This is a genomic window from Kribbella sp. NPDC050281 (assembly GCF_040655855.1).
Classification (GTDB): Bacteria; Actinomycetota; Actinomycetes; order Propionibacteriales; family Kribbellaceae; genus Kribbella.
Genome location: NZ_JBFAKS010000003.1, coordinates 226228 through 282240, shown reverse-complemented (window position 1 = coordinate 282240; position 56013 = coordinate 226228). Strand labels below are relative to the sequence as shown.

57 protein-coding genes, 2 tRNA genes and 1 riboswitch (2 of these 60 cut by a window edge) are annotated in these 56013 nt (G+C 68.5%); of the genes, 42 read left to right on the top strand and 17 right to left on the bottom strand.

The window, feature by feature from the left end; all coding sequences use genetic code 11:
- From AB0I34_RS05625 to AB0I34_RS05595, 7 genes are all read left to right on the top strand, one after another.
- Window positions 1-177, top strand: the final stretch of a protein-coding gene (locus AB0I34_RS05625; protein ID WP_360439907.1) for a GntR family transcriptional regulator. It extends 552 nt beyond the left edge of the window; 177 of the gene's 729 nt are visible here — the last part of the coding sequence; the start codon falls outside the window, past its left edge; its stop codon occupies window positions 175-177.
- Window positions 174-902: an SDR family oxidoreductase gene (locus tag AB0I34_RS05620; RefSeq protein ID WP_360439904.1), complete on the top strand. Its 729-nt coding sequence runs from the start codon at window positions 174-176 to the stop codon at window positions 900-902. The genes AB0I34_RS05625 and AB0I34_RS05620 overlap by 4 nt, the downstream gene beginning before the upstream one ends.
- A gap of 3 nt (window positions 903-905) precedes the next feature.
- Complete coding sequence (locus AB0I34_RS05615) at window positions 906-2465, top strand: FAD-dependent monooxygenase (protein ID WP_360439901.1); 1560 nt, start codon at window positions 906-908, stop codon at window positions 2463-2465.
- Window positions 2462-2851: a cupin domain-containing protein gene (locus AB0I34_RS05610; protein ID WP_360439898.1), complete on the top strand. Its 390-nt coding sequence runs from the start codon at window positions 2462-2464 to the stop codon at window positions 2849-2851. The genes AB0I34_RS05615 and AB0I34_RS05610 overlap by 4 nt, the downstream gene beginning before the upstream one ends.
- A gap of 1 nt (window position 2852) precedes the next feature.
- A complete protein-coding gene (locus tag AB0I34_RS05605) occupies window positions 2853-3752 on the top strand; it encodes an amidohydrolase family protein (protein WP_360439895.1) in 900 nt (299 codons plus the stop codon).
- A gap of 61 nt (window positions 3753-3813) precedes the next feature.
- Entirely contained in the window at window positions 3814-4758 is a 945-nt protein-coding gene (locus AB0I34_RS05600; RefSeq protein WP_360439892.1) for a zinc-binding alcohol dehydrogenase family protein, read from the top strand.
- Window positions 4759-4875: 117 nt separating this feature from the next.
- Window positions 4876-5595, top strand: coding sequence for a GntR family transcriptional regulator (locus AB0I34_RS05595; RefSeq protein WP_360439889.1), 720 nt, complete (start codon window positions 4876-4878; stop codon window positions 5593-5595).
- On the opposite strand, the gene AB0I34_RS05590 is transcribed toward AB0I34_RS05595, so the two are convergent.
- Genes AB0I34_RS05590 through AB0I34_RS05580 form a run of 3 tightly spaced genes read right to left on the bottom strand, consistent with a single transcriptional unit; the run spans window position 5592 to window position 7334 of the window.
- Window positions 5592-6308, bottom strand: coding sequence for a PIG-L family deacetylase (locus tag AB0I34_RS05590; protein ID WP_360439886.1), 717 nt, complete (start codon window positions 6306-6308; stop codon window positions 5592-5594). The two genes, AB0I34_RS05595 and AB0I34_RS05590, sit on opposite strands and share 4 nt — an antisense overlap.
- Before the next feature lie 7 nt (window positions 6309-6315).
- Window positions 6316-6780 carry a PPOX class F420-dependent oxidoreductase gene (locus tag AB0I34_RS05585; RefSeq protein ID WP_360439883.1) on the bottom strand — a complete coding sequence of 155 codons (465 nt, stop codon included), beginning with the start codon at window positions 6778-6780 and terminating at the stop codon, window positions 6316-6318.
- Between the two features lie 20 nt (window positions 6781-6800).
- Entirely contained in the window at window positions 6801-7334 is a 534-nt protein-coding gene (locus AB0I34_RS05580; protein WP_360439880.1) for a hypothetical protein, read from the bottom strand.
- Between the two features lie 76 nt (window positions 7335-7410).
- On the opposite strand from AB0I34_RS05580, the gene AB0I34_RS05575 reads away from it, so the two are divergent.
- Window positions 7411-8451, top strand: a complete 1041-nt coding sequence (locus tag AB0I34_RS05575) for a hypothetical protein (RefSeq protein WP_360439877.1) — start codon at window positions 7411-7413, stop codon at window positions 8449-8451.
- Window positions 8452-8491: 40 nt separating this feature from the next.
- Window positions 8492-10087, top strand: coding sequence for a DNA polymerase Y family protein (locus tag AB0I34_RS05570; RefSeq protein ID WP_360439874.1), 1596 nt, complete (start codon window positions 8492-8494; stop codon window positions 10085-10087).
- Here AB0I34_RS05570 and AB0I34_RS05565 read toward each other — a convergent pair.
- Window positions 10078-11076 carry a zinc-binding dehydrogenase gene (locus AB0I34_RS05565; RefSeq protein ID WP_360439871.1) on the bottom strand — a complete coding sequence of 333 codons (999 nt, stop codon included), beginning with the start codon at window positions 11074-11076 and terminating at the stop codon, window positions 10078-10080. The genes AB0I34_RS05570 and AB0I34_RS05565 overlap by 10 nt on opposite strands.
- A gap of 106 nt (window positions 11077-11182) precedes the next feature.
- Between AB0I34_RS05565 and AB0I34_RS05560 the strand changes: the two genes are divergently transcribed.
- Genes AB0I34_RS05560 through AB0I34_RS05550 form a run of 3 tightly spaced genes read left to right on the top strand, consistent with a single transcriptional unit; the run spans window position 11183 to window position 13142 of the window.
- A complete protein-coding gene (locus AB0I34_RS05560; RefSeq protein ID WP_360439868.1) occupies window positions 11183-11569 on the top strand; it encodes a VOC family protein in 387 nt (128 codons plus the stop codon).
- On the top strand, window positions 11554-12378 hold the full coding sequence (locus AB0I34_RS05555; RefSeq protein ID WP_360439865.1) for a hypothetical protein: 825 nt from the start codon (window positions 11554-11556) through the stop codon (window positions 12376-12378). The genes AB0I34_RS05560 and AB0I34_RS05555 overlap by 16 nt, the downstream gene beginning before the upstream one ends.
- Window positions 12375-13142: a class I SAM-dependent methyltransferase gene (locus tag AB0I34_RS05550; RefSeq protein ID WP_360439862.1), complete on the top strand. Its 768-nt coding sequence runs from the start codon at window positions 12375-12377 to the stop codon at window positions 13140-13142. Before AB0I34_RS05555 ends, AB0I34_RS05550 begins: the two co-directional genes overlap by 4 nt.
- Here AB0I34_RS05550 and AB0I34_RS05545 read toward each other — a convergent pair.
- Both AB0I34_RS05545 and AB0I34_RS05540 read right to left on the bottom strand, forming a co-directional pair.
- Window positions 13139-14326 carry a sigma-70 family RNA polymerase sigma factor gene (locus AB0I34_RS05545; RefSeq protein WP_360439860.1) on the bottom strand — a complete coding sequence of 396 codons (1188 nt, stop codon included), beginning with the start codon at window positions 14324-14326 and terminating at the stop codon, window positions 13139-13141. The two genes, AB0I34_RS05550 and AB0I34_RS05545, sit on opposite strands and share 4 nt — an antisense overlap.
- Window positions 14326-14694 carry a YciI family protein gene (locus tag AB0I34_RS05540; protein WP_360439857.1) on the bottom strand — a complete coding sequence of 123 codons (369 nt, stop codon included), beginning with the start codon at window positions 14692-14694 and terminating at the stop codon, window positions 14326-14328. The genes AB0I34_RS05545 and AB0I34_RS05540 overlap by 1 nt, the downstream gene beginning before the upstream one ends.
- 220 nt (window positions 14695-14914) lie before the next feature.
- Between AB0I34_RS05540 and AB0I34_RS05535 the strand changes: the two genes are divergently transcribed.
- From AB0I34_RS05535 to gcvP, 11 genes are all read left to right on the top strand, one after another.
- The gene (locus tag AB0I34_RS05535) at window positions 14915-15511 is read left to right on the top strand and encodes a CDP-alcohol phosphatidyltransferase family protein (protein ID WP_360439854.1); all 597 of its coding nucleotides are present in this window, start codon (window positions 14915-14917) and stop codon (window positions 15509-15511) included.
- Window positions 15512-15515: 4 nt separating this feature from the next.
- Complete coding sequence (locus AB0I34_RS05530; RefSeq protein WP_360439851.1) at window positions 15516-16367, top strand: DUF881 domain-containing protein; 852 nt, start codon at window positions 15516-15518, stop codon at window positions 16365-16367.
- Complete coding sequence (locus AB0I34_RS05525) at window positions 16364-16696, top strand: small basic family protein (protein ID WP_131352136.1); 333 nt, start codon at window positions 16364-16366, stop codon at window positions 16694-16696. The genes AB0I34_RS05530 and AB0I34_RS05525 overlap by 4 nt, the downstream gene beginning before the upstream one ends.
- A gap of 1 nt (window position 16697) precedes the next feature.
- A complete protein-coding gene (locus AB0I34_RS05520; RefSeq protein WP_360439848.1) occupies window positions 16698-17531 on the top strand; it encodes a DUF881 domain-containing protein in 834 nt (277 codons plus the stop codon).
- 25 nt (window positions 17532-17556) lie between these two features.
- Window positions 17557-17940, top strand: a complete 384-nt coding sequence (gene gcvH, locus AB0I34_RS05515; protein WP_360439845.1) for a glycine cleavage system protein GcvH — start codon at window positions 17557-17559, stop codon at window positions 17938-17940.
- A 145-nt stretch (window positions 17941-18085) separates the two neighbouring features.
- Entirely contained in the window at window positions 18086-18619 is a 534-nt protein-coding gene (locus tag AB0I34_RS05510; protein ID WP_360439842.1) for an FHA domain-containing protein, read from the top strand.
- Entirely contained in the window at window positions 18606-19289 is a 684-nt protein-coding gene (locus AB0I34_RS05505; protein ID WP_131352145.1) for a MerR family transcriptional regulator, read from the top strand. The genes AB0I34_RS05510 and AB0I34_RS05505 overlap by 14 nt, the downstream gene beginning before the upstream one ends.
- A gap of 63 nt (window positions 19290-19352) precedes the next feature.
- The gene (locus AB0I34_RS05500) at window positions 19353-19847 is read left to right on the top strand and encodes a bifunctional nuclease family protein (RefSeq protein WP_360439839.1); all 495 of its coding nucleotides are present in this window, start codon (window positions 19353-19355) and stop codon (window positions 19845-19847) included.
- A 280-nt stretch (window positions 19848-20127) separates the two neighbouring features.
- Window positions 20128-20655, top strand: a complete 528-nt coding sequence (locus tag AB0I34_RS05495) for a MerR family transcriptional regulator (RefSeq protein WP_238163114.1) — start codon at window positions 20128-20130, stop codon at window positions 20653-20655.
- Window positions 20656-20671: 16 nt separating this feature from the next.
- Window positions 20672-21565: a dihydrodipicolinate synthase family protein gene (locus tag AB0I34_RS05490; RefSeq protein ID WP_360439836.1), complete on the top strand. Its 894-nt coding sequence runs from the start codon at window positions 20672-20674 to the stop codon at window positions 21563-21565.
- Between the two features lie 15 nt (window positions 21566-21580).
- A riboswitch (glycine riboswitch) is annotated at window positions 21581-21670 on the top strand.
- Window positions 21671-21747: 77 nt separating this feature from the next.
- A complete protein-coding gene (gene gcvP / locus AB0I34_RS05485) occupies window positions 21748-24594 on the top strand; it encodes an aminomethyl-transferring glycine dehydrogenase (RefSeq protein ID WP_360439833.1) in 2847 nt (948 codons plus the stop codon).
- 148 nt (window positions 24595-24742) lie between these two features.
- Here the strand turns inward: gcvP and AB0I34_RS05480 are convergent, their stop codons facing one another.
- The 3 genes from AB0I34_RS05480 to AB0I34_RS05470 form a co-directional block, all read right to left on the bottom strand.
- Window positions 24743-25165 (bottom strand): hypothetical protein, encoded by a 423-nt coding sequence (locus AB0I34_RS05480; RefSeq protein WP_360439830.1) that lies wholly within the window; start codon window positions 25163-25165, stop codon window positions 24743-24745.
- 21 nt (window positions 25166-25186) lie between these two features.
- Window positions 25187-25396 (bottom strand): hypothetical protein, encoded by a 210-nt coding sequence (locus AB0I34_RS05475; RefSeq protein ID WP_360439827.1) that lies wholly within the window; start codon window positions 25394-25396, stop codon window positions 25187-25189.
- A gap of 487 nt (window positions 25397-25883) precedes the next feature.
- A complete protein-coding gene (locus AB0I34_RS05470; RefSeq protein WP_360439824.1) occupies window positions 25884-26198 on the bottom strand; it encodes a hypothetical protein in 315 nt (104 codons plus the stop codon).
- A gap of 529 nt (window positions 26199-26727) precedes the next feature.
- On the opposite strand from AB0I34_RS05470, the gene AB0I34_RS05465 reads away from it, so the two are divergent.
- From AB0I34_RS05465 to AB0I34_RS05440, 6 genes are all read left to right on the top strand, one after another.
- The gene (locus AB0I34_RS05465; RefSeq protein WP_360439821.1) at window positions 26728-28122 is read left to right on the top strand and encodes a transcriptional regulator; all 1395 of its coding nucleotides are present in this window, start codon (window positions 26728-26730) and stop codon (window positions 28120-28122) included.
- A complete protein-coding gene (locus tag AB0I34_RS05460) occupies window positions 28119-29105 on the top strand; it encodes an FAD-dependent oxidoreductase (protein WP_360439818.1) in 987 nt (328 codons plus the stop codon). The genes AB0I34_RS05465 and AB0I34_RS05460 overlap by 4 nt, the downstream gene beginning before the upstream one ends.
- 145 nt (window positions 29106-29250) lie before the next feature.
- Window positions 29251-30552 carry a serine hydrolase domain-containing protein gene (locus tag AB0I34_RS05455; RefSeq protein ID WP_360439815.1) on the top strand — a complete coding sequence of 434 codons (1302 nt, stop codon included), beginning with the start codon at window positions 29251-29253 and terminating at the stop codon, window positions 30550-30552.
- A 67-nt stretch (window positions 30553-30619) separates the two neighbouring features.
- Window positions 30620-30690 (top strand) — tRNA-OTHER (locus tag AB0I34_RS05450).
- 40 nt (window positions 30691-30730) lie between these two features.
- Window positions 30731-30802 (top strand) — tRNA-His (locus tag AB0I34_RS05445).
- Between the two features lie 24 nt (window positions 30803-30826).
- Window positions 30827-33157: a hypothetical protein gene (locus AB0I34_RS05440; protein ID WP_360439812.1), complete on the top strand. Its 2331-nt coding sequence runs from the start codon at window positions 30827-30829 to the stop codon at window positions 33155-33157.
- 213 nt (window positions 33158-33370) lie between these two features.
- Here the strand turns inward: AB0I34_RS05440 and AB0I34_RS05435 are convergent, their stop codons facing one another.
- On the bottom strand, window positions 33371-34138 hold the full coding sequence (locus AB0I34_RS05435) for a hypothetical protein (RefSeq protein ID WP_360439809.1): 768 nt from the start codon (window positions 34136-34138) through the stop codon (window positions 33371-33373).
- Between the two features lie 175 nt (window positions 34139-34313).
- On the opposite strand from AB0I34_RS05435, the gene AB0I34_RS05430 reads away from it, so the two are divergent.
- The 7 genes from AB0I34_RS05430 (at window position 34314) to AB0I34_RS05400 (ending at window position 43726) form a co-directional block, all read left to right on the top strand.
- Window positions 34314-35807 carry a pyridoxal-dependent decarboxylase gene (locus AB0I34_RS05430; protein ID WP_360439806.1) on the top strand — a complete coding sequence of 498 codons (1494 nt, stop codon included), beginning with the start codon at window positions 34314-34316 and terminating at the stop codon, window positions 35805-35807.
- Window positions 35804-37501, top strand: a complete 1698-nt coding sequence (locus AB0I34_RS05425; protein ID WP_360439803.1) for an IucA/IucC family protein — start codon at window positions 35804-35806, stop codon at window positions 37499-37501. Before AB0I34_RS05430 ends, AB0I34_RS05425 begins: the two co-directional genes overlap by 4 nt.
- Window positions 37502-37518: 17 nt before the next feature.
- Window positions 37519-38049 carry a GNAT family N-acetyltransferase gene (locus tag AB0I34_RS05420; RefSeq protein ID WP_360439800.1) on the top strand — a complete coding sequence of 177 codons (531 nt, stop codon included), beginning with the start codon at window positions 37519-37521 and terminating at the stop codon, window positions 38047-38049.
- Window positions 38046-39341, top strand: coding sequence for a SidA/IucD/PvdA family monooxygenase (locus AB0I34_RS05415; protein WP_360439797.1), 1296 nt, complete (start codon window positions 38046-38048; stop codon window positions 39339-39341). The genes AB0I34_RS05420 and AB0I34_RS05415 overlap by 4 nt, the downstream gene beginning before the upstream one ends.
- On the top strand, window positions 39338-41059 hold the full coding sequence (locus AB0I34_RS05410; protein WP_360439794.1) for an IucA/IucC family protein: 1722 nt from the start codon (window positions 39338-39340) through the stop codon (window positions 41057-41059). Before AB0I34_RS05415 ends, AB0I34_RS05410 begins: the two co-directional genes overlap by 4 nt.
- A gap of 292 nt (window positions 41060-41351) precedes the next feature.
- Window positions 41352-42650, top strand: coding sequence for a hypothetical protein (locus AB0I34_RS05405; protein WP_360439791.1), 1299 nt, complete (start codon window positions 41352-41354; stop codon window positions 42648-42650).
- A gap of 38 nt (window positions 42651-42688) precedes the next feature.
- On the top strand, window positions 42689-43726 hold the full coding sequence (locus tag AB0I34_RS05400) for a hypothetical protein (RefSeq protein WP_360439788.1): 1038 nt from the start codon (window positions 42689-42691) through the stop codon (window positions 43724-43726).
- Window positions 43727-43729: 3 nt separating this feature from the next.
- Here the strand turns inward: AB0I34_RS05400 and AB0I34_RS05395 are convergent, their stop codons facing one another.
- A complete protein-coding gene (locus AB0I34_RS05395) occupies window positions 43730-45124 on the bottom strand; it encodes an amidase (protein ID WP_360439785.1) in 1395 nt (464 codons plus the stop codon).
- A 75-nt stretch (window positions 45125-45199) separates the two neighbouring features.
- Window positions 45200-45355 (bottom strand): hypothetical protein, encoded by a 156-nt coding sequence (locus AB0I34_RS05390; RefSeq protein WP_165553780.1) that lies wholly within the window; start codon window positions 45353-45355, stop codon window positions 45200-45202.
- A 523-nt stretch (window positions 45356-45878) separates the two neighbouring features.
- Here AB0I34_RS05390 and AB0I34_RS05385 point away from each other — a divergent pair.
- On the top strand, window positions 45879-46697 hold the full coding sequence (locus AB0I34_RS05385) for a hypothetical protein (protein ID WP_360439782.1): 819 nt from the start codon (window positions 45879-45881) through the stop codon (window positions 46695-46697).
- 9 nt (window positions 46698-46706) lie between these two features.
- On the opposite strand, the gene AB0I34_RS05380 is transcribed toward AB0I34_RS05385, so the two are convergent.
- Complete coding sequence (locus tag AB0I34_RS05380; protein ID WP_360439779.1) at window positions 46707-48248, bottom strand: PfkB family carbohydrate kinase; 1542 nt, start codon at window positions 48246-48248, stop codon at window positions 46707-46709.
- A 291-nt stretch (window positions 48249-48539) separates the two neighbouring features.
- Here AB0I34_RS05380 and AB0I34_RS05375 point away from each other — a divergent pair, with 291 nt between their 5' ends.
- Together AB0I34_RS05375 and AB0I34_RS05370 are read left to right on the top strand one after the other, a co-directional pair.
- The gene (locus AB0I34_RS05375; RefSeq protein WP_360439776.1) at window positions 48540-49208 is read left to right on the top strand and encodes a class I SAM-dependent methyltransferase; all 669 of its coding nucleotides are present in this window, start codon (window positions 48540-48542) and stop codon (window positions 49206-49208) included.
- A 162-nt stretch (window positions 49209-49370) separates the two neighbouring features.
- Window positions 49371-49790: a DUF805 domain-containing protein gene (locus AB0I34_RS05370; protein WP_360439773.1), complete on the top strand. Its 420-nt coding sequence runs from the start codon at window positions 49371-49373 to the stop codon at window positions 49788-49790.
- Between the two features lie 68 nt (window positions 49791-49858).
- On the opposite strand, the gene AB0I34_RS05365 is transcribed toward AB0I34_RS05370, so the two are convergent.
- Entirely contained in the window at window positions 49859-51268 is a 1410-nt protein-coding gene (locus tag AB0I34_RS05365) for a TldD/PmbA family protein (protein ID WP_360439770.1), read from the bottom strand.
- Window positions 51265-52782: a TldD/PmbA family protein gene (locus AB0I34_RS05360; RefSeq protein ID WP_360439767.1), complete on the bottom strand. Its 1518-nt coding sequence runs from the start codon at window positions 52780-52782 to the stop codon at window positions 51265-51267. The genes AB0I34_RS05365 and AB0I34_RS05360 overlap by 4 nt, the downstream gene beginning before the upstream one ends.
- A 73-nt stretch (window positions 52783-52855) precedes the next feature.
- Here AB0I34_RS05360 and AB0I34_RS05355 point away from each other — a divergent pair, with 73 nt between their 5' ends.
- The 3 genes from AB0I34_RS05355 to AB0I34_RS05345 are packed head-to-tail and all read left to right on the top strand — an operon-like array spanning window position 52856 to window position 54804.
- A complete protein-coding gene (locus tag AB0I34_RS05355; RefSeq protein ID WP_360439764.1) occupies window positions 52856-53404 on the top strand; it encodes a sigma-70 family RNA polymerase sigma factor in 549 nt (182 codons plus the stop codon).
- A complete protein-coding gene (locus AB0I34_RS05350) occupies window positions 53401-54075 on the top strand; it encodes a hypothetical protein (RefSeq protein WP_360439761.1) in 675 nt (224 codons plus the stop codon). The genes AB0I34_RS05355 and AB0I34_RS05350 overlap by 4 nt, the downstream gene beginning before the upstream one ends.
- 51 nt (window positions 54076-54126) lie before the next feature.
- On the top strand, window positions 54127-54804 hold the full coding sequence (locus AB0I34_RS05345; protein WP_360439758.1) for a hypothetical protein: 678 nt from the start codon (window positions 54127-54129) through the stop codon (window positions 54802-54804).
- 2 nt (window positions 54805-54806) lie between these two features.
- Here AB0I34_RS05345 and AB0I34_RS05340 read toward each other — a convergent pair whose 3' ends face one another.
- Window positions 54807-55514, bottom strand: coding sequence for a nucleotidyltransferase domain-containing protein (locus AB0I34_RS05340; protein ID WP_360439755.1), 708 nt, complete (start codon window positions 55512-55514; stop codon window positions 54807-54809).
- Window positions 55514-56013 carry the 3' portion of an alpha/beta hydrolase gene (locus AB0I34_RS05335; protein WP_360439752.1) on the bottom strand. 358 nt of this gene lie beyond the right edge of the window, so the window shows 500 of its 858 coding nt (coding positions 359-858); its start codon lies beyond the right edge, outside the window — the gene reads right to left on this strand; it ends in the stop codon at window positions 55514-55516. The genes AB0I34_RS05340 and AB0I34_RS05335 overlap by 1 nt, the downstream gene beginning before the upstream one ends.

Genomic DNA, 56013 nt, shown 5'->3' with positions numbered 1-56013 from the left:
CGCAACCGGCAGGAGCACCAGGCCATCCTGGACGCGTGTGTCGCCCGCGACTCGGATGCGGCGGAGCGGGCCCTGCGCAACCATCTGGCCGGCGCGTTCCAGCGGATCACCGAGACCATGACGAGGCGGGCCGAGGGGAATCAGCACGGCCCGTCGAAGCAGAAGGAGACGTCATGAAGGTGCGCTTCGACGCGACCGGCGAGGTGGTGGTGATCACCGGCGGCGCGCAGGGCATCGGTGCGGCGCTGGCCGCGGCTGTCAACGCATGTGGTGGGACGGCGGTCGTCTTCGATGTCGTGAAGCCGGCCGACGCCGCCGTGGAGTACGTCGAGGTGGACGTGGCCGACCGGTCGGCGGTGGAGTCGGCCGTCGCGTCGGTGCTGACCCGGCACGGGCGGATCGACGGTCTGGTCGCCGGAGCGGCAGTGCAACCGCGGTCGCAGGTGCTGGACACGGATCCGGCCGAGTGGGCCCGCGCCCTTCAGGTCAACCTCGACGGCGTGGTCTGGGTGTGTCAGGCCGTCGTACCGCATCTGGTGGCGCGGCGGTCGGGATCGGTGGTCGTGTTCACATCCGGCATGGCCGCCAGCGGTTATCCGGGTGCGTCGGCGTACGCGTCGAGCAAGGCGGCGCTGGTCGCCTTCGCCAAGTCGCTGGCCGCGGAGGTGGCCGAGCACCGGGTCCGGGTGAACGTGGTCTCGCCGGGGGTGATCGACACCGAGCAGTTCCGCGGTGCGAACGCCGGTGCGGACCGGGACCACTGGCGCGACACCATAGGTATCGGCGACCCCGAGGACGTGGTCGGCCCGTTGCTGTTCCTGCTGTCCGACGCTGCGGCGATGACCGGGTCGATGCTGACCCGGGAACGTGCCTTTGCCAAGCTCACGAGCTTTGTGGAGTGATGTGTGACTGATCAGCTGCCTGTTGCGGTGGTGGGTGCCGGACCGATCGGCCTGACGACGGCCCTCGGGCTGGCCCACTACGGTGTCCCGTTCGTGCTGCTCGAGGAGGACGCCGTACTGTCCTCCGACACCAAGGCCGGGACGACGCTCAGCCGGACCCTGGAGATCTGGAACCGGTACGGCGCCGTCGACGGCATCCTGGCAGCCGCCTTACGGATCGACGAGATCGGTGACATCGACCGGGCCACCAACACGCCGCGGGCCTCGGTGCAGCTGGCCGAGCTGGTCAACGACACCCAGTTCCCGTTCGTCATCAACCTGCCGCAGCAGAAGATGGAGCCGATCCTCGCGGCCGCGCTGCCGCAGCCGGTCCTGACCCGGCACCGGATGACGTCGTTCGAGGTGCGCGACGACCGCGTCGTACTGCGCGTGGAGACCCCGGACGGGCCGCGTGAGCTGGAGGCGTCGCACCTGCTCGCGTGTGACGGTGGCCGCAGCAAGATCCGGGATGCGCTCGGTGTGAAGGTGGTGGGGGAGACCCTGCCCGAGCGGTACATGCTGATCGACGTCATCGTCGACTTGGATGTGGACAACGCTCGCGACTACCCGTACCTGGCGTACTTCGCGGACAAGTCCGAGTGGATGGTGCTGATCCGGCAGCCGGACAACTGGCGGTTCCTGTTCCCGCTCGGCCCGGGGACGGAGCCGCCGAGCGACGAGGACATGCTGGTCAAGGTCAAGCAGTTCATCGGCGAGGTGGACCGGATCGAGCTGATGGGCTCGGTCGTCTACAACGTGCACCACCGGGTCGCTGAGCAGTGGACTGCGGACCGCAGGGTGTTCCTGATGGGCGATGCGGCACACCTGATCACCCCGATGTGGGCGCTGGGCCTGAACACGGGTGCTCTGGACGCGTCCAACCTGCCGTGGCGGCTGGCCTGGGTACTGCGCGGCTGGGCCGATCCGTCGTTGCTGGACGGCTACGAGCAGGAGCAGCGCCCGGTGGCGATCAACGGCTCGGGTGAGATGGCCGAGGCCGCCCGCATGTACATGTCGCACCAGCGTGGTGCCGTCACCGAGACCGCGGGCGACTGGGCGACGGCGTACAACCGCACGCTGCTCAGCGTCCGGCTGGACGTGGAGGGCACAGGGGACTGGTCGATGGTGGCCACCGCCGCAGCCCCTCCAGCCGTACGGGCCGGTGACCGAGCGCCTGACCTCGTGCTGCAGAGTCCGACCGGTCGCGTGACGATCCACGACCTGTGCCGCGACTCGTTCGTCGCGCTGTACTTCACCGACGTACGGCGTCGTCCGGACATCCCGGTCAACGACTCGCCGGCGTTGAAGCACTACGCCGTCTCCCGCTGGGACGCGCCGCACGACTCTGGTCTCAGGGACCGGTCCCTGTTCGACCCGGGCAGCATTGCCACGAACAGGTACGGCGTACCCGCGGAGAGCGTCGTACTGGTCCGGCCGGATGGGCACATCGCCGCGGTGGCTCCGATGGCCGCCGGCGTGGCCGAGGAGCTGTACACACATGTGACCGGCCGGGAGGTCCCGTGAGCTTCGACGAGTCGCTGCGGGAGGTGTTGCTGCAGACGGACGACCTGGACTGGGTGGAGAAGTCGCTCGCCGGGCTGTCGCACAAGATGCTGTGGCGCGACCCGGAGACCGAGGCGTCGATCGCACTGGTGCGGTTCGAGAAGGGGTCCGGGATCCCCTCGGAGCACAAGCACGCGTCGAACCAGTTCATGTTCTGCCTGTCCGGGCGGTACGTGTACCTGCCGACCGGGACCATGCTGACCAAGGGCAGCTTCTACTGGAACCCCAAGGGTGTGGTGCACGGTCCGACCCGGGCCGAGGAGACCTCGATCCTGCTGGAGGTGTACGACGGGCCGCACTATCCGGAGCGCCCGTCGTTCTACGACAACGACGAGGACGCCCGCTGACATGGGTGGCTGGGACATCCACACCCACCTGATACCGCCGACCGTCCTGTCGGCGGCGCACAAGGGTGAGTTCGGGCTGGCCGTCGACAGCGGCTCGCTGGTGGTCGACGAGGAGAGGCTGCCGCTCAAGCGTTTGGCAGACCCGGCCGCACTGCTGCACTGGATCGACGAGCAGGACCTGGACGGCGCGGTCGTGTCCGTGCCGCCTGCCCTGTTCCGGTACGACGCCGGCGTCGAGTGGGCCGAGTTGGTCAACCAGGGCCTTCGGGAGCTCGCCACACCGCAGTTGCGCGTGCTGGGCCACCTGCCGCTGCTGGATGCCGAGGCGCCGTCTGTCGCCGCGTCGCTGGCCGGTGAGGGCGTCTTCGGCGGCTTCGCCCTGGGTACGCCGAGCTACGCCGGACTGGACCCGGTGTGGCGGGTGCTGCACGAAATCGAGGCTTTCACTCTTGTTCACCCGGGCCACAGTGGCGACGAGCGCCTCCAGTCGTTCTACTTGACGAACCTGCTGGGGAATCCGTACGAGACCGGCCTGGCCGCGGCGTCACTGGTCTTCGCGGATGTGGTGGGCCGGTTTCCGGGGATCCGGTTCTGTTTGTGCCATGGGGGTGGGGTGACGGCAGCGGTGGCGGGGCGGTGGCAGCGCGGGATCGACCAGGCGCGGCCGGGCATCGTCGCGCCCTCCTTGCCGGTGGTCGACGCGTTGCGCCGGTTCTACGTGGACGACGTGGTGCACGACGAGGGGATGCTGGAGCTGCTCGGGAAGACCTTCGGGGCGGAGCGGGTGCTGGCCGGGAGCGACTGGCCGTTTCCGATGGGCAGTGACTCGATCGTGGCCGCGCGGGCGACCGCGGCCGACGAGCTGACCCGGCCGCTGGCTCAGGAGGTTGTCGCTCAGTGAGACGCGCTCTTCGTCAGAGCGTGGGTGTGATCAGATATCAAATCGTGAACGGGGTAGAGGCATGAACGTACGGGGGCCGGTCCTACGAAGTCATGGGCCGGGACTGCAGTTCAAGACCGAGGACATCGAACTGGTCGCGGGGCCAGAGGAGACGCTGGTCGAGATGCGGCTTGCCGCCGTGACCCAGCAGGACCGGTCGGTGGTGGCCGGCAAGCAGCCGACCCAGCCGTTCGTTCCGGGCTCAGAGGGTGCCGGTGTCGTGGTTGGCTCTGCCCTCCACGAGGCAGGGACTCCGGTGGTGATCCGCGGCGAGGGCGTCGGCGTCACCAGGCAGGGCCTCTGGGGCAGGTACGCCGTCGTACCGGACGCCGCCGTACATCGTCTGCCTGCTGGGCTGGAGCCTGCGGCCGCAGTGAGCCTGCTGACTCCCGCGCTGACCGCCCACACTGCAGTACGGCGGGTAGCGGGCGTACTCGAGGGTGAGTCGGTAGTCATCACCGGGATCGGCGGACTGGTCGGGCGACTGTGCGCTGCGGTGGCGCGGTCGGCTGGTGCGTCGCGGGTGATCGGGCTGGCCTGGGCCGGGGAGCCCGTCGATGCGGTGTCCGGGCTGGTCGACCAGATCGTCCGGGTGGACGAGCTGGGGCAGGTCGGCCGCGAGCTGCAGTGGTGCGACGCCGCGATCGACACCGTCGGCGGTCCGGTGACCAGTGGAGTGCTCGGACACATCACTCCCGGTGGACGGATCGCCGTACTCGGTTACAAGGCCGGCGAGTTCACCACCATCGACCTGCACCAGCTGATCGGTCGGGACCTGCGGGTGCTGCCGGTGAACGTCCAGCGGACCACCCTCGAGCCCGGTGCGGTCGGCCAGGCGCTGGCGGACATCGCGCTCGCGCACCCCAGAGTGGACGCCGAACTGGTGGCGGCGGACCGCGTGGGCGAGGTTCTGGACGGTTCGACGATCGGCGGACGCGTTCTGCTGGACTTGACGACGCTGAACTGACTGCCTGATCTAGGCTGCCTGGCCTGGACCGGTGATGCCCCGGGCTGGGCAATCTGTTGTCGGAATGCCCGAGATCACCCGGTGGCGGATACGGTTACCTCCCAGAGCTTGTCTGCGATGAAGGAGAGAGGCAGCCCGTACCCGATGACCCGACGACTCGAGCTCACACCTGGGGGACCGACCGGCCGTCGTACTCTCGCCGAAGAAGCCGCCGCCGAGTTGCACGAACTGATCCTTTCCGGTGAGCTCCCGAGTGGTACGGCGCTCCGCCTGGAGGAGCTCGCCAAGCGGCTGGACATGAGCCAGATGCCGATCCGCGAAGGACTGCGGCGGATGGCGGCCCTCGGACTGGTCGAGATCGTGCCGCACAAGGGCGCGTGGGTGCGTGAGCTCTCGATGGAGGATCTGCGCGACACGCACCAGACCCGGCTCTCCCTGGAGACGCTGGCGGTCCGGGCGGCCGCGACCCGGTTCGCCGACTCGGACGCGACCCAGGCCCGCGACGCGCTGGCCGAGCACGTGCGGCTGTCGAAGCTCGGCGACAACATCGCATCCCGGCAGGCTCATACCGAGTTCCACTTCGCCATCTACCGGGCCGGCGGATCCCGGTGGCTGCCGCGAGCGATCGAGCCGGTCTGGCAGAACAGCGAGCGCTACCGGTTCGGCTCCCGGCAGACGAAGGCGCGGATCGAGCAGACCCGGCGCGAGCACCAGGCCATCCTGGACGCGTGCATCGCACACGACGAGGAGGGCGCGGAGACGGCGCTGCGTGACCACCTGGAAGGCGCCATGCAGCGCATCAGCGAGACGATGGCCCGCCGCTCCGCCAAGCCCTAGGCGAGTACTTCGAACCGGTCCTGCTGCCACCCCGCGGCGTCGAAGACCGCTCGGAGGAGCAGCCCGTCGCCGCGGCCGCCGTACGTCGTGACGAGCTCGGGGAGAGCCTTGGTCCCGAGACCGTCGTAGTACTGGTCCATCGCTCGGCGTCGGGACAGCTCGGGTGCGCCGGAGATCTCCTCCAGGGCTCTGCTGTCGGGGCAGCCGACCACCTGTCCGGAGCCGACCTGCTCGTCCGGCAGCAGTCGGCGCACGAGATCCTCGCCGGCGCGGACGTCCTCGGCGCGCAGCCGGGCTCCCAGAGTGCGGCATGGATGTCCCTGGACGGCGAGCTGCACGGCCCGGGAGACGGCGATGTGGTCCGGGTGACCGGTGAGGCCGTCGCTGCCGACGGTGAGCACCAGCTCCGGCGAGAGGTCGCGGACGGTCCTCTCGACCGCTTCCGCGACCTCGCCCTGGTCAGCACTCGCCAGTGTCCGCGGTCCGTTCCTGCCGCCGTCGTCGATCCACTGACCGGACTCTCCGAGCCAGTCCCATTCGTCGATCCCGAGCAGCTCGCAGGAGCCGGTCAGCCGCTCGGCCGCCGTACCCATGCCCGGTGTGGCGACGCGGAGGACGACGCGCCAGCCGGTGGAGTTCAGCACCCAGGTCGCGGCGCCGGTGGCGAACACCTCGTCGTCCGGGTGGGCGTGGACTACGAGCGCCGTACGCATCCCGTGGTCAGTCGGCCAGCCGGGCCGGGAACCCACCCGTCGCGATCGGACTCCAGCGTTCCGGGGTGATGCGGATCAGGCACTTGCCCTGCGTCCGCATGGCCTCGCGGTACTCGTCCCAGTCGGGGTGCTCACCGGAGATCGACCGGTAGTAGTCGACCAGGGGCTCCACCGCGTCCGGCAGCTGGATGACCTCGCCCCGGCCGTCCACCTGCACCCACGCGCCGTTCCACTCGTCGGACAGCACGACCACACTGGTCCGCGGGTCGCGCTCCACGTTGGTGCTCTTGGCCCGCTCCGGGTACGACGAGATGACGATGCGGCCTTCGCCGTCGACACCACCGGACACCGGCGACGCCTGCGGCGTACCGTCCGCGCGGGTGGTGATCAGCAGCATGTGGTGACGGGGCCGGACGAACTCAAGCAGTCCGTCCAGATCGGTCTTGGTGTTGGTGGCAATGGTCCTCGGCATGCCTCCCACCCTATGTTCGATCAGCGCACGGGGAGGTCCGCTAGGGTGATCAGTTGCTCCAGTTCGTCGTCGGTGAGCTGGTTGATCAGGTGCTTCGCGCGCTGCGCCTGCGGGGTGGTGGGGAGTACGCCGTCGAGCAGATCGGGCAGGAGGAGCTCGTAGCCGGCGCGGGCTCGGGGTGAGTACCGGTGCCTGGTCCTGGCCACGGCGGAGGCAACCCGGATGGCATGCTCGTTGCCCGCAGGTACGTCGGGCCGGTCCACCTCGCGGGCGGCGAACCGGTAGCCGTTGGCCCGGTCGCAACTCGTGCAACCGGTCGGGCCTGCGCCCAGGCCGGAGCCGCATTCCGGACAGGTCAGCTGCTTGAGCGCACCGTCCACCACGCGCCACGCGAACTCGGAGGTGTCCTGCAGTACGACCTCGGCCAGTTCGTGCTCGTCCGGCGTACCTTGGTGGACGCCGGAATCGGCGCAGAACCGCTGCCAGGCGGCGTCGATACTGTCCTCGATCCGCTGCACAGCGGTGATGAACCGCGGATGATCGACCCGTCGCATGCCCGGGACTCTAGCTGTCGCGAGGGCTGTGGACGCCCGCATTGACATGATCGAACAGGTGTTCGAACATAGGTCTATGACGGGGGTCAGCGCGATCGACCAGAAGCCGGACCAGAAGGTCACGGCGCTCGACCATGCCCGCCAGCTCCTCACCCGGGCCAAAGCCCAGAAGGCCGCCCAAACCCAGTCCCCAGACCCCGAACTCGCCCCCCACCGCCCGCCCGCCCCCTCCGCCCCTCCCTCCGGCGGCGAACTCGCTCACCTCGCCCCTCCCACCGACCCTGCTCGCCCCGCCCTGCCCGGCGACTTGTCCGACCCCACTTCCTCCCGCTTCCCCTTGTCCCACTCCAGCTCGTCCGCCGAGCCTGCTCGGTTCGTGCCCTCTGCGGAGCGGATGCGGCGGGTGCAGCAGGCGCTGGATGCCGGCGAGGTGGATCGGCAGCTGCCGACGCTGCCTGCTGTCGCCGAGCTTCTGCCCGGGGCCGGTCTGCGCAGCGGGGCGGTCTACTCCGTGCGTACTTCGACCGCCCTGGTGATGGCGATGATGGCCGGTCCGTCCGCCGAGGGCGCCTGGTGCGGAGTGGTCGGGATGCCGTCGTTCGGCGCGGAGGCGGCGCGAGGGCTCGGGGTCGACCTGGAGCGCCTGGTGCTGGTGCCGGACCCCGGGCAGGACTGGCTCAACGTCGTCGCAGCGCTGGTCGACGCCCTGACCGTGGTCGTCGTCAGGCCGCCCGGCGAGGTGACCCCGGGGGAGGCGTCCCGGCTCGCCGCCCGCCTGCGGACCCGGAAGGCGACGCTGATCTCGGTCGGTTCCTGGCCGGGGAGCGAGGCACGGCTGGAGGTGGAGAGCAACGCCTGGACCGGCCTGGGTGACGGCGAAGGGTTGCTCTCGGCGCGGCAGGCGACCGTCGTGGTGAGCGGCCGCAGAGTCGTCGGTGGCCCCCGGCGGCACCAGCTCTGGCTCCCCGCCCCGGACGGCACCATCCGCTCGGTCGACCCCGCCCCTGAGGAGGCCCCAGGCTGGCCGGCAGAGACCACCTGGCCCGAAGGGACCGCCTGGGCCGAAGGGACCGCCTGGGCCGAAGGAACTGCCTGGCCGGAAGAGGCGGTGGGCTGATGGGCGACCACGGGCTGTCCGGCACAGGGGTGGTGGGTTGATGGGTGGTGGGCTGACGCGCACGTTGGTGATCTGGGTGCCGGACTGGCCGGTGACCGCGGCCGCTGTGGCCGCCGGCCGTTCCCCGGACGAACCGATCGCCATCCTCGAGAAGGGCAAGGTGCTCGCCACCTCCGCCGCCGCGCGGGCCGGCGGGGTACGCCGCGGTCTGCGCGCCCGGGACGCGCAGTCACGCTGCCCCGAGCTCGTCGTCCTGAAGTACGACCCGGTGATCGACGCCCGGGCGTTCGACCCGGTGATCAGTTGCCTGGAGGCGATCACGCCCGGCATCCAGGTGATCCGCCCGGGCATGTGTGCGTTGAAGGCGCGCGGCCCGACCCGGTTCTACGGCGGTGAGTCCGAGGCCGCGGAGAAGCTGCTCGACCGGCTCGAGACCTTCGAGGTCCTCGGCGGCCGGGTCGGGATCGCCGACGGCCCGTTCGCGGCCGAGCAGGCGGCCCGGGCGAGCTCGGCACGGACGCGGATCCTGGTGGTCCCGCCCGGCGGGTCGCCGGAGTTCCTCGCGCCGCTCACCGTCGACGTACTCGAGCAGCCGCAGCTCACGGATCTGCTTCGCCGGCTCGGACTGCGGTCGCTGGGTGCGTTCGCGCAACTGTCCGGCACCGAGGTGCTGACCCGGTTCGGTCCCGACGGCGCCTTCGCCCACCGGCTGGCCCGTGGATCCGACGACCGTCCGGTTGTGGCCCGGGAGATCCCGCCCGAGCTCACCCGGACCCTCGACTTCGAGCCGGCCGTGGACCGGGTCGACCAGGTCGCCTTCGCGGTTCGTTCGGTCGCCGACGAGCTGATCGCCCGGCTGACCGAGCTCGGCCTGGTGTGTACGACGCTCCGGGTCGAGGTCGGCACCGAGTCCGGCCGGATCCACGAGCGGGAGTGGCTGCATCCGCGCTGGTTCTCCGCGGCCGACGTGGTGGACCGGGTCCGCTGGCAGCTGCAAGGGAGCGGTACGGCGACCAGCGAGCTGACCTCACCCGTCGTGCGGCTGCGGCTGGTCCCCGATCAGGCGGATCCGGTCGGTGCCCATGTCGACGGGCTGTGGGGTGGCGGGCCGGACGAGCGGATCCACCGGGCGCTGTCCCGCGTGCAGAGCATGCTCGGTCATGGTGCCGTCGCGTCGGTGGTGATCGGCGGCGGCCGGGGGTTCGCGGAGCGGCAGACCCTGATCCCGTGGGGCGACCGCCCGGTGCCGGCTCATCCGCCGGACCAGCCGTGGCCGGGCGCGATCAGCTCCGTCGACCCGGATCGCTGGCCGACGCTCGCACCCACCACGATCTTCCCCGCGCCGCTGCGGGCGAAGGTGTACGCCGAGGACGGCAGCGAGGTCTCGGTCAGCGCCCGGGGCGCCCTCACCGGCGCCCCCACCGCCTTCCGCCTGGACCCGGCCCCGCAAGTTGCCGACAGCAACAAGCTGCATCCGATCACCGCCTGGGCCGGGCCCTGGCTGACCCACGAACGCTGGTGGGACCCCAGCACCGAGTCCCGCCAGGCCCGCTTCCAGTTCCAGACCGCCGACACCCGCGCCTGGCTCTTCACCCTGCACCGAACCACCTGGCAAGCCCAAGCCACCTACGACTGAGACGCTGTGGCCACCCGGAGAACCGTCTTGCCAGAGGTGCAGGCTGACTCCAGTTGCTGATGAACGGCGGACGCGGCGGCCAGCGGCTCGACCTGCGGATCCGGCAGCGTGAGTCCACCGGACTCCAGCGCGCCCAACGCGTCCGCCAGATAGTCACCGATGGTGGCGGGAGAGCGCCGGGCAAGATCACCGATGTTGAAGCCGGCGATGGTCTTGTTGGTCTTCCACAGGTCCCAGACGTCGGCGGTCCAGTCCTCGTGCCGGCCGAGATCGCCGTACACCACGACTCGGCCGAACGGAGCGAGTGCTTCCAGGCTCGCCTTGCGGACCAGGCCGCCGACCGGGTCGAGCACCAGGTCGGCGCCGCGGCCGTCGGTGGCTTCGAGCACCTGTCCGGCGAAGTCGTCGCGGCTGAACAGGGCGTCGTACCCGAGCGAGCCGGCCAGCGCGAGCTTGTCCGCCGAGCCGACCGTGCCGAAGATCCGGCCCGCCTTCAGCGTCCGCGCGATCCTGGCCGCGGCCGAGCCGACACCACCGGCTGCCGCGTGGATCAGCACCGTCTCGCCCGGACGCAACCGGCCGGCGTCGTGGAGTACGCCGTACGCCGTCGGGAAGACGCACGGCAGTCCGGCCGCCACCGCCCCCGGTACGCCGCCGATCGGCCGGACCAAGGTGGCATCGGCGACGGCGTATTCCGCATAACCGCCGAAGCCGGGAAGGTACGCCGCCACCGTCTCGCCCTCGGTGAGACCGCCGACGCCGGCCCCGATCGCGGCGATCGTGCCGGAGATCTCCAGGCCCGGTACGTCGTACCCGTCGGGTCCGTCCGGCGCACCGAACTCACCTCGGCGGTGCTGCACCTCCGCGAAGTTCACCCCCGCGTACGCCACCTGGATCAGCACTTGCCCGACGCCGACTTCGGGGACGGGGCGATCGATCTCCTCGAAGACCTCGGGACCACCGTTGGTCCTGAAGGCAAGCGCACGCATGAAGGATCCTTCCGATCGGCGGACAGCGGTGACCGCCGACAACCGCATGCTCGGCCCGGATATTCCGTGCGTCTCCGGGGGGGGTGGCGCGGTTAGGTTTGTCCGCATGCACAGGAGCAGGGTGTCGACGTTCTTGATCGATGTGCACCAGGACGAGGTGCCCGGAGCGGTCGGGTTCTGGTCGCAGGCGCTCGGGGTGCGGACCTCGTCGCCGCCCGGAGAGCCGCAGTTCACGTCGTTGCACGACGGCGTGCCCGGGTATGTGCTGGCGATCCAGTCGATCGACGACGCGCCGCGATACCACCTGGACATCGAGACCGACGACGTCGCCGCGGAGGTCGCGCGGCTGACCGGGCTGGGTGCCGTCGAGGTATCAAGCTGGCAGGGCTGTCATACCTTGCGGGCACCCGGTGGGCATCTGCTCTGCGTGATCCCGATGCACAGCGAGCCGGAGTACTTCGCCGAACACTCGACCGCGTGGGGGAGCGAATGACGGTCGTCGTCCGGGACCTCGTGCCCGCCTTCCTGGAGTTCTGGACCGACCCGAACAGACAGTGGGACGAGTACGCCGGCCAGCAGCCGGAAGTGCTCAACGACTTCACCCGCACGGGACGCACCCTCGAGCCCGAGCGCCTGGAGAAGACCCTTGCGACCTACTCCGAACAGGAAGCACGCATCCGCGCCAACGCACCACACGCCACCCGCTGGATCGAGGAGGCGGCAGCACGCGTCGTACCCGTGCTGGAGGCGGAGCACGTCGACATCCACGGCGTCGCGATGGTCGGCCTGGGTACGTCGAACGGCTGGGTCGACAACGGCACGCTGTACTTGGCCGTCGAGATGATCCCGGACGAGCGGTCGGCCGAGATCCTCGCAGCCCACGAGATCGCCCATGCGCTGCAGCTCCCACTGCCGGAGCACCCCTGGCCCGACGACGGACCGCTCGGCCGGTCGATCTACAGCGAGGGCTTCGCCACCGCACTGACCGCGGAACTGTTCCCGCAGTACGACCTCGCCGAGCATCTCTGGTTCGGGCCCGGGTACGACGACTGGCTCGCCGACTGTGAGAGCGGGCGGCAGGAGGCTGAGGCCGCGATCCTGGCGGACCTCGACTCCGAGGGCGACGCCGTCGGCGGTCGCTACCTCACGATGAGCGGACAGACCGGCTTCCCGAAGCGCATCGGGTACTTCGTCGGCACTCGCCTGATCCAGGCGTTGCGCCGCGACCACAGCTGGCCGGAGCTGGCCCGCTGGTCGACCGACCGGGCGATGGACGAGGTTCGTGCGAGGCTGTCGGCATGAGCGACCTGGCGGGAACGTTCCAGTACGAGGCAGTGGCAGAGGCGTATCAGCATCGTCCGCCGTACCCGGACGAGGTGTTCGACCGGCTCGAAGCGCTGATCACCGACGAGCCGAGGACGGTGCTCGACATCGGCGCCGGCGAGGGAGCGATCGCGCGGCCGCTGGCGCCGAGGGTCGAGCGGGTCGACGCGATCGACATCTCTCCGGCGATGGTCGACGCGGGCCGCAACCGGCTGGGCGGTGATCACCCCAACCTGCGCTGGCAGGTGAGCGGTATCGAGACCGCCGAGCTGCATGGTCCGTACGCCTTGGTCACCGCGGGCGCGAGCATCCACTGGATGCCTTGGGAGGAGACGTTCGCCCGGATCGTCCCGCACCTGGCACCGAAGGCGCAGCTCGTGATCATCGAGCACGGCCCGGTGGACATGCCGTGGTGGGACGACGTCGCGGTCACGACCAAGCGTCATTCGCGCAACCAGAACTACGACCCGGCGTACAGCGTGGTCGATGCCATCCAGGAGCGCGGACTGCTGGAGCCGACGGGCACGGTGCGGACCACGCCGATCACTTTCGAGCAGCGCGTTGCCGACTACATCGAGCAGTTCCACTCGACCTCGTCACTCGCTCGGGACCTGATGTCCGACGAGGAGGCTGTCGAGTTCGACACCGCGATCGAGCAGGCGGTCACGCCGTACGCGAAGGACGGCGTCCTGGAGTTGCAGGTGGTCGCCCAGCTGAGCTGGGGCCGTCCGCTCGCGCCTTAGAGGGCGTCCGCGCGACCCTGGAGGTAAAGCTGCTCGGGAACGCTCTGCGTCAGCCGCGCCGCCTCCTGGTATGCATCCCGAGCGGCGTCGCGGTCGCCGGAGAGCTCGAGCAGGTGCGCGCGTACGGCGGCCAGCCGGTGATGGTCGCGCAACGCGGGGTCGGCGTCGTCGAGCAGCGCGAGCCCGGCCGTCGGCCCGTGCACCATGGCGACGGCGACGATCCGGTTCAGCGTGATCATCGGGCCGGGTGCCATCGTCTCGAGGAGTTCGAACAGCATCAGGATCTCGCGCCAGTCGGTGTCCTCGGCGCGCTTCGCCTCGTCGTGGACCGCCGCGATCGCCGCCTGCAGCTGATACGGCCCGACCGGTGCGGTGCGCAGGGTCGAGGCGATCAGCTCAGTACCTTCTGCAATCGCGCCGGCGTCCCACACCGAGCGGTCCTGCTCTGGTAACGGCACCAGCGCACCGTCGGCCGTCGTACGGGCGGGCCGGCGGGCATCCGTGAGCAGCATCAGCGCCAGCAGCCCGGCGACCTCGCCCTCGTCCGGCAACTGCTCGCGCAACTGCCGGGTCAGCCGGATCGCCTCCGTGCTCAGCTCAACCCGGTGCAGCGACGAGCCGGACGACGCGGTGTACCCCTCGTTGAAGATCAGATACAGCACCTGCAGTACGGCGGCCAGTCGCTCGGGCTGCTCGGCCGCCGGCGGCAGCGCGAACCGGGCACCCTGCAGTTTTGCCTTCGCCCGGCTGATCCGCTGCCCGATCGTTGCCTCCGGCACCAGAAAGGCCCGGGCGATCTCGCCGGTGGTGAGACCGCCGACCGCCCGCAGAGTGAGCGCGATCTGCGACTGCGGCGTGAGCGCCGGGTGGCAGCACAGCATCAGCAGCGTCAGCGAGTCGTCGACCGACGGCGCCGGATCCGGCGGGGGAGCCTCCAACGCGACCGTCTCCTCGCGCCGCTGCCGCGCCGCCTCGCTGCGCAGTACCTCGATCCGCCGCCGCGACGCGACTGTGATCAGCCAGCTGCGCGGGTTGTCCGGTACGCCGTCCCTCGGCCACTGCTGCGACGCTGCCAGCAGCGCCTCCTGGACCGCGTCCTCACACGCGTCGAAGTCGCCGTACCGGCGGACCAGCGCGCTCAGGACCTGAGGTGCTTGCTCGCGCAGCAGCTCCTCGATCGGCATCAGGTGTAGGCCGACAGATCGCGGACCGGTCGTACCTCGACGATGCTGAACGGCGCCTCCGGGATCTGCCCGACGATCTCCACGGCACGGTCCATGGAGTCGCAGTCGAGCAGGTAGAACCCGGCCAACTGCTCCTTGACCTCGGCGAACGGGCCGTCGGTGGTCATCGGGAGACCGTCGCGGATGAGCACCTGCTTGGTGGCGGCAGGGTCGTCCAGCGACTCCGACGCGACCAGCTCTCCGCGGGCCGCGAGCGCCTCGTGCAGGGCGGCGTACCCGGCCATCCCTTCCTTCTTCTGCTCGTCGCTCAACGCGTCCCAGACCTTGCGCGACTCCGGATTGCCGTAGATCAGCACCAGGAACTTCATCGCCACCCCTCCCGTTCACCAAGCTAAGCATCACCCTTGCGTATCGATCGGGTCACTGGTTTGCAGCGGGCATAGCGGGATCCGTGGCGACGCGTTCTGGTATTCGGGGGGCCAGTATCAATGGGGGTGCCCGGGCCTGCCCCGGGATGGCCGGGCGTAAACCTGTCCGGCCGCCCAAGTACAGTTACGACCGGTAGCCAGGGTGAGAGGGAGGGGTCGCGTGCCGGATGTGGAAGTGTCCGATCGGGTACTCACGATCCCGAACGCGCTCAGCTTCCTCCGGTTGCTGGGAGTGCCGCTGTTCCTGTGGCTGATCCTCGGGCCGCAGGAGGACGGCTGGGCGCTGCTGGTGCTGGCCGTGTCCGGGTTCACCGACTGGGCCGACGGCCAGATCGCCCGGCGGATGAACCAGACCACCCGGCTCGGGCAGATGCTCGACCCGGTCGCCGACCGGCTCTACATCTTCGCCACCGTGATCGGCCTGGCGCTGCGCGACATCATCCCGTGGTGGCTGGCGATCGCGCTGCCGCTGCGGGACCTGCTGCTCATCTTCACGCTGCCAGCGCTGCACCGCCGCGGTTTCAACGCGCTGCCGGTGCACTTCCTCGGCAAGTCGGCCACCTTCTGCCTGCTGTACGCGTTCCCGCTCCTCCTGCTCGGCGACGGCGACAGCACCCTCAACCTGCTCGCCAGGGTGTTCGGCTGGGCGTTCGCGATCTGGGGGACCGGGCTGTACTACTGGGCCGGTGTCCTGTACTTCGCCCAGCTCCGCCACCTCGTCCAGACGGTGAAACCGATCAACGACCCGGCCGGGTAGAGCCGTGACCCAGTCTGCGCCACCGAAAGAGGGCCCACCCAAGCCGCGGCGCGTCGACGCGTCGATGTCGCTGCTGAACAACCTCATGGCCCACCCGCTCGACGAGGGGTACGCCGTGGCGGCCCGGACCCGCCCGAAACAGGACGGCCGCCCGGCGAAGACCCGGCACCGCGTGATGCTGGTGGTGGCGCTGCTCGTCCTCGGGTTCCTCCTCGCGGTCGCGGCCTCGCAGAACTACCGCAGCGCGCCCGAGGCGGAGAAGCAGCGCAAAGAGCTGATCACCCGGATCAACCAGGCCGACACCCAGCTGAACGGCCTGCGCACCCGGCAGTCGCAGCTGGCCGACGAGGTACGCCGGTTGCAGGCGAGCGGACTGAGCAACACGAGCTCGGGCGCGGCGCTGCAGCAGCAGCTGGACGCCGTCGAGCTGCAGACCGGCGCGATCGCGGCCACCGGGCCGGGGATCAAGGCGGTCATCGACGACGCGAAGGACGCCGACAAAGAGGGCCGGCTGCTCGACGTCGACCTGCAGCAGCTGGTCAACGGGCTGTGGACCGCGGGCGCGGAGGCGATCTCGGTGAACGGTCACCGGCTGACCTCGATGACGGCGATCCGCGGCGCCGGGAGTGCGATCACGGTCGACTACAGCTCGCTCACCCCGCCGTACACGGTGCTCGCGATCGGTGACACCACGACCATGCCGGCCCGGTTCTCGCAGAGCTCGGGCGGTCAGTGGGTGCAGTACCTGGTCAGCAACTTCGATGTCCGGATGACGATCACGACGGAGGACTCCTTGCTGGTGCCGGCCGATGCGACCATCGCGCTGCGATACGCGAAGGTGAGTGGACCGAGATGATCGCCGTACTCGGGCTGGTGATCGGTGTCGTGATCGGCCTGCTGGTCGCGCCCGATGTCCCGGAGTGGGCCCAGCCCTACCTGCCGATCGCGGTGGTGGCCGCGCTCGACGCCGTGTTCGGGGCGCTGCGCGCGTTCCTGGACGGGATCTTCGACGACAAGGTGTTCGTCGTGTCGTTCGTGTCCAACGTGCTGATCGCGGCGCTGATCGTCTACCTCGGCGACCAGCTCGGCGTCGGCTCCCAGCTGTCCACCGGCGTGGTCGTCGTCCTGGGCATCCGCATCTTCACCAACATGGCCGCGATCCGGCGGCACATCTTCCGGGCCTGACATGAGCGACGACATCCCTGAGACCAACAAGCCTGACTCGGTCGAGCAGCCGCATCCGGACGAGCCGACCCCGATGCCGCAGGCCAAGCCCAAGCCCCGGACGCCGAACCTGGCACTGCGCCGGCTGCGGACCGGGTTCAAGCCGTCCCGCGGCCAGGCGATCGTCGCCGTCGTACTGGCGCTGGTCGCCTGCGTGGCCGTGGTTCAGGTGCGGGTCAACCGCGCCGACGACGGGTACCAGAACGCGCGCCGCGAGGACCTGATCGCGATCCTGGACGGCCTGGGGCAGAACACCCGCCGGCTGGAGAGCGAGATCGCCGAGCTGGAGGAGCGGAAGAACTCGCTGTCCTCGAGTGCGGACAAGGCCCAGACCGCCCGCGAGCAGGCCGAGGCCCAGGTCCGCACGCTCGGCATCCTGGCCGGCACACTGCCTGCCCAGGGCCCGGGAGTCCGCATCACGCTGAACGACCCCGAGGCGAAGATGACGTCGAGCAACCTGCTGGACGCGATCGAGGAACTGCGCGACGCCGGCGCCGAGGCGATCCAGATCAACGGCGCCGCCCGGGTGGTCGCGAGTACGGACTTCGTGGACGACGCCCCGGGGATCCGGATCGACGGCCAGAAGCTGAACTCGCCGTATGTGATCGAGGCGATCGGGGAGTCGCACAATCTGGCCGAGGCGGCCAACTTCCCTGGCGGCCTGGTGAGTGAGGTGACCGGTCCGCAGGTCGGCGGAACAGCCGAGGTGACCGAGGTTCCGCAGGTCCAGATCACCGCCTTGCACGCCGCGGAGGAGCATCGCTACGCTCGCCCGGCGCCCAGCCCGACGAAGTAGCAGTTCGAGCGAAAGAGGAACGAAGGTGTATCCCGAAGACCTGAAGTACACGGCCGAGCACGAATGGGTGAAGGCCGACGGCGACGCCCCGGTGCGGGTCGGCATCACCGACTTCGCGCAGGACGCGCTTGGTGACATCGTGTACGTGCAACTGCCCGAGGTGGGCAGCGCGGTACGGGCCGGTGACGCCTGTGGCGAGCTGGAGTCGACCAAGAGCGTGAGCGACTTGTTCGCCCCGGTGAACGGCACGGTGACCGCGGTCAACGAGTCGCTCGCCGACCAGCCGGACCTCGTCAACAGCGACCCGTACGGCGAGGGCTGGCTGCTCGACATCGACGTCGAGGACACCGCCGAGGTCGAGGCGCTGATGGACGCCGAGGCGTACCTGGGTCAGCTCGACCGGAGTTGACCGGAGCCGGCTTGCCGGCTCCTGATAGGTTGGCCGGACCTCAACCGCTGGTCGAGGGTTGAGGTCCGCGAATCTGCGTCCACACTTGTTCATACGGGGTCTACGAAAACGTCGCCGGACCGCCGGCGATCGGGAGGATCACAGCATGCCGTTCTGCAACCAGTGCGGGCACGAGAACTCCGAGGGCAGCCGGTTCTGTTCGCAGTGCGGAGCGATGCTTCCTGGCGCGGATCGCCCGGCGGCAGCCCCGGCGACGCCGCCGACCCCCGGTGTCACCGACACCGCGATGCTGACCCCGATCGGCGCCGAGCCGGAGCCCGAACGGGCCGGCGAGCCGCTGTCGCTGGAGGACGAGGCCGCGGTCGGCGCACTGCCGGCCGGCTCTGCCCTACTGATCGTCCAGCGCGGTCCGAACGCGGGCAGCCGGTTCCTGCTCGACGTCGACGTGGTCACCGCCGGCCGGCACCCGGACAGCGACATCTTCCTCGACGACGTGACCGTGTCCCGCCGGCACGCGGAGTTCCGCCGGGACCCGAACGGCGTCAAGGTGCGCGACGTGGGCAGCCTGAACGGGACCTACGTGAACCGCGACCGGATCGACGAGGTCCAGCTGACCAACGGCGACGAGGTCCAGATCGGCAAGTACCGCTTGGTGTACTACGCCAGTGGCCAAGCCTGAATCGTCCGCCGAAGGCCGCGGCATCGGGGAGGTGCTGCAGCTCCTGCGGGCCGAGTTCGCCGACGTCACGATCTCGAAGATCCGGTTCCTCGAGGCCGAGGGACTGGTGACGCCGGCCCGGACCGCGTCGGGCTACCGGAAGTTCAGCTCGGCCGATGTCGAGCGGCTGCGTTATGTGCTGACCGCGCAACGCGACCAGTACCTGCCACTGAAAGTGATCAAGGAACATCTCGGCGCGATCGACCGCGGCCTGCGCCCGGCGGCCGGTGGTCCTCCGGTCGCGCCCGGTTCGCTGCCGGAGACGCCCGGTCTGCCGGTCGCGGAGGATTTCGGTGCCGCGGGCATCGAGCTCAAGCTGACCCGGGACGAACTGCGAGCCGCCGCGGGCATCTCCGCCGAGTTGCTCGACCAGGTCGAGAGCCACGGGCTGGTGGTGGCCCGCGGCAACCACTACGACGGCGACGCGATCCTGGTCGCCAAGCTGGCCGGTGAACTGGCCGGCTACGGGATCGAGCCACGGCACCTGCGCCTGTTCCGTACGGCGGCCGACCGCGAGGCCGGCCTGATCGAGCAGGTCACCGGGCCACGCCGTACCGAACAGACCGGCGAACTCGCGGCGCTGGCGGTCCGGTTGCATGCTGCCCTGGTCCGCTCCCGCCTACCACACTGAGCCGACCGGCCACCGCACCCGCCGGGGACTGCCCGGGCCTGCCCCGCGGAGTAGGCTGAAGGTGTGCGCGAAGTCGACGTGGTCGGAGTCCGGGTTGAGATGCCCTCGAGTCAGCCGATTGTGCTGCTCCGGGAGGTCGGCGGAGAGCGGTACCTGCCGATCTGGATCGGCGCGGCCGAGGCCAGCGCGATCGCCTTCGCCCAGCAGGGCATGGAGCCGCCGCGGCCGTTGACGCACGATCTGTTCGCCGAGACCCTGCGAGTGCTCGGGCACACGCTCAGTCAGGTCCGGATCGTGAATCTGACCGACGGCGTGTTCGAGGCGATCCTGGTGTTCGACGACAAGACCGAGATCTCGGCCCGGCCGTCGGACTCGATCGCGCTGGCGCTGCGCACCGGGACACCGGTGTTCTGCACCGAGGAGATTCTGGCCGAGGCGGGCATCCCCGTTCCGGACAGTGAGACGAACGACACCGACGAGGTGGAGGAGGAAGAGGAGGTCGAGCGGTTCCGTGAGTTCCTCGACCAGGTGACTCCGGAGGACTTCGACAAGAGCTGAGGACCGGGCTCGTTTTGACCTCCGTGGTACAAGACCAGGTAGGTAACGATTCGAGCGGCAACCGCGACACGCTCACGGCTCGGTGCGGTTGTCGTTGACCCTCCCTGGTCGGCGGCTTACCTTGAAGGAGTTGTGGGGTGTTGTCACTCCACGGAAGTGACCCGTTCCAGTCGGTACCCAGGGAGGCTCAGGCGTGACACGCACCGGCGACACGGATCTGACGGCGCAGTCGACGTCCGAAGCACGCGCCGAGGCGGCCGCTGCCGCCGGCGTCCAGGGCCTGCTCTTCGACGACGACCTGCGGCCGATGCCGGAGGATGTCGGGTTCCGCGGACCGACGGCGTGCCACGCGGCCGGGATCACCTACCGTCAGCTCGACTACTGGGCCCGCACCGGCCTGGTCTCCCCGTCCGTGCGCCCGGCGACCGGTTCCGGGACGCAGCGGTTGTACGGTTTCCGTGACGTCCTGTTGCTGAAGGTGATCAAGCGGCTGCTGGATGCCGGGATCTCGCTGCAGCAGATCCGGACCGCGATCGCCCACCTGAGCAAGCGCGGCATCGACGACCTGACCCAGATCACGCTGATGAGCGACGGCGCCTCGGTCTACATGTGCACCTCGCCGGACGAGGTCATCGATCTGCTGGCCGGCGGCCAGGGGGTGTTCGGCATCGCCCTCGGCGGTGTCTGGCGCGAGGTCGAGGGCTCGCTGTCCGAGCTGCCCACCGAGCGGGCCGACGGTCATGAGGACGGCGATCAGCACGCGAATGATGAACTCGCGGCTCGCCGCCGCGCCCGCATGACCGGTTGAGACCTTCCTTCCTCCTGTGCGCCCACTCACTGCCGATTCGCTGCGCGGTGTGTGGGCCACTGTGTTGTTGCCCCTCAACGCCGACGACTCCATCGACTTCGCGCGTCTGCAGGCTCAGGTAGATGTGCTGGGCGCCAGTCAGTTGGAGGGCTTGTATGCGCACGGCACGGCGGGCGAGTTCCAAACGCTGACCGAGGACGAGTTCGGCCGGATCAACGAGCTGCTCGCGGGAGCGGCCAAGCCGTTCCAGATCGGCGCGAGCCACCCGTCAGCCCAGCTGCAGTTGGATCGGGTACGTCGAGCCGCCGCGCTGGCACCTGGTGCGATCCAGGTGATCCTGCCCGACTGGCTGCCCTTGAACGACCGGGAGGCGCTCGACTTCCTCCGGCGCGTCGCGGACACCGCCGGTGACGTGCCTCTGGTCCTCTACAACCCACCGCACGCGAAGACCCCCGTGCGTCCAGAACTGCTGACGTCGCTGGCCGCCGCCGTGCCGAGTCTGATCGGTCTGAAGACCGCGGGTGGGGACAAGGCATGGTTCGAGCAGGCGCTGAAGTCCGGGCTGGCGATCTTCGTGCCAGGACACTTCCTTGCGAGCATGTCGTTACTCGGTGCGCATGGCAGCTACTCGAACGTCGCGGCGCTCTCACCCAACGGCTCGGTGGAGCACGCCTGCGACCTGGACGTCGAACGCCGGATCGGCGAGTTCTTCGGGCAGCACGTCGTACCGCTGCAGAAGGCGGGGTTGTCGAACCCGGCACTGGACAAGTTCCTGGCCGCGGTGGGGGACTGGGCGGACGTCGGTACGCGGGTTCGGTGGCCGATGGCGTCGGCGACCCAGGAGCAGGTCGAGGCCGCCCGGCCGGCCGCACTGCGGTTGCTGCCCGAACTCTTCGCCGATTCCTGGTAGCCTCGGGGCAGCCGTTCACAGCACTCGGGAGAGACCCGTGCGATCGGGCGCCGAAGGGGCAATTCCTCCCCGGAACCTCTCAGGCCCATGGACCGAGTGTCACAGGCGACTCTGGAGCGTGCATTGCTCGGCGTGACAGAGGGGGAGGCGACCGGAAGCACTGTCAGCAACGGAGCCTCTTGATGAACAACTCACCCCAGATCTCTGCGGCGTTCGCCGACCGGCACATCGGACCACGGCCGGACGAGGTCGCCCGGATGGTGCAGCTGCTCGGGTACGACGACGTCGACGCGCTCGTGGACGCCGCCGTACCGGAGTCGATCCGCTCCACCGAGGCGCTCCGGCTGCCCGAACCGGCCTCCGAGGTCGACGCGCTGACCGAGCTCCGCCAGCTCGCCGCCCGCAACACCGTCGCCACCTCGATGATCGGCCAGGGGTACTACGGCACCTTCACCCCGTCGGTGATCGTCCGCCGCCTGGTCGAGAACCCGGCCTGGTACACCGCGTACACGCCGTACCAGCCGGAGATCTCCCAGGGCCGGCTCGAGGCGCTGCTGAACTTCCAGACCGTGGTGTCCGACCTGACCGGCCTGCCGACCGCGAACGCGTCGCTGCTGGACGAGGGGACCGCGGCTGCCGAGGCGATGACGCTGGCACACCGGTCGAACAAGAAGAGCAAGTCGGACCGCTTCCTGGTCGACGCGGACTGCTTCGACCAGACCATCGCCGTGGTGCAGACCCGCGCTGAGGCGCTCGGTATCGAGGTGGTCGTCGCGGACACCACCGACGGTCTGCCGGACGGCGACTTCTTCGGTTTCCTGGTGCAGTACCCGGGCGCCGGCGGTGTGGTCCGCGACCTGAAGCCGCTGATCTCTGCCGCGCACGAGCGCGAGACCCTGGTGGCGGTCGCCTCCGATCTGCTCGCGCTGACGTTGCTGGAGGCACCGGGTGAGGCCGGCGCCGACATCGTGATCGGCTCGTCCCAGCGCTTCGGCGTACCGCTGTTCTACGGCGGCCCGCACGCCGGCTTCATGTCCGTCCGCGCCGGTCTCGAGCGGTCGTTGCCCGGTCGCTTGGTCGGTGTCTCCGTGGACGCTGACGGCGCACCGGCGTACCGGCTGGCGCTGCAGACCCGCGAGCAGCACATCCGCCGCGAGAAGGCGACCTCCAACATCTGTACGGCGCAGGTCCTGCTCGCCGTGGTCGCGTCGATGTACGCCGTCTACCACGGGCCGGACGGCCTGAAGGCGATCGCCGACCGTGTCCACGAGTACGCGGGCAGGCTGGCCGCGTCGCTGCGCGCCGGTGGTGTGGAGGTTGTCCACGGCGCCTTCTTCGACACCGTGCTCGCGCGCGTCCCCGGTCGGGCCGCCGACGTGGTCGACGCCGCCCGGCAGAACGGGATCTGGCTGCGCCTCGTCGACGCGGACCACGTCGGCATCTCCTGCGACGAGAAGACCGACGTCGCCGCGCTGACCCGGGTCTGCGTGTCCTTCGGTGTCCGGTACGACGGTTCCGTCGAGGTCGCCGGTCTGCCCGAGGCGGTTCGCCGTACGACGGAGTACCTGACGCACCCGGTGTTCAACACGCACCGGTCCGAGACGGCGATGCTGCGGTACATGCGCAAGCTGTCCGACTACGACTACGCGCTCGACCGCGGCATGATCCCGCTCGGCTCGTGCACGATGAAGCTGAACGCGACCACCGAGATGGAGCCGGTCACCTGGCCGGAGTTCGCCGATCTGCACCCGTTCGCGCCGATCGAGGACGCGGCCGGGTACGTGAAGCTGATCGGCCAGTTGGAGCGCTGGCTGGCCGAGGTCACCGGCTACGCGAAGGTCTCGATCCAGCCGAACGCGGGCTCCCAGGGTGAGCTGGCCGGTCTGCTCGCGATCCGCGGATACCACCGGGCGCAGGGCGACCATGACCGTAACGTCTGCCTGATCCCGGCCAGCGCGCACGGCACCAACGCCGCCTCCGCGGTGATGGCCGGCATGAAGGTTGTCGTTGTCAAGGGCAACGATGACGGCACGATCGACCTGTCCGACCTGCGGGCGAAGGCGTCCGAGCATGCGTCGAAGCTCGCGGCCATCATGATCACGTACCCCTCGACGCACGGGGTCTACGAGGAGAGCGTTCGCGAGGTCTGCCAGATCGTCCACGACCATGGCGGCCAGGTGTACGTCGACGGCGCGAACCTGAACGCGCTCCTCGGCCTGGCGAAGCCCGGTGAGTTCGGCGGCGACGTCAGCCACCTGAACCTGCACAAGACGTTCTGCATCCCGCACGGCGGCGGAGGTCCGGGCGTCGGCCCGGTGGCCGTGGCCGCGCACCTGGCGCCGTACCTGCCGAACCACCCGCTGCTGAACGAGGCCGGGCCGGAGTCCGGTGTCGGCCCGATCAGCGCGGCGCCGTTCGGTTCGGCCGGCGTACTGGCGATCTCCTGGGCCTACATCCGGATGATGGGTGCCGAGGGCCTGACCGCTGCGACGAAGGCCGCCGTACTGACGGCGAACTACGTGGCGAAGCGGCTCGAGGATGCCTTCCCGGTGCTGTACACCGGCGAGAACGGCCTGGTCGCGCACGAGTGCATCCTGGATCTGCGGCCGATGACCAAGGAGACCGGGATCAGCGTCGACGACGTCGCGAAGCGGCTGATCGACTACGGCTTCCACGCACCGACCATGTCGTTCCCGGTCGCGGGCACGCTGATGGTGGAGCCCACCGAGTCCGAGGACCTCGGCGAACTCGACCGGTTCTGCGACGCGATGATCGCGATCCGGCACGAGATCGACCGCGTCGCGGCGGGGGAGTGGCCGGCCGGCGACAACCCGCTGGTCAATTCGCCGCACACCGCCGAGTCGGTGATCAACGACAAGTGGGACCACGCCTACACCCGCGAGGAGGCGGCGTTCCCGCGCTCGGTCGACCGCACCTCGAAGTACTGGCCGCCGGTCCGCCGCATCGACGGCGCCTACGGCGACCGCAACCTCATCTGCTCCTGCCCCGCCCCGGAGGCCTTTGAGTAAATGACGGCCGGGCCCAGGCCTGAATCCGTGGCACCAGTTGGTTGCCGAGGGCGTCGGTAGCGCGATCTCTGCCTGCTGGCGGGCAATCCAGGACGTCGCCCGTGACCGGTCCACGGATTCAGGCCGAAGATCCCAATCCTGTCCCCGACTACTTGATCCGCCACCCGGCGGATTCGACCGCTCGGTGCAGGTGTCCAACGGCGCAGAAGGGGTTGCCGACCAGTTCCCAAACTGCGATGCCGTGAGCCTCGGCGGGAGCCGTGAGGATGCCTATCGACTCTCCGGTCGAGCTGACCAGCTCGGGCCAGGGCCGGTTCAGTTCGCCCATCGCGTCGTCTTGTAGTTGGAATGCGGCGAAGGCGCATGCCTGCTCCACGCCGCCACTCCCGACGTCGAGAGGGAACTCATGCCCGCCGGCGGTCACGATGATGTTGTCATTAGGCGTTCCGGTCCAGGCGGGGTCAGCCCGGATCTCAACCTTCTGCAGTCCGGTCCCGGCAAAGTCGGCATTCAGCCGATCAGCGACGAAGGCGAACGCGGCCCCTGTCTCGCTCTCGGTCCAGATGTCCATGACAGCTCCCAGGTCGTCTAGTCACACCAGTTTGCACTTGATGAAGAACGTCTGCACGACCGCACCCTTGGTGTTGTACGACGTACCAGTGATCTTGAAGATCTGGCCCGGGTTGTACGTCCGGATGTACCGATTCTTCGACTTGTCCCACGTCCTGGCGGGCAGCGAGCCGTGCGGCGGGTAGCTCTGCCTCTTGCCGTCGACCTTCTTCGAGCCCACATGGATGCTCACAACGTATCGATCAGCGGGCAGCTTCGGGTACGTTCCCCATTGAATAGACGTTTCGGGGCCCTTCTGCTGGATCGACAACCGTCCCAGCTTGTTCTCGTCGGTGTAGTTCGGCGAACAGGAATGGATCGTTGTCGAGCCTGGGCCGGGCCGAGGAGTGTCGGCTGCGCAGGCTTTGACTGTAGGTACAACCATCGCTATGAGCGCCAGCGCGTGTGCCGGCGTGCCAGCCTGCACAAACTGTCTCGCGACCTGGTTGTTCTGGCGGCCAGTGGGGGTCCCTGGGATGCGGTTGGCGGCGACGCGGACCTGGTGCAGCTTCTGTTTGAGCTGCTGAATGGCGGACATCGTCGCGTTCTCCGATCTGGTACGGATGGAGCTTCGGAAGGGATCGGCTCACCAGTTGGTGAGGTCGTCGGCGAGCTGGTCCCAATGGAACGGCGGAACGGACGCGGAGCGCAGGGGACGCGAGGAGACCGAGGTGCCCCTCTCAGCACGTCCGCTCCGCCGGATCGATGGCGATCAGCACCTGATGGTCGCTGCGCAGGAGGTGATCGCGTATCTCCAGTGGATTGCCGAGAACTGCCAAGTGGTGCAAGGTCGGTACAACGAGCGGTAGACCATCGGACTCCAGTAGCGAACCGAGGAGGTCGAACACCGCATCCGGCGGGCCGGGGCTCTGGACATACACCTGTCCAAGCCGATATCCGCTGGCAGAGGCACAAGCGATCAGCCTTCGGTGTGTTGCCAAGAGCTCGCCGGTGTTTCTCACGAAGAGCATCGACATGAATCCGAGAGCCGACATCTCTGACCCCTCCTGGAGCCGTTCGAACCCTGAGGTCGTCTGCCGACGACGCTCGCGAGACCGTTCGATTCCAGACGTTCGGCAAGTCCCGCTGCGTCCGCACCCGACCTCGAAATGATCGATGGCGGACGCAACGATCATCGGCTGGTCGCCACCGCTCACGGCGGCTAGCGGGCGTGAAGTGCCTCCGGGGACTCGACCTGGATGAAGCCCAGCTGGACACTTCGCCGTCAGGCCCTGGTCGTCACTCATCCCCGCCACCGAGCTCTCGCGGCACTCGCTCGCCATCGGAATCGTCAGACCTGCGGTGATACACCGGGCGATGAACAAGGCTGCCGTCACAGTTCGTCCTTCCTTTTCAACGGCATGCCCTGGGCTCTGCCGCTCGCGGGGTCTGCGCTATGCCAGGCGCTCCGGCCGATGGGTCCTAGACTCCGTCAGAGCGACGGTTACGGAGAGGTATTAGCCGCGTCAAAAGCGTCAACTTCTGCGAGAATGTGCAAGGCGAGGCTGGGGAGATGGTGCGCTTGTGAACGAGGTTCTGGACGAGCTTCTGCGGGAGCTGAGCTGGTCACCTCGTATGTTGGCGCGCCGTCTCAACCGAGATTTCGGCGCGGGAACGGTAGCGGAGACAGCGCCCTACCACTGGCGAGACTCGGGCGGCGTGCCTCGGCCGCCGCTGCCCGCTCTCGTAGCGCATCTCTTGTCCTCCGAGCTTGGCCGATTGGTCACGGTCAATGAGCTCTGGCAGAGGCGCGCAGTGGACTCGCCGTTGGTGATCGCAGCAGACGCGGGTATGCGCCAGCCTTGGACTCGAGCTGGCACTCTCAGGGCTATCGACGACTGGGTGGTGACAGGGTTGTTGGACAGACGAACCTTTCTGGCGATTTCCGGCGCTGGCCTTACATCGATTCCAGGCGACTACTTGGGGGCAGGGAAGGTCGCACACGAGTTCGCCCGTGCCGCAACAGACAGTCCGCTGATTGAGCAGATCGAGCAGACAATCCCCTTGCTCCAACGGTTGGACGACGCCAGCGGAGGTGGTGGTCATCTCGAGTACGTGGGCGCACAGTTCCGCTCCGTCGCATTGCTGGTGCGCCAAGGTGGACAACCACGTTCGATCGAGACTCGCCTGCTTTCCGCACTCAGCGAGATCGGCCAGTTGGCTGGTTGGATGGCCTTCGACGCCGGCCTTCACGGCCCGGCACAGCGCTACTTCCTCACTGCCCTTCGGGCTGCTCACGAGTGCGGGTACAAGACGATGGCCGCTCACATCGTGGCCGATCTGGCTTTCCAGGCCGCTACCCGCGAGCAGTCGTCAGATGCGGTGGCACTGGGCGAATCGGCAGCCAAGATAGCGCGGCGCGCCCCGGCGAGCGTTCGGGCGTCAGTCCACACCCGCCTCGCCTACGGATATGCCATCGCGGGTGACATGCCCGCGTTCGAACAAGCCCACAAGAGCGCTCTTGATGTGCTTGCTGAAGCTGACCGGGCCGAGGATCCTGCCTGGATGTACTTCCTGACCCCGAGCCACCTCGATACGCAGGCCGGCTACGCGCTGACGCACGCCGGGATGCTCGCCGCCGACAGCGGCAACGCATCAACGGGCCGTGCTCTGCTGCGCGAGGGTGAGAAGCTCCTCCGCGACGGCGCGTACGACAGTCCGCTCACCACACATGCGCAACGCCGCGCGCTCTTCGAAGGGGCCTGGCTGGCTACCGCGGCCGCCGGCCGGGGCAACCTGGAGGAGGCCTGCGCTCTTGGACGGACAGCCGTGGCGCGGACCGCGACAGTGCGCTCCGGTCGGAGTCTCGAGGTCCTCGGCAGGCTCGCGGCGCGGCTGCGGCGATCCAAGCGCAACGAGTACGTCAGGGACTTTCTGCCGTCGCTCGAAGCTTGTCTCGCTAGGACGTCGGCGTCATGAGCCAGCATGTTGTCGTCGTGGGTGCTGGTGTGATTGGGCTGACGACCGCTGTCGGGCTTGCTGAGACAGGTCACCGAGTGGATGTGGTAGCGGCCGAGCCACCACGGGCGACCACTTCGGCTGTGGCCGGTGCACTTTGGGGACCCTGGCTGGTCCAGCCGCGCGAGCGCGTCCTTCCTTGGGCCGCCCACACTCTGAAGATCCTGCGCGAACTCGCCGAACACCCGAATTCAGGCGTCCGGATGGCAACTGGCATCGAGGTGTCCCGAGCGAGCTACGAGCCACCCGACTGGGCCGGGCTGCTGCCTGACCGGAGGCCGTGCGCGTCAGGGGCCCTTCCGCCTGGCTACCGCCACGGCTTCCGGTACAGCGCGCCGCTGGTTGACATGCCCGTTCACCTGGACTACCTACTGGCCAGACTGCGAGCTGCAGGTGGGACAGTGACCATCCAGCGGTTGACAGCGCTGAACCAGGCAAGCGCGGATCCGCACGCCGTAATCGTGAACTGTTCGGGTATCGGCGCCAGGCGGCTCGTTCCCGACTCAGACCTCTTTCCGATCCGTGGCTACCACGTCGTGGCCACGAATCCCGGTCTGACGGAATTCCTCGAAGCCGACACCGAAGATCCGGTGGACCTGCTCGCCATCTACCCGCACCGCGATCATGTCGTACTTGGCGGAACCGCCGAGCCTGAGGTCTGGGACCGCCGGTCAGATGATGCAATCGCAGCCGCCATCGTCGACAGATGCGCGAGACTCGAACCCCGCCTCGCTACGGCCACGATCATCGAGCATCGAGTCGGCCTACGCCCGACCAGAGCTGCGATCCGTGTCGAAGCCGAGCGATCAGCGGTCGGACGCCTGATCATCCACAACTACGGGCACGGCGGCGCCGGCGTGAGTCTCAGCTGGGGGTGCGCGCAGGAGGTCGCCTCGCTTCTCGCCAACGTCGCTCGAGCCACAGATGATGGTCGTCCGGCGTAGCACCCCAGGCCGAGCGTGGGGGTTGCACCTAATATGACGGGATGTCGATGAGTCTGTCGCCAGGACGCGTTTTGCCGGCTCCCGGGCTGCGAATGCCTGGTGACACACGCACTGATCTGCCCGAGTTCGCCTAGGAGGCCGCTGAGTGACTTCTGTACGCCCTGACACCGACGCAGCTCTGTACGCCGAGATCGCCGCTGCGCAGAGCGAATGGAAGTTGCCCTCGGTCAATGCGGGGGTGGTGCGTGACGGTTCGCTGGTGTGGACCGGGTCGCGTGGGAAGTTCGCGACGGCGGACGGTGGTGCGCCCGGTCCGGATGTGCAGTATCGGATCGGGTCGATCACGAAGACGCTGACCGCGATGCTGGTGATGCAGTGCCGCGATGACGGGCTGCTCGCGCTGAACGATGCCGTGGGCAAGCATCTGCCGGGGATCGCGTTCGGCGACCGGACCGTGCGGCACCTGCTCGCGCACTCGGGTGGTATGAACGCCGAGCCGGAAGGTCCTTGGTGGGAACGCAATCCGGGGGTCTCGTTCGATGAGCTGACGGCGGCGATGGACGATTCCCAGGCGGTGGGCCCGGCCGATCGCCGGCATCACTACTCGAACCTCGGCTACGCATTGCTCGGTGAGCTGGTGGCCCGGCTGCGGGGCGAGTCCTGGCTTCAGCTGGTGCAGTCCCGCATCCTCGATCCGCTGGAGATGCGGCGTACGTCGTACTTCCCGTCGGGTCCGGCTGCCCAGGGTTTCTCCGTGCATCCGTTCAGTGGGCGGCTGGTGGAGGAACCCGCTCACGACTCCGGGGCGATGGCGCCGGCGGGGCAGTTGTGGAGCACGATCGAGGATCTGGCGAAGTACGCGATGTTCTGGATCGACCCCGTGCACGAGATCCTCAGCTGCGACACGGTCGAGGAGATGGCGTCGCCCGCAGCCTCGGACCCACGCGAGAAGCTGAGCGCGTCCTACGGCTTGGGTCTCCGGCTGATCGCTGACGATCCGCAGCTGTTCATCGGGCACACCGGCTCGATGCCCGGCTTCCTCGCCGGGCTGTTCGTCGACCGGACCCGTCGCGTGGGTGCGGTGACGTTGGGCAACGCGACGTACGGCCGAGTCGCCTCCCTGCCACCGGACCTCGTGCGCATCCTCGTCACCCACGAACCGTTCCTGCCGCAGGAATGGGTGCCCGAGCCGTCGCTCACCCAGGGCGATGACCTGCTGGGGCACTGGTACTGGGGCAACACCCCACTCACGATCGCCGTCTCGGCAGGCATCCTCACCATGACCGGAGGCCTGACCACCAGGCTGTCCCCACTCGGCCGAGACCTCTACCAAGGCCGCGACGGCTACCTGGCCGGCGAAACCCTCCGCGTCCATCGCGACGGCTCCCGCATCACCCACCTCACCGTCGCCACCTTCGTCCTCACCCGCAATCCTTACGGCGCCTGAGTTGTCCACAGGCCACGAGAAACAGGTCGTGGTACGCCCTGCGCTCTGCGTATTCTGTGCCGCACTGCATGGAGTAGATCAGGGGTAGATCACCCGGCTGCTACCGGGAGGGCGCAGGTTCGAGTCCTGCCTCCATGTCGAAGGCCGGCCGGCCCTGGTCGGGGCCGGCCGGTACCACCTTGGAGTAGCTCAGTGGTAGAGCACCCGGCTGTGAACCGGGAGGGCGCGAGTTCGAGCCTCGCCTCCAGGTCTGTCAAGACAACGGGGAGGCCTCGTGCCGGAGGAACCACAGGTGAAGGCGTCGCCCGCCTACGCGGTCGGCCAGTTGCGGCAGGCTGTCGAGCGTGCGCTGGCAGCCGACGACGCGCGGGTCCGCCAGCGTGCGATCGCCCGGGCCGAGACCTGGCGCTCGGTGCTCGACGGGATCGCGACCGGGCGCATCGAGGTCGGCTCCCGGACACCGGTGGCGGACACTCCGGCCTGGGTGACGCTGGAGGTCGCGCACGGCGGCTTCGCGACAGGCCGGTTCCTGGCTGAGGCGCCGCTGACCGACGACGAGCTCGAGCGGCTGCGGAACCTCCCGGACGATGCGCCGGGAGAGACCGATCGGGAGCGGCTCAACCTGTGGTACCTCGGCGACGACGGGCTGGCCGAATCGCGTCACGCGCTGCGCACCGGCCGGTACCGGGTCGACGTACCCGAGGAGTCGGCGCTGCTGGTCGTCGGCTGGCTTCTCGATCACGACCACGTGGCACCGGCGCTTGACCTGGTGGCCGAGCTCCGTCCGTTGATGCACCGGCTCCGGTTCACCCCGCGCTTCGAACCGGTCTCGGCCCAGTCCGGTGCGGTGGTCCGGCTGCGGCCGGTCTCCGAGGTCCGCGACTCGTTGCGGCAGGCAACAGTCCGGTCGGCGATCGCCGCCATGCTCGAGACCCTGCGCGTCTGGAACCCGCTGTACGACCGGCTGGTCGAGCTGTGGTGCGACACCGTCGAGGGTGCATTGCCCGCGGTGCACAACAACACAGCCGGTACGTCGATCGCCGGGGACTGGCCGTGCCGGGTCTGGCCCGCGGACTGGGCAGAACGCCGCCTGCAGTGGCTATCGGACTACCGAGCTGCGGCCGACGCCCACCGGTTCTCGGACAGCCACCGTCATCCGAAGAGCAACTTCGCCCGGCTCCGGGTTGCGCTCGAGCTGTGCCCCGAGGACAGCTCTGCGCTGACCGGTCGCGACGTCGGCTGGATCCGGCGGGCGCTGGCCAATACCATCTCCGCGCACGGTGCGCCTGGATCGGAGGTCCGCGCCGCCCTGCGCACAACGCAGGCTGCGGTCGCCACGCGGCCGACCCATGCCGCGCTCGCCCAGGTGCTGAGCGCCCGCCTGGACAGGTACCCCGGCGACGGCGGACTGCCGTCCCTCGCTCCGATCGAGGCCGATGTCGCCGAGGACGAGGCATCGCTCGCGCCACCGGGATGGCAGATTCCGGCGCATCTGGTGGCGAAGACAGAGCGCGCACTGGAGGCGCCGGTCGGCGAGCTGGTCGAGCGCGGAGTGATCGGTTCCGGCGAGGTACTGGCCCGCGTACTGCCGCAGGTCACGTCGCAGTTGCTCGCCGCGAACATCGCCGATGCCGCGCTGGCCTCGGCGTACGCCCGGACCTATGCGGCCTTCCGGCGGCGCCGCAGTCTGCTGCTGCTCAACCTCGAGCATCAGGTGCGGTTCGACGAACTGCCGTGGATCGCTGCGGTGTCGCCGTTCCGCGAGCGGCGTGCAGAAGCCGCTCGGGCAGCTGAGCAGTCGCTCCAGGAGACGACCGTGCTCGCGCTCGGATCGTTCCCGCAGGCGATCCTGCCGAATCCGTTGACCCGCGAGCTGGGCGCTCTGGCGACCCAGGCCGGGCTCCGGCTGCCGCTGGTCGAAGAGGTCGCGGCGGACATCTTCATGGGCACGTTCACGACGAAGTGGCGGGATGCCGCGACGATCGCGAGCCGACTGCTCGACGGGACCCTGTACGCCCGGTACTACGACCTGCCGGAGGATTGGCCTGCCGTGGAGACACGGCGGTGGAAGCGCTGGCGGAAGGGCACCGCGGACGACTTCGCAGAGCTGTGCACGCGTCGATCGCAGGAGGCCAGGAGTGAGCAGGCATCGGGCGGCCGCGTCGCCGCGAACGGCGCTGTTCTCGAGCAGAGCCAGATCCTCACGACGCACAACCTCGCCGTCCTGGTCGACGCGCTCGGACTGACGGACCGGGTTCGGGAGGCCGGGCCCGAGCTCGCCGACCGCGCCCTCGCGTGGTCCGTACGCCGGTTGACCCAGCCCGCACCAACCTGGGTCAGCGGCCTTCAGGCGATCAAGAACGCGGCGTACTGCTGGCGGCAGGGGATCTTCTTCCTGAGCTTCTGCGACGAGGCTACCCAGCTCGAAGCAGTCGGACGGCTGCGCGATCGTGCGGCCGTCCTCGGTCCGCGCCTCGTTCCGGCGGTCGAGGGCTTGGCCGCGGTCGTTGCCGGGGAGCGCTTCGATCAGGCCGGTCGTGTCGCCGTGAACGGGCGCCGCCTTCTCGGCTGGAGCGTCGGCCCACACTGGGCCCAGCGCGGCTGACTCCTACCTCGCCTGAGGGATTGTCAGGGTGTAGACGCCTGGCTTCGGTCGGGTCAGGCCGAGTGCCAGGGCGAGCTTCTCGTTGTCGTCGCCGTTGCGCAGGTTGGCTCGGAGGATCGCGAGGGCTTCTCGCCGGCGAGAAGCTCCGCGTCGTCTGCAACGGCATCCGGATCGACCACCTGAACATCGCCACGTTCGTCCCGACTCAGGACACTAGGAGATGATCTCGACAAGGCGTAGAGATTCGGCTGGACCGGTGACCGAGAGCTCGGCGACTTGGCCGATGCCTTTCACGTAGTACTTGTTGTCCAGCACGTCCGGCTCGAGTGCGGTGGTCTCGGCCGTACGGAGGGCATGGCGGAAGGTGCCGAGGGGGACGGTCACCGTGGTGTTGCGGCCGACGAGCCAGAAGATGTCCTCGGCGTGGCCGGCGTACCATTCCTGGCGGAACTTGCGCCCGAGTTGCGGACGGGCCTGCATGAAGACACCTGGCTGGGCGCCGTTCACGCCCGCATGGAAGCTGCCTTCACGGCTGATGACGCGGCCGTGCGCGTCCAGCTCGGCGGTGTCCTCGCCGAAGTACCAGACGTTGCCGCAGCGGTCCTGGGCGTAGTAGTCGCTGGTGCGCTCGTGCAGCACGTTGTTCAGGTAGAGGCGGTCCTCGACGACCCTGGTCCGGACTCCCGCGATCACCCTGGTCCGCGACGTCGGGGCGAACAGGTCGAGGGCCTTCTCGCCGTCCTTGACGCCGGTGGAGACGAGCGTGCGGCCGGGTTTGAGCGGGAACCACGGGTTGGTCACGTTCGGGGAGAAGTCCGCGGGGTCGAACTCCGGGTGGTAGCGGCTGCCCGCTCCGAAGACCGGTAGCTTGCAGGTCGACGGGTGGTGGTGCTCCGGGTACGCGGTGCTGGTGGTGGGGGTCGCACCGGCCAGCAGGGCCGTGACTGCGAGCAGCACACCAGGTTTCAGCCAAGCGATCATGAGCAGTGCTCCTTTCGTTCACGGTCAGCCTGCGACCGGTGCGCTGAACCAGGCCTGAACAGGTGAGGATCGCCACGTCGGCGGTGGTGGAGTTGACACGGTGCGTGAGGCGGGAGAAAAGTTAGGCCTGCCTTAGTAAGGCTTGCCTTACTCGACAACTTTCCCGGGAGATCTGGTGCCGCATCCTGCGCGTCTGACCGCGTTGCCCTCGCCTGTGCGCAACCCGTTCGATTCCGTGTGGCCGTTCGCCTCGACTGTGTCCGATCGTGACCGAGGGCCGCTCCCGCACGGATCGCCGGCGGAGGTACTGCGCCGGACCGCCGAGGTGCTGGGCGAGCCGCGGGTGCCGTCGACCGGGGTGGGTGAGTCCGCCGCGCTGGACCTGATCGCGGGGCTGCTCGACGAGCACGGGATCGACCTGAGCCACCCGCACGCGGCCGCGCATCTGCAGCCGCCGGTTCTGCAGGTGGCGGTCGACGCCGACGCGCTGGCGTCCGCGAGCAACGCGTCCATGGACACCTACGACTCGGGTCCGGCGACGCTCGCGATCGAGCAGTGGGTGGTGAAGGCGCTGGCCGGGCTGGCCGGCTTCGGTCCGGAGGCGGACGGTGTACTGACGCCCGGCGGCTCGATCTCGAACCTGCTGGCCGTGCTGATCGCCCGCGACAGCGCTGCCGCCGCAATCGGGATCGACGTACGGCGGACCGGCGTACAGGGACTCGATCACCCGGTCGTCTTCTGCTCGGAGCTCGCCCACTTCTCGGTCCAGCGGGCCTGCGCCGCCCTCGGGCTCGGTGAGGAGGCGGCGATCACGATCGCCTCCGACGAGGAGTTCCGGATGCGCACCGACGTACTGGCTGACGAGTTGGCCAAGCCGGGTCGTACGCCGGTCGCGGTGATCGCCACGGCCGGTACGACGGACTTCGGCTCGATCGACCCGATCGCGCCGATCGCCGAGCTCGCCCGGCAGTACGGCGCCTGGGTGCACGTGGACGCGGCGTACGGGTTCGGGGCGCTGTTCTCCGACCGGCTTGCCCCGCTGCTGGCTGACCTGGCCCACGCGGACTCGGTCACCCTCGACCTGCACAAGATCGGCTGGCAGCCGGCCGCGACCAGCGTGCTGCTGGTGGCCGACCGGAACCGGTTCGCCGCGTTCGGCCGCTCGGTCGACTACCTGAACCCGGCCGACGACATCGACTCCGGACTGGACGGGCTGCTCGGCCGCAGTCTGCAGACCACCCGCCGCCCGGACGCGGTGAAGGTCGCCACGACGCTGACGGCATACGGGCGGGCCGGACTGGGCACGATGCTCGACACCTGCCACGAGCTCGCGCACGCCGCCGCGGCCCGGGTCGTTGCCGACAGCAACCTCGAGTTGCTGGCGCCGGTGACCTTGACCACGGTGCTGTTCCGGGTCGCCGGGCAGGGCCTGGAGGCGGCCGCGGCGGACGCTCTCCAGGGTGAGGTCCGGCGCCGGTTGCTGACGTCCGGGCGGGTGCTGATCGGCCGGACCAAGCTGCCGGCCCGCGGCGGCCGCCCGGCGGTGGTCGCGTTGAAGCTGACGCTGCTGAACCCGAATGCCACCGCGACGGACATCGAGGACCTCCTCGATCAGGTCGTGGCCACGGGTCACGACGTCCTGGCGGAGAGCGGCGAAGGAGCAGCGTGACCTCATCGAACTCATCCGACCCATCGAACCCGTCCGACCCGTCGACCTCGGCGACGTCGTCGATCGCGACGGCTGTTGCGGCCCATCTGAACGCGATCCTGCGGTGCTACACGCGGGAGACGTCGGTCCCGGTCGTCGTCGGTCCGCTGACGCTGGCGGTCGGCGACTCGACTCTGACCGCGCGGGTGGACCACGCGTCCCGGACCGGGCTGCACCAGTTCACCGACGTGCTGCTCGACGGCGTACCGCCGGCTCCGGAGGACCTGGTCAGGGTGCTGTCGGCCGACGCCGACCCGGCCGAGATCGACCCGGCCGAGATCGACGACCTGGCGGCGCGTACGGCGGAATCGGTCCGCAACGTCGCGCGTTTCGTCGGTGAGGCAGGCGGTGAGCGCGGACCGGGTCGTTTCCTGGAGGTCGAGCAGGCGCTGCTGCTCGGTCACCTGAATCATCCGGCGCCGAAGAGCCGGGACGGGTTGAGCGGCGACGAGTTGGCGGCGTACTCGCCGGAGCTCGGCGGCCGCTTCGCGGTGCACTGGTTCGAGGCCGACGCCGAGCTGGTGTCGTCGGACCAGGTGGCCGGCGCGCCGTCGCTGCAGGGACTGGACGCTGTGCAGCTGATGGGCGAGCTGGCCGGTGTCACTCCGTCGGCCGGTCGGGTGCTGATCCCGGCCCACCCGTGGCAGGCGGCGTCCGTCATGCAGCGGCCGCGGGTCGCTGAGCTGATCGCTGCCGGTCGTGTGAAAGCTCTGGGAGCTCAGGGGCCCGAGTGGTACCCGACCTCGAGCCTGCGGACCGTGTTTCATCCGGACATGTCCGTGATGCTGAAGTTGTCGCTCGGTCTGCGCATCACCAACTCTCGACGCGAATCGACACCCACCGAGTTGCGCCGCGGGCTGGAGATCAACCGGCTGCTGGATGCGGCCTACAACGCCGGTACGGCGACCGCACACCCGCGGTTCTCCATCGTCCGCGACCCCGCGTGGGTTGCTCTTGACGAGGGTGGACCGACATTGACTGGACTTGACGTTGCTGTACGAGAAGTGCCAAGAGACGTCAATAGTTATCAATGTTTGGCGGGTCTAGTCGCACCACGACCAAGCGGAGTAGCGCGCCTGAGCGAGCACGCCGCGGACGATCCACTCGGCTGGACGGCGTCGTACATCGACAACGTGTTGATCCCGATGCTGCACCTGTACGCCGAGACAGGCATCGGACTGGAGGCGCATCAGCAGAACACTCTGGTGCGCACAGACGGTGCGGGCCGGATCAAGGGTGGTGCGTACCGCGACAACCAGGGCTACTACCTGGCTTCGTCGTACCTGCGTGGACTGCTCGGTGTGACCGGGCTGCGGGACTCCACGCTGGCTGTGGTCGAGGACGCCATCGTGGATGACAGGCTGACGTACTACCTGCTGCATAACCAGGCGCTGGCGGTTGTCGGCTGTCTGGCAGTCGACGGCGTAGAGGACGAGGCGGAGTTGCTCGGTGTGGTGCGTGAGCGGCTGACGCTGGCCTTGCCGTTGCTGAAGGCTGCCGGTCCGGATGGCGACCGGCTGGCTCGCCGCTGGCTGGAGGCTGACGCGTTGCCGTGCAAGGCCAACATGATGACCCGGCTGCGCGGCATCGACGAGGTGGTCGCGCCGCTGGATGCTCAGTCGGTCTACCTCGACATCCCGAACCCGCTCCGATGAGGTGTGACGTTCGGCCGATGCTCCACCTGGACAACGGCTTCGACCTCCGCCCGGCCGAAGCCACCGACGCCGCCAGGATCGCGCGGTGGATGGCCCAGCCGCACATCCAGCAGTGGTGGCAGCAGGACTGGTCGGTGGAGCACTGGGCGCAGGAGCTCAGCCGGCAGACGGCGGGGGAGCACTCCGTCCCGTGCGTGGTCACGGTCGACGCGGAGGACTTCGGGTACGTCGAGCTCTATCGGGTCCGGCACGACCGCCTGGCCGAGTACTACCCGAGTGACGAGCACGACTGGGGGATCCACGTCGCCATCGGCGACCTGACCCGGGTCGGCCGCGGTCTCGGGCGCCGCCTGCTGCGCGCGCTGGCGGAAGCGCTCCTGCACTCAGACCCTGCCTGTCAGCGTGTCGTCGCCGAACCCGACATCGCCAACACTCCCTCCGTCCGCGCCTTCGTCGCGGCCGGCTTCGTCCAGCGGGGCGAGCTACAGCTGCCCGAGAAGACCGCACTACTGATGGTCCGCACCAGGACCGTGGAGGTACTGACATGAAGACCGCCCCGGATTCGACGCCGTACGACGTGATCGCGATCGGCTGTGGACCCTTCAACCTCGGGCTGGCCGCGTTGGCCGACGGACTGGACGACGTGCGGCTGGCAGTGCTCGACAGCCGGCCGGAGTTCACCTGGCACCGCGGACTGATGTTCGGCGACGCGATGTTGCAGGTGTCGTTCCTGGCCGATCTGGTCAGCCTGGTCGAGCCGGCACACCGGCTGTCGTTCCTGTCCTTCCTGCGCGACAACGATCGGCTGTACCAGTTCTACGTGCGCGAGAAGTTCCACCCGACCCGCCGCGAGTACGAGACGTACCTGCGGTGGTGTGCGGCGCAGTTGGACTCGCTGCACTTCGGTCACCACGTCAGCGAGGTCTCCTGGACGGGTGAGGTGTTCGAGCTCACGGTGGAGCGTGGTGAGTCCACAGAGACGTTCGCTGCGCGGCATCTGGTGGTTGGCGTCGGTACTGAACCCGCGGTGCCTGCTGCACTGGCCGGACTGCCCGAGGAGCGGTTCCTGCACTCGGCGGACTACCTCTTCCGCCGCGACGACCTCCTGCGGACAGGGCGGGTGACCGTTGTCGGGTCTGGTCAGTCCGGTGCGGAGTGCGCGCTCGACCTGCTGCGGGCCAACGCCGATGGTGGCCCTGCCGTGTCGTGGCTGACCCGGACTCCGTCGTTCGCGCCACTGGACTACTCGAAGCTCGTGCTGGAGATGACCACGCCGTCGTACGTCGACTACTTCCACGCACTGGACGAGACGACCCGCGACAAGCTGGTCAAGGAGCAGTGGCGGCACTACAAGGGCATCTCGTCGGAGACGCTCGACGACATCCACGATGTGCTCTTTGCACGGGACCTCACTGCTGCACCGGTCGAGCTGCAGTGCGGTGTGTCCGTTGTGTCCGCCGTGGCCCGTGGCGACGGCGTCGAGCTGACGCTGCAGCATGCGGACAGCGGAAAGACCTTCCAGCACCACTGCGACACCGTGGTGGCGGCCACCGGCTATCGCAACCGCCCGCTGCCATTCATCGCCACTCTCGAGGATCAGGTACGTCGCGACGGGGCCGGGCGTTGGATGATCAACCGGGACCACAGTGTGGCGACCGATGCTGCACTGGCCGGCCGGATCTTCGTGGCGAACGCGGACCTGCACAGCCACGGTGTCGCGGCGCCGGACCTCGGGATCGGTGCCATCCGCAACGCCACCATCCTCAACAGCATCGCCGGGCGCGAGGTGTTCCGGCTGCCGAAGTCCACCGCCTTCACGACGTTCGCCATCCCCGGATGAGTGACTGGAATCGCTGTTCGGCAGAGCTGCTGGCGAAACTGATCTCGCAGTTCTGCACCGAGAACCTGCTCCAACCGGTCGACAACCGGCTGGATCTCGGCAACGTCTCCTACACGTTCACCGCGACGCGCGGCGCCTTCGGAAGCTGGCGGGTCGCGTCGGACTCCATCAGGCGTACGACTGCGGGGATCCTGGGCAACGACGAGAGCGAGGTCGCGGTGGACCCAGTGCAGTTCCTCGTCGACGCGGCCGACGTACTCGGACTCGACGGGCCGACGCTGGCCGGGTACGTCGCGGAGTTGGCCAGCACGCTGGCCGCCGACGTACGGATGGCATCTACTGCGGTAGAGCCTGCTGAGCTGTTGGAGTTGCACCACAGCCGGGTCGAGGGGCATCTGACCGGGCACCCCTTGCTCGTGGCCAACAAGGGCCGCCTGGGGTTCTCCGCCGAGGACAGCCTGCGGTACGCGCCGGAGGCACGTACTCCACTGCGTCTGACCTGGCTCGCCGTACGCCGTGGGCTCGCGGAGTTCCGTGGTACGCCGGACCTGTCGGAGCACTCGGTGGTAGGGCGTGAGCTGGGTCCTGACGCGCTGGAGGCGTTCCGCGGCCAGTTGGTCGACCCGGACTCGTACGTGTGGCTCCCGTGCCATCCATGGCAGCTGGACCACGTCGTACGGACGCAGTGGGCGCGTGAGTTGGCCGCCGGGGAGATCATCGTCCTGGGGGAGGCGCCGGACGAGTACCTGCCGACCCAGTCGATCAGGACGATGGTGAACATCACCCAGCCGCTGCGGTACCAGGTGAAGCTGCCGCTGAAGATCCTGAACACCTCGGTGTATCGCGGCATCCCGGAGCACTGCACGCTGGCCGCGCCGATGGTCACCCAGTGGCTGCGCGGACTCTGGTACCGCGATGAGGTGCTGGGCCGTCTCGGCACCGAACTGCTCGGTGAGGTCGCGTCTGTGACCGTGCGCCATCCGCAGCTGTCCAGTGCTCCCGGCATCCCGTACCAGTGGACCGAGACCCTCGGCTGCATCTGGCGAGACCCGGTGGACCCGCGTCTCCAGCCGGGCGAGACCGTCTGGCCGCTGGCCGCAGTACTGCATCCCGGTCTGGTCGAGGAGATGATCGCCCGCTCCGGCACCGACGCCCGCACCTGGATCAGTCACCTCATCGGCACGCTCCTGCGCCCACTACTCCACCTGATGCACCACTACGGCATCACCGTGAACCCCCATGGCGAGAACCTGGCCGTCATCTGCGGTCCCGAAGGCCTCCCCGCTCGGCTGGTGATCAAGGACCTGGTCGACGACATCAACGTCTCCACCGAACAGGTACTTGCCCGAGGCATCGAGCCGGACTCGCACGACCGCGTCCTGCCCCGCAAACCCTGGCACATCCTCCGCCAGTACCTTGTCGACGCCCTGCTCCTCGGCGTCCTCAACCCCCTCGCCGACCTCGAACTCATCCCACCAGAAGAGTTCTGGGGCCTGACCCGCGGCGAGGTCGACCTGTACACCACCACCCATCCCGAGTACGCCGACCGCCTGGCAGCCACCGCCCTCACCGCCGAAACCTTCGCCCGCTACCCCCTCAACGGCTACCGCCTAACCCTCGGCTACACCGACCTCCACACCCGCCCCCCAATCCCCACCACCGGCCGCATCCCGAATCCGCTGTCGAATGTGCGTCCAATATCCCCAGAGCGACGCTGACCCGCTACTGTTCGTCTACCGAGCAATGCGCCGGTCGCTCTGACGAGCGTGGAAGCCAGGTGTGTGAGGCGGCCGGGCAGTGCGATATGGAGCGGGAATGGCTCTTAGCCAGAGCGTGTTGTCGGCCGATCCGGCGGCGTCTCAAACGTTTGTCACAACAGCGAGTGGAAGCCTCAGAGCCTGCATGGCCGCGGCCGCACAATGGATAGCAGATGATGCTGACGCGGCAGGTATAGGTGCCGCGGAGTTGGAGCGACAAGTACGCCTCCATCTCCCGGCAGTCAGTCCTGAATTGCTGGATGACGAACGTTACCGCGTAGCTTATGAAACGGTGCTTCTCGTTGCGCTTCAGCGCGCAGAAGAGATCCGGCGTCACCAAGCTATTGTCATGTCCTCGGCCGGCATGCAACTTCTTGAGGGCGCCGACTACAGCTGCAGACGAGGTCTGACACTCGAGGCGACGGGTCGGTCGCATCTAAAGCTGAGATTCGAGCCCGTCGAGCCTAGTATCGGGTTCCATTATCAAGCGGAACTGCACTACCTTCGAGCTGTCCGGGGCGACACCTACCTCCACTTTGGCGTCTTCCTGCCCGACGCCGAGTTGCCGATGGCATACATCGCAGTTTCGCCGTGCGACCGGCCGTACATGGTCAACGGGCTTCCTGTCAGCGGCTACCAGATAGAGGACGTCGTAGTACTGACGCGGATGTACGGCCTCCCAGGCCTGCCGAGCAATGTCATGAGCCTGATGACCAAGCATGTGATCCAGGCTCTGCGACAGGCGAGTCCTGCTCGGATCATGTTGACCGCCTATAACCCGCTGCTGGGGTTCAGGGGCGCCGTTTATCGAGCCTCGGGTTTTCAGGAGTTCGCCACCGCACCGGTCGGCTACGGGTATGACAAAGTCGGCCATTACATGACTCGGCGGCTGGGCAGTGGCGCACGGCTCTCCGATGTGATCACGCCGCCGAACGTGCTGCTGGCGCGTGGGCTGGATCGGGTCACGCAGGCAGCGCTCGGTACGGTGCGATCTGTCACCCGGATTTCCAATGACGAGTACTGGAAAAACGTCACCCCGCCGAGCGAAACCGCACAGAATTCGGAGCGGATCCGCGAGTCGGTGGCAGGGCTTCGTGAGCACCTTGAATTGGTGCAGGCGAAAGCGACTGCGCGCCTTGACTGCCGACCTGCGGCCGGCGCGAACCAGTGCCAGGGAAAATGCGACGTGAGCTCGGTGTGGCTCATTCGTGAGCTCAAACGTCTGCATGATGTCCAGGCGTCCTATTGTTACGGCACTGTGTTCTTCTCCGGCCACCACTCACGGCATCAGCAGGGTCACTCCTGGGTAGAAGTTACTACGGGAGAGGGCGAACGACTGGTGATCGACGAAGCTCTCCAGTTCCGCCGCGGCCCCGGAGGTGAGCCTGGAATGAGCAAGGACCGTCGGCTGCTGGCGGACCGCGGTGTCCGATACTCCGCAAGCGAGCGGCTGACCATCGACCAGGTGCCCGCGCAACGGGACGTCTGGTCTCGGTTCGCGGTTCTGGACGACGCGCTGCACCAAGGGGTGGCCCACGCTTCTGTGAGCTGACGGCAGACCCGGCGTCGGTTGCCGGGAGGGGAGGAACGATGAAGCGTCTCTTGCTTCTCTCATCCGATGACCGGGCGAGGTATGCCGAGGATGTTCAGACCGCGTTGGCACTGCCGGCGGGTGCGCCGCTTCAGTTCCGCTATCGCGAGCGATGGGTGACACCGACGCTGCAGCGAGCTGTGCCGAGTGGCCAGGCCGGTGGGCTCCCGGCCATCGTGGGATTCGTCGGTAGTGACAAGTCCCGTCCGTTCTTGCTGCCGATCCGCTACGCGACCGTGGCGAGGGCCGAGTACGTCGCGGACATGTTCATCTTCAAACTGCGTCTCGGCGGCTACGTGAACATGCAGCCGTTTCCGCTGTCGCAGCCTGACCTGATGGCGAAGAGCCGAGAGTTGATCAGCCAACTCGAGTCGAACGGGAAGGGCAGGTTCTATCCAGCGTCGTCCAACTTCCCGCAGATGCCGGAAGAGGTCAGCGATGACGTTCCGGACCGGTGGCTCGCGACTGCGCGGCGTCTCGCGTTGCACCCCACTTTTGCGAACTCCTACTTCCTTCGCGTCGCGCCGGTCGAGACCCAGCACGGTAAGGAGTTGCGGTTCGGTTCGGACGGGCGGATCGAGGCGATCGACGGCCAGTCGCTGAGGATCGTCACGAATCTCTTCGGCGAGCAGTACGCGCCGGATGCGGAGTTCAAGCTGACCTGCTCCGCGGATGACGCCAACCTGCGGGTGGCGTCCGACGACCTCTATCAAGTCTCTCTCAGATATGACTCCGTCGAGTTCTGGCTGCATTCGGCTCCGCAGAGCTATGACACCTACTCGCGGGTGAAGATCAGTTTGGCGAGCGAGAAGGCGGCGGCGGTGACGATCCCGGCCAATGTCCCGCTCGATCTGGTCATGCGCCGGTCGAAGTCGCGGACATTCCGGCGATGGATCGCGGCCAGCGCCGGGGCTGTTCTTGTTGCGTTGCCAGCCATCCTGGGGCCGGGATCGCCGATTCAGATGCGGATTGCGGCGGCTCTGGTCGGTGCGGGGTTGCTGGCCTTCAGCGGTGCGGTGCTGAGCTCGCCGAAGTAGCACTCACAGACCCGACGGCGGGCCGTGGCGCCAGAGTTGTAGTTCTTCGTCTATTGCTAGGGCCAGGCCTAGGAGGTCGGCTTCGCGTTCGGGGAGGGCGGCTAGGGACAGGCCTACTGGTAGGCCTCGGTTGTCGAAACCGGCGGGGACGCTGAGGGCGGGGAAGCCGGCGACGGACCAGGGAGTGGAGAGACGGATCTTCGGGCCCTTCGGGGGGCCGTTGGGGTCGATCAGGGGTGGGGCGGCGTCGATGGTGGGGTGGGCGATCGCGTCGAGTCCGTGGGCGGCCATGATGCCTCGCCAGTCGTTGGCCCAGCCGGCTCGGAGGCGGAGGGCTTCGGCGTACCGCTCTGGGCTGACGCGTTCGCCTTTGCGGACTCGTTCGCGGACCTGGGGTGTGTAGAGATGGCTGTGCGGTTCGAGGGCGTCGTGGATCTGGTGCGCCTCGCTCTCGGTGATCGTGTCGAAGACGCCGATGGACTTCTCCAGGACGACCTTGGTGTTCGCCGGGTTCTCGACCTCGACCAATTGGGCGCCGCGGGCTGCCAAAAGGCCGAGAGCCTCGTGGCAGACAACGGCGATGCGGTCGTCGACCTGCTGCCAGGACATCTCGGTCGGAAGCCCGATGCGGACGCCGCTGAGGTCGTGCGGGGATTCCAAGGGGTACGGCGGGCAGGGTTCGTCACGGGTAGCGGGGTCACGCGGGTCGTGGCCGGCCAGGACTGACATCAGGATCGAGATGTCCAGCATGCGGCGGGCCATCGGTCCGGCGACGTCGAAGGACGGGCTGAGCGGGATCACGCCGTACCGGGAGATGCGGCCTGGGGTGCTGCGCAGGGTGCAGACGCCGCAGGCTGCCGCGGGGATGCGGAGCGAGCCGCCGGTGTCGGTGCCGGTGGCGATCGGGGCCATGCGACCGGCGAGCGCGGCCGCCGATCCGCCGGAGGATCCACCCGGCGTACGACGTACGTCCCACGGGTTGGCCGTCGGCGTTGATGCGGTCCCGTAGGCGAACTCGTGGGTCGTGGTCTTCCCGAGCAGGCCTGCACCGGCCGCGGACAGCCGCTCCCACACGGCGGCGTCCTCGGCCGGGATGTAGGTCGCCAGCACCTGGCTGCCCGCGGTGGTGAGGACTCCTTTGGTGAGGAAGACGTCCTTCACCGCCACCGGTACGCCGGCCAGCGGTCCGACCCGATCGCCGGACGCGCGGGCTTCGTCGGCGCGAAATGCGGCGTCGAGGGCGAGATCGGGAGTCAGGGTGACGAATGCCCGGACCGCGGGTTCGGCCAGGTCGATGCGGCGCAGACAATCCTCGACGAGTTCGCGCGCCGAGAGTTTCCGTTGCCCCAGTAATTGGAGCACCTCGGTCAGGCTGAGGTCCGCGGCGGAGTCACTCACGTCTGCGAGCCTACGAAAAAATACCCGCCCGGGGATCCCGGGCGGGTGTCGAGAGGTGCGCGGCAGCGCTGCCGGTCAGCGCCCCATGGCGGTGGCGACGTTGTAGAGGCCGAAGCAGAAGACCATCACGACGCCGAAGAGCAGAATGAACAGGATCTGCTTCCAGAAGGAGATCAGGAGCACCGCACTGGCCAGCACGACGACGGTCGCGACGAATTCGTTGGGAGGCATGGCGTTTCCTCTTTTCCTTCGATTCACTTCCTTTTGATGACTTGTCATTTGCCGCTCACCGGTTAGAGTGAGTCGGCGGCTCGGCGTAACTGATTACGCTTTCAGTGAACGCCGCGACAATCGGTTGTCAATCCAGAAAAATTGGCACCACAATCTTTGTCCGGACATGATTTTGGCAGCCCTGTGTCCCGGCGGTCCTGAGGTTTGGCAGTGGCCGGCGGTACGCTGGCTGGTTTCCGCGTATCACTTTCCGCCAGTTGGCAGGCTCGGTCTGCCAACTGGCAGTTCCGGCGCCAACACGCCGCCAAAACTCGTCCAGTTGGGAAGTTGCGGTGTCATGGCAACTGTCGGATAGCATCCGGGTGTGGTGATCAATGCCGTCGGCCCGGCGGTGCGCGCCGCCGCTGTCCCGCGGCCTCCAGCCTCAGTAGCCCCAGCAGTGCCTGCGTCCCCAGCAGCCAGACTTTCGCTCGATGATTGCCGAAGGCATGCCCCTGGTTTCGCCGACCTGCTGGACGATGCCGTGCGTCGGCACGGCGTCCCGAATCGCGCGCTCAGTGTGCGGACCCTGCTGCACCTGCCTCGATTGGCCCGCCCGAACGGGACCGTCGCACGCCAGCAGGTGATCGCCGAACTGAATCGCAACGCGGCCCGGTTGCAGCGTGATCAGCAGGCCATCGAAGACCTCATTCCGAAGGACAAGTACCTGCTGCCCGACCTGCGTTTCGTGCGACTCGGGAACAGCGACGCGGATCAGGTTTTCAGCCGCCTGCATTACCTCCGTAGTGCCCGGGCCGGGTCGGTGAACTTCGCGCTGGTGGACCCGGTGAACAGGCTTCCGGTTACGTTGTGCAGCGTTTCCCCGCTGGAATGGATGCGGGTCGGGCGGCAGCTCCAGGCGCAGTTCGGCGTACCGCTCGGAGCGGCGTGGGACGTGTCCCGGGTGTATTCCTTCGACGTAGCTCCGGTGAATGCGATCTCGTTCCTGCTGTCGAAAGTCCGGCAGGTGATCCGGCGCGAGATTCCGAGCGTGCAACTGCTCACCACGGCGGTCGATCCGAATCTCGGATTCATCGGCTCGAGCTACCGGGCCGCCAATTGGCAGCAGTGGATGTCGATCGAGGCACGTCCCTATCTGTACGTCGACGGGATCTACGCCAGCCCGCGCCAGCTCCGGACCCGCTACGGCGGCGCAAACCTCACCGAGCTGCGGCGTACCCACTCCGGCACGCGCTTCGAGCAGAGCCGCGCCAAACTCCTCGACTCGGTCATCTACTGCTGCCGCATGCGCGGCGAGACCGCCCCCGTACCCCTCGAAGACCAACGCCGCCTACGCCGCTGATCAGCAAGATCAGCTGGTCGATCCGCCGTTCATCGAGAACGGGAATCTGGCCAACAGGGCGTCGATGCGTTGGCGGTCGGGCATGGAGTTGGTGAGGGGGAAGTCGGCGGTGGCGCAGGACATGGCGGCGGTGGCCCAGAGGGCGACCGCCGCGGAGAACTTGCCGTCGTTGTCCACGAGCTTGGCGGCCAGTGCCGCGCAGAAGGCGTCGCGCGCGGCTGAGGACTCCTTGTAGATCGACGGGATCGTGGGCACGCTCAGTACGTCGTGGGCCGCGCCGGAGTAGACCGTGCAGCCGCCGTTGACGAGCACGCACAACGCTTCCACCCCGAAGGCGAGCAGATTCCGCGCGACCGGGTCGGGGTCGAAAGGAGTCTGGCCCTGGGCGGCGAAGTGACCGAGCTCCCAGGGATGCGCGACCAGGTAGTCGATCCGCAGGAAGGTGTCGCGCGAGATGCGCTCGTCGACGTAGGGCTGGCCCGGAGTCACGATCACCAGCGGCCGGTTGAGCGGGTCGGAGTGCGCGAGAGCAAGCGATTGCTGCATCGTCTCGCGGGGGACCTCGAAGGTCGTCAGCAGGACGTCGCAGCCGGCCAGGTGGTCGCGGTGGTCGTCGAGGTCCTCCGGGGCGAGGAAGACCTGCTTCTCGTTGCGCCAGTTGACGGCGATGCTGTCGCCGAGTTCCTTCTCGAAGACTCCGGTGAACGGCGTACGGCGGCCGCGGATGCGCTTGACGAGGGACGTGTCGACGCCCTCGTCGTGCAGGTACTGGAGGATCTCCTCGCCGAAGCGGTCGTCGGTGACCGCCGCGATCAACGACGTTCGCAGCCCCAGGCGCGCCGCCGCGACGGCCTGAGTCAGTCCTTTGCCACCGGGGGAGAGATCGAAGCCGTAGGCCTCGCTCGATGTTTCCGGCTCCGGCAGGGTTTTGGTCCGGAACGTCGCGTCCATGACCGCACCGCCGACGACGATCACTCGCCCGGCCGGCGCGGCGTCCGTGGCCGGGGCCGCGTCGAGCATGGTGACGGTCTTCGAGCCGACCGAGTAGATGGCCCGGCGGATCAGTTGGTTCGCGAGTTCGCGCAGTACGGCGGGCTCCGTCGTACCGCGCAGAGAGCGGTCGCTCGGGGCTTCGCCGGGTTGCTGGCCGAGTGCCTGGTGCAGGCGGTGCCAGTTGTTCAGCAACGCCTCGCGGCGGGGGCCGAGGGACGGGTTGTAGAGCGACCGGGTGACGCGCTCCTCGATGCCGGCCTCGGCGTACGACGTGGTGTGGACCCCGAGGGAGAGGATCGCGTCGGCGACGATCTGTGTGGTGCCCTTGAGGTCGTCCCGGACGCAGTTGATGACCAGTTCGCGCGCCGCCCGGGCGCGGTCGAGCTCATGCACTGACGCGAACCTGCGGGTCGCGGGCAGCTCCAGCAACGGCGCCGTCGTGCCCGACTCACCGGCCTTCAGCCGGGCGATGGTCAGGCCGTCGTGGGTGCGGAGCTTCTCGAGCACGCTGGCAAGCAGCAGCACGTCAGCCGTCTGCTTGTCGCTGCGATTCGTCATCCGGCCCCCGGGTCGTGAATATCCTCGAACCAAGTATGCGGACCCGCGGGTCAGGGTGGAAACCGGCTGCGCGCGTCGGGTCACGCCCGGGCGGCGCCGGTCACGAAGAGTGTCCGGATCCGGCGCCCACCGATGCCGCGGTGCGCCGCCGGCTGTCGTTGCCGTCAGCAAACAATCTGGCGTCGCGACGGATCAGGCCGGACCGCGGGACTGGGGGCCGGACCTGGTTGTGACGTAGGCTGCTGCGGTCTGCCGGTTGTCCAGACCGGCGAGACGACCACGGGGAGCAAGATGAATACTGGGCATGTCGAGCTCGCGAGAGCTCAGCAGGAGCGTTGGCAGCGGGCCTACCTGCATCATCCGCAGCTGCACGGTTCGGAGCCGTCCGCGGCGGCGCAGTGGGCCGCGGAGGTGTTCGGTGCCGCAGGCATCGATGACGTGCTGGAGCTCGGCGCCGGGCACGGCCGGGACGCGTTCTTCCTGGCCAGACAGGGATTCAGTGTGCACGCGACGGACTTCAGCGAGGCCGCGCTCGACCAGTTGCGGCTGGAAGCACAGCGTGAGGGCCTCGACGACCGCGTCACCGCCGCGCTGCACGACGTCCGCGATCCGTTGCCGCCCGCCGACGCCACCGTCAACGCGGTGTTCGCGAACCTGCTGCTGAACATGGCCTTCTCCCGCGCTGAACTGCGCTCCCTGGTGTCCGAGATCTACCGCGTCCTGTGCCCCGGCGGACTCTTCGTGTACGCCGTGTGGTCGGCCGATGACCCGTGTGCGGGCCACTGGCAAGAACTCGAGGAGGGCCTGGCCGTGCACGACGGGTTCGTCGGCCGGTTCTTCGACCAGTCGCTGATCCAGGAGCTGGCCGACCGCTGGCGGCTCGACGACCAGACGCCGTACGACGAAGGCCCGCGGCCGCTGCGGATGTGGCGGGTCACGCTGGGCAAGCCCGCAACCTGAAGCCGGCTCTAACTGTTGCCGGTTCCGAAAAGGTGACGTTCGCTCAAGCAGCGGCGTGCCAGGTTGCGGTGTGGTCACCAATCCGAAATGTTGCATTGACGCAGCAGATCGGTATCCGACAGGCTCTGTCGGCGTCTTACCTTCGACCATCGGAGATCAGCAATGCAGTGGTATATCGACGTCCTCAAGAAGTACGCCGTGTTCAGCGGCCGGGCGCGGCGCAAAGAGTACTGGATGTTCGTCCTGTTCAACGTGATCGCCTCGATCATCCTGGGCATCGTGGACCGGATCATCGGTACGGACTACGGCAACAGTGGCAGTGGAATCCTGTCCACGATCTACAGCCTCGCGGTGCTGCTGCCCTCGATCGGTGTCGCCATCCGGCGCATGCACGACACGAACCGCAGCGGTTGGTGGATCCTGATCAACCTGATCCCCTGCATCGGCTGGATCTGGTTCATCGTGCTGGCGGCGCAGGAGGGCACGGTGGGTGACAACCAGCATGGTCCGGACCCGAAGGCGGCCGAGCGGTTCGGTCAGCCGGGCGCCGGTCCGGCCGAGCCTGGCTACCCCACGGTCTGACCCCTAGACACGCAGAACGCCCCGTGAACCCGAGAGGGTTCGCGGGGCGTCCGTGTCCGGAATGGAAGTCAGCTGGCCTGGCTGACGCTCGACATGTTGAAGTCGGGCACCAGCAGCGGCGGGGTCGCGGTCCGCGAGAAGTAGTCGCCCCACTCGCGCGAGAACGACGGAACCGTTGCCCCCGCGGCGCTGAACCGGGCGAGCAGGTCGACCGGGCTCTCGTTGAAGCGGAAGTTGTTCACGGCACCGGTCACCTCGCCGTTCTCGACCAGGTAGACGCCGTCGCGGGTCAGACCGGTGAGCAGCGACGTCTGCGGATCGACCATCCGGATGTACCACAGGCAGGTGAGCAGCAGGCCGTGCTCGAGCCCGGCGACCAGGTCGTCCGTCGACCCGGATGCTCCGTCAACTGACAGCACATAGTTGTCGACGCCAGGTGTCGCGGCCGGAGCACCGATCAGGTCGGCCGTGTGACGGCTCGTCATCAAGTGCTCGAGCTTGCCGCCGCGAATCCAATCGGTCGCGGACAGTGTGAGGCCGTTGTCGAACACGCTGGACGCCCCGCCGGACGAGCGGGCCACGGCGAACGGGAAGGTCTCGAGCCCAGGCAGTTGCGGATCCGACAGCAGGTTGACCGGCTGCGACGACAGCGCGTCGCCGATCCGCGTCCCGCCGGACGGTGTGGAGAAGACGCTGCGGCCCTCGAACGCTTCCCGTCCGTCGAGTTGCCAGAACAGGTACGTCATCAGGTCGGCGACTGCGGCCGGGGGCAGGATCGTCGGGTGCCGGCCGGCGTCGACCGACACGGTCCGCGACGCCCAGCCGAGCCGGCGGTTCAGTTCGGCGTCGAGTGCGAACGGGTCGATGTCGGCGAAGTCGCGAGTGGCCGCACCGACCCAGGCGGACTGGCTGAGGTCACCGGACTTGCCAGTCTCGGAGACGAACCCGCGGGGCAGTGCCTGCCGCAGCCGCAGCCCGGCGGACGAGCCGAGGTAGAGGGTGGTGACCTCGTGGTCGGCGAAGCCGTAGAGCCAGCGGCTCTCCTTGCCGGCCCTCTTCAGCGTCTCGCCGAGCGCCGGGGCGAACTTCTCGTAGATGCTGACCGTCGTCTCCTCCGGCTCCGCGGCCCAGTCCGCGCCCATGGTGCCGTCGACGAGCGGTCGGGCATCCTCGGCCGGGCTGGACGCACGGGCAGTGGCGACCGCCGCGGACACGAGGTCGCCGAGCGAGACATCCGTGACCGACGACCGGCCGACGATGCCGGCCGCCGTACCCTCGCCGGCGCCGACCGTCGCGATCACGGTCACGCTGGAGCCGCGCATGGCGCCGTTGGTGGTCAGGGTGTTGTTGGCCCAGCGCAGGTTGGCGCTGGACGTCTCGGCGACGATGACGACACAGCCGTCGGCGCCCTCGGCCGCGGCCAGGTCGAGTCCGCGCTCGATCGTGTCCTGCGGAGTGAGCTGAATGGCGGTCGTCACCGGCCGGCCTCCTGCGTGGTGTTGAGAATGCGGACGCTGCGGAACAGGGCGGACGGGCACCCGTGGCTGACGGCGCCGCTCTGCCCGGGCTGAGCCTTGCCGCAGTTGAGCGCGCCGCCGAGGACATACGTCTGCGGGCCGCCGACCGCCTCCATCGAGCCCCAGAAGTCGGTGGTCGTCGCCTGGTAGGCGACGTCGCGGAGCTGGCCGTCGAGCTTGCCGTCGGTGATCTTGTAGAACCGCTGACCGGTGAACTGGAAGTTGTACCGCTGCATGTCGATCGACCAGGACTTGTCACCGACGATGTAGATGCCGTTCGTCACCCGGCTGATCAGCTCCTCGGTCGAGGGACCGTCCGGGGCCGGCTGCAACGACACGTTGGCCATCCGCTGGATCGGGATGTGCCCGGACGAGTCGGCGTACGCACAGCCGTTGGAGCGCGGCGTACCGAGCAGGTCCTCGTTGACCTTGGCCATCCGGCGGTCGACCTGGTAGCCGACCAGGGTGCCGTCCTTCACCAGGTCCCACTGCTGGCCGGCCACGCCCTCGTCGTCGTACCCGACCGTGGACAGGCCGTGCTCGGCGGTGCGGTCGCCGGTGACGTGCATGACGGGCGAGCCGTACTTCAGCGTGTTCAGCTTGTCGGTGGTTGCGAAGCTGGTACCGGCGTAGTTCGCCTCGTACCCGAGGGCGCGGTCCAGCTCGGTGGCGTGGCCGATCGACTCGTGGATGGTGAGCCACAGGTTGCTCGGGTCGATCACCAGGTCGTAGCTGCCCGCCTCGACGGCCGGCGCGGTCATCTTCTCGGCCAGCCAGCCGGGGATCTGGGCGAGCTCCTCGTCCCAGTTCCAGCCGGTGCCGGTCAGGTACTCCCAGCCACGGCCGGCCGGCGGCACGCAGCTCGACATCGAGTCGAACCGGCCGGTCTCGCTGTCCACTGCGTAGGCGGTGATGTCCGGACCGATCCGGACCCGTTGCTGGGTGTACGACGTTCCCTCGGTGTTGGCGTAGAACTTGCACTCGTGGACCGAGGCCACGTGGACGCTGACGTGTGCGACGCCGTCGGCCTTCATCAGCCGGTCGCTGTAGTCGGTGAGCAGCGCGACCTTCTCGGCCCGCGGCACGCTGAACGGGTCGATCTCGTACGACGACACCCAGCTGGCGTCGTCGTACACGGGCTCGTCGGCGAGCTCGATCGGCTCGGCGTTGATCGGCCGGGCGACCTGGGCCATGTTGACGGCCTGCTCGGCGACCTGGACCGCCTCGTCGGTGGTCAGCGCGACGCCGGCGGCGAAGCCCCAGGTGCCGTCGTGGATGACGCGGACCGCGAGGCCGAGGTCCTCGTCGTCGCTAGCGCTCTCCAGCAGGCTGTCGCGTAACGCGATGGACTCGGACCGGATCCGCTCCAGCCGGAACTCGGCGAAGGTGGCGCCGAGGTCTCGGGCGCGCTGCAGCGCGGCCTCGGCGAGCTCGTGACGGGGAAGGGCGAGGAAGGACGCATCGACTTCTGGCACGTTCCGACCTTATACACGGGAACCGCGGAAGGTCCGGTGGTGTAGTCACAATGTCTGGAAACTGACTGGAGGCGTGATCAGCCAGGGCGACGAGGCGGAGATTCTGGCTCGGGTGCGTGGTGGTGAGTCGGCCGCGTACGGCGAGCTGGTGCTGCGGCACGCCCAGGTGGCCAAACGTACGGCGGTCTTCCTCGGCGCCGGTGCGGACGCGGACGACGTGGTCCAGGAGGCGTTCGTGAAGGCGTACCGGGCGCTTGGTGGGTTCCGGGAGGGGTCGGCGTTCCGGCCGTGGCTGCTGCGCATCGTCGCGAACGAGACGCGCAACGTCGTCCGGTCCCGCAGCCGCCGGTCCCGCCGTGAGGAGCTGGCCGCGCCGTTGGACGTCGTACTGGACCCGGCCGAGCACGCAGTCACCCTGGAGCGGCGGCAGGAGCTGCTGACTGCTGTCCGTGCGCTGCCCGACAACATGCGGCAGGTGGTGACCTGCCGCTATCTGTTGGACCTGGACGAGCAGGAGACGGCAGTGGTGCTCGGTTGGCCGCGTGGGACGGTCAAGTCCCGCCTGCACCGCGCACTGGGCCGACTACGGACCTCACTCCCCGACAAGGAGGTGCAGCGATGAACTTGGACGATGAGCTACGGGTCCTCGGACGTTCTGCCGTCGTACCTCCGGTGGACGAGGGGCTGGCCACCGCAGTGCTGTCCCGGGTGGCCGACGTACCTGTGCGGAGGCGGCTGCGGGACCGGTGGCGTGCGTTCGTGGCCGGCTTCCTCGTGCTGATCGCGGGTGCAGCGCTGACGCCGCCGGTCCGTGCGACGGTGGCGGAGTGGCTGAACATCGGGGGAGTGCAGGCTCGTCCGGTCGGCACCGGCCCGACCAGTGCGCCGCCAGCGCCTGGAGTCAACGGTCAGCTGTCGTTGGAGGAGGCGGAGCGGATCGCCGGGTTCAAGCCGGCGCTGCCGCAAACGCTGGGTGGTCCCAAGGGTGTTGAAGCATCAAAGGGCTTCGTGGCGATCAGCTGGGAGAGTGGGATCCGGCTGGAGCAGTTCCGGGCCGAGGTGTCGCCGCTGTACCTGAAGAAGTACTACGACAGCCTGGAGTACGTGCAGGACATCAACGGTTACTGGTTCAAGACCCCGCATGAACTCGTGCTGGAGGACGAGCACGGGGTGGAGCAGCGTGTCCGCGTGGCCGGCCCCACTCTGGTCTGGGTGAGCAACGGGGTGACGTTCCGGCTCGAGGGAGCGCCTGACAAGACCAGAGCGGTCGAGTTGGCTCGCGGAACCTCCTAGCGTCCGGCGGTGTATCAGCGGTGAGTCCTCGTCTTTCCAGGGAGAGCCGCCATGGTCCGCCGTACGCTCGCACTGCTTGCCGCCGTGATCGCCGTCGCCGCTGTCGGAGCCGCACCTGCAGACGCAGGCGGTCCGACCAGCGTCCTGCTCAGCGCCCCACCACGGGTGGCGGCGGTCGGGTACGACGACAGTGCCTACGAAGAGCTCCAGCGACTGACGCAGGTCGCCGGATCGAAGCCGGCGGTCGGGGACGAGCGGCATGACGCCGGTGCGTTCGTCCGCGCTGCCTGGATGATCCACGACATGTCCGTCTGGCGGCTCGACATCATCTACCCGAACGTCGAGGGCGGTCCGTGGATCGCCACGACCGAGACGCTCGACGGTAAGACGATGCCGGCCCAACCCACCTGGCACACCTCAACCGACCCGGCCGCTCTGCTGAAGCTGCTCGGCTCCCTCAAGCTGCTGCCCGGCCAGCAGGAGCAACCAGGGTCGTTCGGCGGCCCGACCAGCATGGACTGGAATCTCCAACCAGCCCCGGCCCCGGCGACCGAGCCCGTTCCGACCACCGCGCCGGCGGCGCCCCCACAGGCTCAGACCGCATCGACGGGCGTCCTCACCGGCTGGCGCTGGATCATCCCCGGCGTCCTCATCGGCGCACTGGTCGCAGTACTCGCTGTCCGCCTGCTCCCGAAGCGCCGCGACTGGCAGCTCGTCGACGCCGAGTAGAACTAGTCGACCGGAGTCCCAGCCAGCTCGAAGCCGCTGAACAGCCGCCCGCCATAGGGCTGCAAGATCCGGTCGACCTCCTCGACGAGACGGTCGTTCTCCGCCCGGACCCCGTCCATCAGCGCCGTCGCGTGGCCGGTGCCGTGCGACTCGTCGTACGCCATCACCTCGCGCAGCAGGCCTTTGCCAGTGCCGGACCATTGACGGGCGCCGGTGAGGAGGAGCCGGGCGGCGTCCTGCCAGAGCGTCGAGCAGATGGCAGTGCGGACGTTGCCGGTGGCATCGGCGAGGTCGTCCAGGAGGCCGGTGATCATGTAGCGCAGCAGAGCGAGTTCGTCACTGCTGAGTGGGGCCGGCCCGGCGGCCACCTCGGCGAGGCAGGCTTGCTGCAACCGCGCGCCCGAGCCATCGGTGTCGAGCAGTACGACGGACTCACCGACAAGCCGCGCCATGGTCGGCTGTCTGCGTTGCTGGTCCTTGCCGGAGAAGAACGCGATCGACTTCTCGGTGTGCACGAACAGCTCCACCGGCCAGCCGCCGTACTGCAGGGATTTCCGCAGCGGTGCGGGCGGTCCGTCGAGGAGCACGGTGATGTCCAGGTCGGACGTAGGGGACGCGTCGCCACGTGCCACGCTCCCACCCAGCCATGCCGCGCGTGCGTCCGGGAACTGCTCTGCCACCAACTGCCGTGCCAGGTCGATCGGTTCCATCAGGACAGTTTCAGCCAGTACAGCAGGTCGCGGTACGCATTTTCCGGTTGGATGTGGCCACCGGTGTACGGGACGAGCTCCGCGTTCGGGATCTCCGCGAGGAGCAGATCGGCGTACTTGCGAGCGCGATCGTCACCGGAGCCGAACCAGATGCTCGTCGGCACTTGGACGTCGGCGAGGTGGAACCCCCAGTCGGCGGCGAACGCGACGTTGTCGTCGACCCAGCCGTCGTGGCTGGTGACGAAGGTCGCCGTGAGCCGGGCCATGGCTTCCGGATCGTCCTTGGCAGGTGGCGCCGGCGGTGCGGGGGAGTGCGGGTCCGGCGGGAACTCCGGGCCGGCGGCCTCGACCGCGGCCATGATGCTCAGTGCGGCCTCCTCGATGGACGGCCGGATGTACTGCTCACCACGAGCGGCCAGCCACGACGTGCGATTGAGCCGCGGGTCCTCCTCGTCCCCGATCGGCTCAGGGCCGTCCACGATCGGCGGTGTGATGCCTC

Bases quoted from the DNA above. Each gene is read 5' to 3' on its own strand.
- AB0I34_RS05370 (WP_360439773.1), top strand. From the start codon at position 49,371: ATGCAGTGGTATATCGACGTCCTCAAGAAGTACGCCGTGTTCAGCGGC.
- AB0I34_RS05545 (WP_360439860.1), bottom strand. From the start codon at position 14,326: ATGCCGATCGAGGAGCTGCTGCGCGAGCAAGCACCTCAGGTCCTGAGC.
- AB0I34_RS05340 (WP_360439755.1), bottom strand. From the start codon at position 55,514: ATGGAACCGATCGACCTGGCACGGCAGTTGGTGGCAGAGCAGTTCCCG.
- AB0I34_RS05595 (WP_360439889.1), top strand. From the start codon at position 4,876: ATGAAGGAGAGAGGCAGCCCGTACCCGATGACCCGACGACTCGAGCTC.
- AB0I34_RS05375 (WP_360439776.1), top strand. From the start codon at position 48,540: ATGAATACTGGGCATGTCGAGCTCGCGAGAGCTCAGCAGGAGCGTTGG.
- AB0I34_RS05575 (WP_360439877.1), top strand. From the start codon at position 7,411: ATGACGGGGGTCAGCGCGATCGACCAGAAGCCGGACCAGAAGGTCACG.
- AB0I34_RS05415 (WP_360439797.1), top strand. From the start codon at position 38,046: ATGAAGACCGCCCCGGATTCGACGCCGTACGACGTGATCGCGATCGGC.
- AB0I34_RS05590 (WP_360439886.1), bottom strand. From the start codon at position 6,308: ATGCGTACGGCGCTCGTAGTCCACGCCCACCCGGACGACGAGGTGTTC.
- AB0I34_RS05390 (WP_165553780.1), bottom strand. From the start codon at position 45,355: ATGCCTCCCAACGAATTCGTCGCGACCGTCGTCGTGCTGGCCAGTGCG.
- AB0I34_RS05520 (WP_360439848.1), top strand. From the start codon at position 16,698: ATGAGCGACGACATCCCTGAGACCAACAAGCCTGACTCGGTCGAGCAG.
- AB0I34_RS05550 (WP_360439862.1), top strand. From the start codon at position 12,375: ATGAGCGACCTGGCGGGAACGTTCCAGTACGAGGCAGTGGCAGAGGCG.
- AB0I34_RS05620 (WP_360439904.1), top strand. From the start codon at position 174: ATGAAGGTGCGCTTCGACGCGACCGGCGAGGTGGTGGTGATCACCGGC.
- AB0I34_RS05480 (WP_360439830.1), bottom strand. From the start codon at position 25,165: ATGGACATCTGGACCGAGAGCGAGACAGGGGCCGCGTTCGCCTTCGTC.
- AB0I34_RS05345 (WP_360439758.1), top strand. From the start codon at position 54,127: ATGGTCCGCCGTACGCTCGCACTGCTTGCCGCCGTGATCGCCGTCGCC.
- AB0I34_RS05350 (WP_360439761.1), top strand. From the start codon at position 53,401: ATGAACTTGGACGATGAGCTACGGGTCCTCGGACGTTCTGCCGTCGTA.
- AB0I34_RS05565 (WP_360439871.1), bottom strand. From the start codon at position 11,076: ATGCGTGCGCTTGCCTTCAGGACCAACGGTGGTCCCGAGGTCTTCGAG.
- AB0I34_RS05525 (WP_131352136.1), top strand. From the start codon at position 16,364: ATGATCGCCGTACTCGGGCTGGTGATCGGTGTCGTGATCGGCCTGCTG.
- AB0I34_RS05400 (WP_360439788.1), top strand. From the start codon at position 42,689: ATGAAGCGTCTCTTGCTTCTCTCATCCGATGACCGGGCGAGGTATGCC.
- AB0I34_RS05460 (WP_360439818.1), top strand. From the start codon at position 28,119: ATGAGCCAGCATGTTGTCGTCGTGGGTGCTGGTGTGATTGGGCTGACG.
- AB0I34_RS05470 (WP_360439824.1), bottom strand. From the start codon at position 26,198: ATGTCGGCTCTCGGATTCATGTCGATGCTCTTCGTGAGAAACACCGGC.
- AB0I34_RS05585 (WP_360439883.1), bottom strand. From the start codon at position 6,780: ATGCCGAGGACCATTGCCACCAACACCAAGACCGATCTGGACGGACTG.
- AB0I34_RS05570 (WP_360439874.1), top strand. From the start codon at position 8,492: ATGGGTGGTGGGCTGACGCGCACGTTGGTGATCTGGGTGCCGGACTGG.
- AB0I34_RS05605 (WP_360439895.1), top strand. From the start codon at position 2,853: ATGGGTGGCTGGGACATCCACACCCACCTGATACCGCCGACCGTCCTG.
- AB0I34_RS05420 (WP_360439800.1), top strand. From the start codon at position 37,519: ATGCTCCACCTGGACAACGGCTTCGACCTCCGCCCGGCCGAAGCCACC.
- AB0I34_RS05600 (WP_360439892.1), top strand. From the start codon at position 3,814: ATGAACGTACGGGGGCCGGTCCTACGAAGTCATGGGCCGGGACTGCAG.
- gcvP (WP_360439833.1), top strand. From the start codon at position 21,748: ATGAACAACTCACCCCAGATCTCTGCGGCGTTCGCCGACCGGCACATC.
- AB0I34_RS05435 (WP_360439809.1), bottom strand. From the start codon at position 34,138: ATGATCGCTTGGCTGAAACCTGGTGTGCTGCTCGCAGTCACGGCCCTG.
- AB0I34_RS05540 (WP_360439857.1), bottom strand. From the start codon at position 14,694: ATGAAGTTCCTGGTGCTGATCTACGGCAATCCGGAGTCGCGCAAGGTC.
- AB0I34_RS05410 (WP_360439794.1), top strand. From the start codon at position 39,338: ATGAGTGACTGGAATCGCTGTTCGGCAGAGCTGCTGGCGAAACTGATC.
- AB0I34_RS05580 (WP_360439880.1), bottom strand. From the start codon at position 7,334: ATGCGACGGGTCGATCATCCGCGGTTCATCACCGCTGTGCAGCGGATC.
- AB0I34_RS05510 (WP_360439842.1), top strand. From the start codon at position 18,086: ATGCCGTTCTGCAACCAGTGCGGGCACGAGAACTCCGAGGGCAGCCGG.
- AB0I34_RS05380 (WP_360439779.1), bottom strand. From the start codon at position 48,248: ATGACGAATCGCAGCGACAAGCAGACGGCTGACGTGCTGCTGCTTGCC.
- AB0I34_RS05560 (WP_360439868.1), top strand. From the start codon at position 11,183: ATGCACAGGAGCAGGGTGTCGACGTTCTTGATCGATGTGCACCAGGAC.